60 protein-coding genes (2 of these 60 cut by a window edge) are annotated in these 54,577 nt (G+C 67.9%); 38 read left to right on the top strand and 22 right to left on the bottom strand.

Going from position 1 to position 54,577, the window contains the following annotated elements; genetic code table 11:
* Positions 1–432, bottom strand: the 5' portion of a protein-coding gene (map, locus tag AC1M14_RS14815) for a type I methionyl aminopeptidase (protein WP_102770945.1). The gene continues 390 nt to the left of window position 1, outside the view; 432 of the gene's 822 nt are visible here — the first part of the coding sequence; it begins with the start codon at positions 430–432; its stop codon lies off the left edge, out of view.
* Between the two features lie 908 nt (positions 433–1,340).
* Here map and rpsB point away from each other — a divergent pair.
* From rpsB to AC1M14_RS14735, 16 genes are all read left to right on the top strand, one after another.
* Entirely contained in the window at positions 1,341–2,090 is a 750-nt protein-coding gene (rpsB, locus tag AC1M14_RS14810; RefSeq protein ID WP_043542854.1) for a 30S ribosomal protein S2, read from the top strand.
* Between the two features lie 183 nt (positions 2,091–2,273).
* Positions 2,274–3,152, top strand: a complete 879-nt coding sequence (gene tsf / locus AC1M14_RS14805) for a translation elongation factor Ts (protein ID WP_102770946.1) — start codon at positions 2,274–2,276, stop codon at positions 3,150–3,152.
* A gap of 94 nt (positions 3,153–3,246) precedes the next feature.
* Positions 3,247–3,963 (top strand): UMP kinase, encoded by a 717-nt coding sequence (gene pyrH / locus AC1M14_RS14800; protein ID WP_102770947.1) that lies wholly within the window; start codon positions 3,247–3,249, stop codon positions 3,961–3,963.
* Positions 3,964–3,978: 15 nt separating this feature from the next.
* The gene (gene frr, locus AC1M14_RS14795; RefSeq protein WP_102770948.1) at positions 3,979–4,539 is read left to right on the top strand and encodes a ribosome recycling factor; all 561 of its coding nucleotides are present in this window, start codon (positions 3,979–3,981) and stop codon (positions 4,537–4,539) included.
* 154 nt (positions 4,540–4,693) lie between these two features.
* Positions 4,694–5,458, top strand: a complete 765-nt coding sequence (uppS, locus tag AC1M14_RS14790; RefSeq protein WP_102770949.1) for a polyprenyl diphosphate synthase — start codon at positions 4,694–4,696, stop codon at positions 5,456–5,458.
* Positions 5,459–5,515: 57 nt separating this feature from the next.
* Positions 5,516–6,373 (top strand): phosphatidate cytidylyltransferase, encoded by an 858-nt coding sequence (locus AC1M14_RS14785; protein ID WP_102770950.1) that lies wholly within the window; start codon positions 5,516–5,518, stop codon positions 6,371–6,373.
* Positions 6,370–7,569, top strand: coding sequence for a 1-deoxy-D-xylulose-5-phosphate reductoisomerase (locus tag AC1M14_RS14780; RefSeq protein ID WP_479729896.1), 1,200 nt, complete (start codon positions 6,370–6,372; stop codon positions 7,567–7,569). Before AC1M14_RS14785 ends, AC1M14_RS14780 begins: the two co-directional genes overlap by 4 nt.
* Before the next feature lie 68 nt (positions 7,570–7,637).
* Complete coding sequence (gene rseP, locus AC1M14_RS14775; RefSeq protein WP_479729895.1) at positions 7,638–8,969, top strand: RIP metalloprotease RseP; 1,332 nt, start codon at positions 7,638–7,640, stop codon at positions 8,967–8,969.
* A gap of 53 nt (positions 8,970–9,022) precedes the next feature.
* Entirely contained in the window at positions 9,023–11,356 is a 2,334-nt protein-coding gene (gene bamA / locus AC1M14_RS14770; RefSeq protein ID WP_102770953.1) for an outer membrane protein assembly factor BamA, read from the top strand.
* A 107-nt stretch (positions 11,357–11,463) separates the two neighbouring features.
* Positions 11,464–12,024 (top strand): OmpH/Skp family outer membrane protein, encoded by a 561-nt coding sequence (locus tag AC1M14_RS14765; protein WP_102770954.1) that lies wholly within the window; start codon positions 11,464–11,466, stop codon positions 12,022–12,024.
* An 18-nt stretch (positions 12,025–12,042) separates the two neighbouring features.
* Complete coding sequence (gene lpxD, locus AC1M14_RS14760) at positions 12,043–13,140, top strand: UDP-3-O-(3-hydroxymyristoyl)glucosamine N-acyltransferase (RefSeq protein ID WP_479729894.1); 1,098 nt, start codon at positions 12,043–12,045, stop codon at positions 13,138–13,140.
* Positions 13,141–13,206: 66 nt separating this feature from the next.
* Entirely contained in the window at positions 13,207–13,662 is a 456-nt protein-coding gene (gene fabZ / locus AC1M14_RS14755) for a 3-hydroxyacyl-ACP dehydratase FabZ (RefSeq protein ID WP_102770956.1), read from the top strand.
* Complete coding sequence (gene lpxA / locus AC1M14_RS14750) at positions 13,663–14,457, top strand: acyl-ACP--UDP-N-acetylglucosamine O-acyltransferase (RefSeq protein WP_111825267.1); 795 nt, start codon at positions 13,663–13,665, stop codon at positions 14,455–14,457. It begins immediately after the preceding gene.
* On the top strand, positions 14,454–15,650 hold the full coding sequence (gene lpxB, locus AC1M14_RS14745) for a lipid-A-disaccharide synthase (protein WP_102770958.1): 1,197 nt from the start codon (positions 14,454–14,456) through the stop codon (positions 15,648–15,650). Before lpxA ends, lpxB begins: the two co-directional genes overlap by 4 nt.
* Positions 15,637–16,245: a ribonuclease HII gene (gene rnhB, locus AC1M14_RS14740; RefSeq protein WP_102770959.1), complete on the top strand. Its 609-nt coding sequence runs from the start codon at positions 15,637–15,639 to the stop codon at positions 16,243–16,245. Before lpxB ends, rnhB begins: the two co-directional genes overlap by 14 nt.
* Positions 16,242–17,030, top strand: a complete 789-nt coding sequence (locus AC1M14_RS14735; protein WP_479729893.1) for a TrmH family RNA methyltransferase — start codon at positions 16,242–16,244, stop codon at positions 17,028–17,030. Before rnhB ends, AC1M14_RS14735 begins: the two co-directional genes overlap by 4 nt.
* Positions 17,031–17,050: 20 nt before the next feature.
* Here the strand turns inward: AC1M14_RS14735 and ppsR are convergent, their stop codons facing one another.
* A complete protein-coding gene (gene ppsR / locus AC1M14_RS14730) occupies positions 17,051–17,878 on the bottom strand; it encodes a posphoenolpyruvate synthetase regulatory kinase/phosphorylase PpsR (RefSeq protein ID WP_102770961.1) in 828 nt (275 codons plus the stop codon).
* Positions 17,879–18,070: 192 nt separating this feature from the next.
* On the opposite strand from ppsR, the gene ppsA reads away from it, so the two are divergent.
* Positions 18,071–20,437 (top strand): phosphoenolpyruvate synthase, encoded by a 2,367-nt coding sequence (gene ppsA / locus AC1M14_RS14725; RefSeq protein WP_102770962.1) that lies wholly within the window; start codon positions 18,071–18,073, stop codon positions 20,435–20,437.
* Between the two features lie 124 nt (positions 20,438–20,561).
* Here ppsA and AC1M14_RS14720 read toward each other — a convergent pair whose 3' ends face one another.
* The 4 genes from AC1M14_RS14720 to AC1M14_RS14705 form a co-directional block, all read right to left on the bottom strand.
* Positions 20,562–20,888 carry a type II toxin-antitoxin system PemK/MazF family toxin gene (locus AC1M14_RS14720; RefSeq protein ID WP_102770963.1) on the bottom strand — a complete coding sequence of 109 codons (327 nt, stop codon included), beginning with the start codon at positions 20,886–20,888 and terminating at the stop codon, positions 20,562–20,564.
* Positions 20,888–21,112, bottom strand: coding sequence for an antitoxin MazE family protein (locus tag AC1M14_RS14715; protein ID WP_111825562.1), 225 nt, complete (start codon positions 21,110–21,112; stop codon positions 20,888–20,890). The genes AC1M14_RS14720 and AC1M14_RS14715 overlap by 1 nt, the downstream gene beginning before the upstream one ends.
* Positions 21,113–21,210: 98 nt before the next feature.
* Positions 21,211–22,065, bottom strand: coding sequence for a bifunctional transcriptional activator/DNA repair enzyme AdaA (locus tag AC1M14_RS14710; protein WP_102770964.1), 855 nt, complete (start codon positions 22,063–22,065; stop codon positions 21,211–21,213).
* Positions 22,066–22,159: 94 nt separating this feature from the next.
* Positions 22,160–22,891 (bottom strand): glutamine amidotransferase, encoded by a 732-nt coding sequence (locus tag AC1M14_RS14705; protein WP_479729892.1) that lies wholly within the window; start codon positions 22,889–22,891, stop codon positions 22,160–22,162.
* 179 nt (positions 22,892–23,070) lie between these two features.
* Between AC1M14_RS14705 and AC1M14_RS14700 the strand changes: the two genes are divergently transcribed.
* From AC1M14_RS14700 to AC1M14_RS14690, 3 genes are read left to right on the top strand one after another with little or no spacing between them, the layout of a single operon-like run.
* Entirely contained in the window at positions 23,071–23,505 is a 435-nt protein-coding gene (locus AC1M14_RS14700) for an NfeD family protein (RefSeq protein ID WP_111825264.1), read from the top strand.
* 43 nt (positions 23,506–23,548) lie between these two features.
* On the top strand, positions 23,549–24,478 hold the full coding sequence (locus tag AC1M14_RS14695) for an SPFH domain-containing protein (RefSeq protein ID WP_111825263.1): 930 nt from the start codon (positions 23,549–23,551) through the stop codon (positions 24,476–24,478).
* A 26-nt stretch (positions 24,479–24,504) separates the two neighbouring features.
* On the top strand, positions 24,505–25,692 hold the full coding sequence (locus AC1M14_RS14690; RefSeq protein WP_479729891.1) for a GGDEF domain-containing protein: 1,188 nt from the start codon (positions 24,505–24,507) through the stop codon (positions 25,690–25,692).
* A gap of 1 nt (position 25,693) precedes the next feature.
* Here the strand turns inward: AC1M14_RS14690 and smpB are convergent, their stop codons facing one another.
* Positions 25,694–26,167 carry an SsrA-binding protein SmpB gene (smpB, locus tag AC1M14_RS14685; RefSeq protein WP_102770969.1) on the bottom strand — a complete coding sequence of 158 codons (474 nt, stop codon included), beginning with the start codon at positions 26,165–26,167 and terminating at the stop codon, positions 25,694–25,696.
* Positions 26,168–26,281: 114 nt separating this feature from the next.
* On the opposite strand from smpB, the gene AC1M14_RS14680 reads away from it, so the two are divergent.
* The 7 genes from AC1M14_RS14680 to AC1M14_RS14650 all read left to right on the top strand — a co-directional run bounded on the left by AC1M14_RS14680 (position 26,282) and on the right by AC1M14_RS14650 (position 31,685).
* Positions 26,282–26,716, top strand: a complete 435-nt coding sequence (locus tag AC1M14_RS14680; protein WP_102770970.1) for a type II toxin-antitoxin system RatA family toxin — start codon at positions 26,282–26,284, stop codon at positions 26,714–26,716.
* A complete protein-coding gene (locus AC1M14_RS14675; protein WP_111825262.1) occupies positions 26,706–27,050 on the top strand; it encodes an RnfH family protein in 345 nt (114 codons plus the stop codon). The genes AC1M14_RS14680 and AC1M14_RS14675 overlap by 11 nt, the downstream gene beginning before the upstream one ends.
* A gap of 140 nt (positions 27,051–27,190) precedes the next feature.
* Entirely contained in the window at positions 27,191–28,345 is a 1,155-nt protein-coding gene (locus AC1M14_RS14670; RefSeq protein ID WP_102770972.1) for an acyl-CoA dehydrogenase family protein, read from the top strand.
* Positions 28,342–29,505, top strand: coding sequence for an enoyl-CoA hydratase/isomerase family protein (locus tag AC1M14_RS14665; protein WP_479729890.1), 1,164 nt, complete (start codon positions 28,342–28,344; stop codon positions 29,503–29,505). The genes AC1M14_RS14670 and AC1M14_RS14665 overlap by 4 nt, the downstream gene beginning before the upstream one ends.
* A gap of 87 nt (positions 29,506–29,592) precedes the next feature.
* Entirely contained in the window at positions 29,593–30,483 is an 891-nt protein-coding gene (gene mmsB / locus AC1M14_RS14660; protein WP_102770974.1) for a 3-hydroxyisobutyrate dehydrogenase, read from the top strand.
* Position 30,484: 1 nt separating this feature from the next.
* Complete coding sequence (locus AC1M14_RS14655; protein WP_111825260.1) at positions 30,485–30,922, top strand: PaaI family thioesterase; 438 nt, start codon at positions 30,485–30,487, stop codon at positions 30,920–30,922.
* Between the two features lie 73 nt (positions 30,923–30,995).
* Positions 30,996–31,685 carry a VIT1/CCC1 transporter family protein gene (locus tag AC1M14_RS14650; RefSeq protein ID WP_102770976.1) on the top strand — a complete coding sequence of 230 codons (690 nt, stop codon included), beginning with the start codon at positions 30,996–30,998 and terminating at the stop codon, positions 31,683–31,685.
* Here AC1M14_RS14650 and ygfZ read toward each other — a convergent pair.
* Positions 31,682–32,677: a CAF17-like 4Fe-4S cluster assembly/insertion protein YgfZ gene (gene ygfZ, locus AC1M14_RS14645; protein ID WP_102770977.1), complete on the bottom strand. Its 996-nt coding sequence runs from the start codon at positions 32,675–32,677 to the stop codon at positions 31,682–31,684. The two genes, AC1M14_RS14650 and ygfZ, sit on opposite strands and share 4 nt — an antisense overlap.
* A 153-nt stretch (positions 32,678–32,830) precedes the next feature.
* On the opposite strand from ygfZ, the gene mltG reads away from it, so the two are divergent.
* The 8 genes from mltG (at position 32,831) to AC1M14_RS14605 (ending at position 41,329) form a co-directional block, all read left to right on the top strand.
* Positions 32,831–33,925: an endolytic transglycosylase MltG gene (mltG, locus tag AC1M14_RS14640; protein WP_111825258.1), complete on the top strand. Its 1,095-nt coding sequence runs from the start codon at positions 32,831–32,833 to the stop codon at positions 33,923–33,925.
* On the top strand, positions 33,922–34,545 hold the full coding sequence (gene tmk / locus AC1M14_RS14635) for a dTMP kinase (RefSeq protein ID WP_102770979.1): 624 nt from the start codon (positions 33,922–33,924) through the stop codon (positions 34,543–34,545). The genes mltG and tmk overlap by 4 nt, the downstream gene beginning before the upstream one ends.
* Before the next feature lie 83 nt (positions 34,546–34,628).
* Complete coding sequence (gene holB / locus AC1M14_RS14630) at positions 34,629–35,648, top strand: DNA polymerase III subunit delta' (RefSeq protein WP_479731807.1); 1,020 nt, start codon at positions 34,629–34,631, stop codon at positions 35,646–35,648.
* 66 nt (positions 35,649–35,714) lie between these two features.
* Complete coding sequence (locus tag AC1M14_RS14625) at positions 35,715–36,485, top strand: TatD family hydrolase (protein ID WP_479729889.1); 771 nt, start codon at positions 35,715–35,717, stop codon at positions 36,483–36,485.
* A gap of 38 nt (positions 36,486–36,523) precedes the next feature.
* Positions 36,524–37,375 carry an ankyrin repeat domain-containing protein gene (locus tag AC1M14_RS14620; RefSeq protein ID WP_479729888.1) on the top strand — a complete coding sequence of 284 codons (852 nt, stop codon included), beginning with the start codon at positions 36,524–36,526 and terminating at the stop codon, positions 37,373–37,375.
* Positions 37,376–37,400: 25 nt separating this feature from the next.
* The gene (gene hutG / locus AC1M14_RS14615; protein WP_479729887.1) at positions 37,401–38,351 is read left to right on the top strand and encodes a formimidoylglutamase; all 951 of its coding nucleotides are present in this window, start codon (positions 37,401–37,403) and stop codon (positions 38,349–38,351) included.
* Positions 38,352–38,616: 265 nt separating this feature from the next.
* Positions 38,617–39,906, top strand: a complete 1,290-nt coding sequence (locus AC1M14_RS14610) for a Glu/Leu/Phe/Val family dehydrogenase (protein WP_102770983.1) — start codon at positions 38,617–38,619, stop codon at positions 39,904–39,906.
* A gap of 313 nt (positions 39,907–40,219) precedes the next feature.
* Entirely contained in the window at positions 40,220–41,329 is a 1,110-nt protein-coding gene (locus tag AC1M14_RS14605) for a porin (protein WP_111825255.1), read from the top strand.
* Between the two features lie 182 nt (positions 41,330–41,511).
* Here AC1M14_RS14605 and AC1M14_RS14600 read toward each other — a convergent pair whose 3' ends face one another.
* From AC1M14_RS14600 to AC1M14_RS14575, 6 genes are all read right to left on the bottom strand, one after another.
* Positions 41,512–42,330, bottom strand: a complete 819-nt coding sequence (locus tag AC1M14_RS14600; protein WP_479729886.1) for an RsiV family protein — start codon at positions 42,328–42,330, stop codon at positions 41,512–41,514.
* 33 nt (positions 42,331–42,363) lie between these two features.
* Positions 42,364–43,140: a lipoate--protein ligase family protein gene (locus AC1M14_RS14595; protein WP_111825254.1), complete on the bottom strand. Its 777-nt coding sequence runs from the start codon at positions 43,138–43,140 to the stop codon at positions 42,364–42,366.
* Positions 43,137–43,412 carry a lipoate-protein ligase small subunit gene (gene lplB, locus AC1M14_RS14590; protein ID WP_102770987.1) on the bottom strand — a complete coding sequence of 92 codons (276 nt, stop codon included), beginning with the start codon at positions 43,410–43,412 and terminating at the stop codon, positions 43,137–43,139. The genes AC1M14_RS14595 and lplB overlap by 4 nt, the downstream gene beginning before the upstream one ends.
* A 52-nt stretch (positions 43,413–43,464) precedes the next feature.
* Complete coding sequence (locus AC1M14_RS14585) at positions 43,465–43,929, bottom strand: GNAT family N-acetyltransferase (protein ID WP_111825253.1); 465 nt, start codon at positions 43,927–43,929, stop codon at positions 43,465–43,467.
* 11 nt (positions 43,930–43,940) lie between these two features.
* Positions 43,941–44,642 (bottom strand): glutathione binding-like protein, encoded by a 702-nt coding sequence (locus AC1M14_RS14580; RefSeq protein ID WP_102771808.1) that lies wholly within the window; start codon positions 44,640–44,642, stop codon positions 43,941–43,943.
* 128 nt (positions 44,643–44,770) lie between these two features.
* Positions 44,771–45,676 (bottom strand): DMT family transporter, encoded by a 906-nt coding sequence (locus AC1M14_RS14575; RefSeq protein WP_102770989.1) that lies wholly within the window; start codon positions 45,674–45,676, stop codon positions 44,771–44,773.
* 123 nt (positions 45,677–45,799) lie between these two features.
* On the opposite strand from AC1M14_RS14575, the gene AC1M14_RS14570 reads away from it, so the two are divergent.
* On the top strand, positions 45,800–46,279 hold the full coding sequence (locus AC1M14_RS14570) for an Lrp/AsnC family transcriptional regulator (RefSeq protein WP_102770990.1): 480 nt from the start codon (positions 45,800–45,802) through the stop codon (positions 46,277–46,279).
* 14 nt (positions 46,280–46,293) lie between these two features.
* Here the strand turns inward: AC1M14_RS14570 and AC1M14_RS14565 are convergent, their stop codons facing one another.
* Entirely contained in the window at positions 46,294–46,785 is a 492-nt protein-coding gene (locus AC1M14_RS14565) for a glutathione peroxidase (protein WP_209166165.1), read from the bottom strand.
* 32 nt (positions 46,786–46,817) lie between these two features.
* Positions 46,818–48,020 (bottom strand): MFS transporter, encoded by a 1,203-nt coding sequence (locus tag AC1M14_RS14560; RefSeq protein WP_479729885.1) that lies wholly within the window; start codon positions 48,018–48,020, stop codon positions 46,818–46,820.
* Positions 48,021–48,252: 232 nt separating this feature from the next.
* Here AC1M14_RS14560 and AC1M14_RS14555 point away from each other — a divergent pair, with 232 nt between their 5' ends.
* Both AC1M14_RS14555 and AC1M14_RS14550 read left to right on the top strand, forming a co-directional pair.
* Positions 48,253–48,585, top strand: a complete 333-nt coding sequence (locus AC1M14_RS14555; RefSeq protein WP_102770993.1) for a hypothetical protein — start codon at positions 48,253–48,255, stop codon at positions 48,583–48,585.
* Positions 48,586–48,840: 255 nt separating this feature from the next.
* Positions 48,841–50,187 carry a CoA transferase gene (locus AC1M14_RS14550; protein WP_440130617.1) on the top strand — a complete coding sequence of 449 codons (1,347 nt, stop codon included), beginning with the start codon at positions 48,841–48,843 and terminating at the stop codon, positions 50,185–50,187.
* Between the two features lie 6 nt (positions 50,188–50,193).
* Here the strand turns inward: AC1M14_RS14550 and AC1M14_RS14545 are convergent, their stop codons facing one another.
* The 6 genes from AC1M14_RS14545 to AC1M14_RS14520 form a co-directional block, all read right to left on the bottom strand.
* Positions 50,194–50,730, bottom strand: coding sequence for a peroxiredoxin (locus AC1M14_RS14545; protein WP_102770995.1), 537 nt, complete (start codon positions 50,728–50,730; stop codon positions 50,194–50,196).
* Positions 50,731–50,802: 72 nt separating this feature from the next.
* Positions 50,803–52,107, bottom strand: a complete 1,305-nt coding sequence (locus AC1M14_RS14540; protein ID WP_479729884.1) for an adenylate cyclase — start codon at positions 52,105–52,107, stop codon at positions 50,803–50,805.
* Between the two features lie 30 nt (positions 52,108–52,137).
* Positions 52,138–52,302 (bottom strand): hypothetical protein, encoded by a 165-nt coding sequence (locus AC1M14_RS14535; RefSeq protein ID WP_168202122.1) that lies wholly within the window; start codon positions 52,300–52,302, stop codon positions 52,138–52,140.
* A gap of 238 nt (positions 52,303–52,540) precedes the next feature.
* The gene (locus tag AC1M14_RS14530) at positions 52,541–52,948 is read right to left on the bottom strand and encodes a DoxX family protein (protein ID WP_209166162.1); all 408 of its coding nucleotides are present in this window, start codon (positions 52,946–52,948) and stop codon (positions 52,541–52,543) included.
* Between the two features lie 173 nt (positions 52,949–53,121).
* Entirely contained in the window at positions 53,122–54,510 is a 1,389-nt protein-coding gene (gene dbpA, locus AC1M14_RS14525) for an ATP-dependent RNA helicase DbpA (RefSeq protein ID WP_102770998.1), read from the bottom strand.
* A 59-nt stretch (positions 54,511–54,569) separates the two neighbouring features.
* On the bottom strand, positions 54,570–54,577 hold the 3' end of the coding sequence (locus AC1M14_RS14520) for an IclR family transcriptional regulator (RefSeq protein ID WP_479729883.1). Its footprint extends 751 nt past the window's final position; only the last 8 of its 759 coding nucleotides appear in the window; its start codon lies off the right edge, out of view; the stop codon is at positions 54,570–54,572.

Here is a 54,577-nt window from a genome sequence, read left to right as displayed (position 1 = left end):
CTTGACCTGCTGGATTCCCTTCCACATGCACTCGAAGGTGATTTCGCTGAGGCGGCGGGAAAGAATGGACTGTTCGCCCACCGCGTACATGCGGCTGGTGTCGCCGAACCAGCCGTCCTTGATGATGGTGACGTCGATATTCAATGAGTCCCCATTTTTCAGCACCTTGTCGCCCGGGATGCCATGGCAGACCTGGTGGTTGACCGAGGTGCAGATGGCGCCGGGGAAGGGCGGATAGCCGGGCGGCGCGTAGCCCACGGTGGCCGACTTCACGCCCAGCTCGTCGGTCAGATACTCCAGGCACAACCGGTCCAGCTCGCCGGTGGTGACGCCCGGCTTGACGTAGGGGGTGATGAAATCGAGAACTTTGGCGGCGTCCTGGCAGGCCGCGCGCATCTTGGCCAGATCGGCTTGATTGGTAATGGTGCCCATGGAGTAGCTTGGCTATCTGTCGCTTGAATGTCTGCTTGAAAGAATAGTAGAATTATAGGCTTCCCTAAATTTTTGGGGATGCATTAGGGTCTGGTAGGACATACCGGGGCGGAGCAAAAGCGCCTGCGGCATGACTGTCCGATTCTATAACTGGGTAGCGGCAAGAGCCGAACCCGGCGGATGTTGGCAAGGTGGGTTGACGCGGGTTTTGCGCGACCCCGGCCGTATTGGTTGGTGCGGGTCCATACATTGGGATCGTCGGCGCGCCCTGAAGTTTCACCGCAAGCGAAGGTTGTGGAGCGAATTCGGGCAGGCCGCGGGTGCCGGTGGCGGGATGCGGACATGACGGATGCGGGCCGGGCGGGTGCGGACGGCGGCAATTGCGCGGCTGGCGCGGCCGGGACGCGGTGCGCTTGCAGGCCTGGTCAGGTTTTTGAGCGGCGATGCAGGTTCAGGGTCTGTGCTCGGTGTGGATGTCGGATTAAGCTCTTGAAAACATTATTGTTTTCTTAAGAGATGCCCCGATGGTCTGATGCGCGGCTGGATGGAAGTTCAAGTCCGGACGCGAAGAGCAGGATATTCCAGAGCCGGATTTCGCCGCCGACAAAACCGGGTCGGGCGCGTCTCGAAGAAACTTCCAGGAAATTCCTGGCGGGTCGGGAGACGCAATGCAGGAGCGCGGCGCAGGTTTTTCGTCGTGGCGGCCGTCTGGGTTTATCGCGGCAGCGTAGTAAGCGGCATTCGAGGCGCCAGGCGCCGTGGGCGCCGGCATTATTGCGGCAGTGATCGGCCGGCCCGGTTAGAATTTTGTCATCCCGCCGTTGCGGGAAATCGCGCGCAACACCACCCAGGGTGTCAGCCAGAGGCTGATGCAGGTGCGGCGCAAGAAACAACCCTTGGAGAAAGTTATGTCTTTGATGCGCGAAATGCTGGAAGCGGGTGTCCACTTCGGTCACCAGACCCGTTACTGGAACCCCAAGATGGCCCCCTATATCTTCGGCCATCGCAACAAGATTCACATCATCAACCTCGAAAAGACGGTTGACAAGTACCAGGAAGCCACCAAGTTCGTGAAGCAGCTGGCTGCTCGCGGCGGCAACATCCTGTTCGTCGGCACCAAGCGCGCTGCGCGCGAGCTGGTCGCCGCCGAAGCTGCCCGTTGCGGCATGCCCTACGTCGACGCCCGCTGGCTCGGCGGCATGCTGACCAACTTCAAGACGGTCAAGACCTCGGTCAAGCGCCTGAAGGACATGGAAGCCGTGGTCGCCGAAGGCGGCGCCGAGCGCATGATCAAGAAGGAAGGCCTGCTGTTCCAGCGCGAACTGGAAAAGCTGAACAAGTCGATCGGCGGCATCAAGGACATGAACGGCCTGCCCGACGCCATGTTCGTGATCGACGTCGGCTACCACAAGATCGCCATCGCCGAAGCCAAGACGCTGGGCATTCCGGTCGTGGCCGTGGTTGACACCAACCACTCGCCCGACGGCATCGACTACGTCATCCCCGGCAACGACGACTCGGCCAAGGCCATCGCGCTGTACGCCAAGGGCATCGCCGACGCCGTGCTGGAAGGCCGCGAGCAGAACCTGAACGGTCTGGTCGAAGAGCTGGGCGAAGGCCAGGAAGAGTTCGTCGAAGTTCAGGACAACCAGGCCTAAGCCATAGTTGTCATGTCCGGCGCTTAGCGTCCGGGAGCGGCCCGGCATTCCGATCCGCTCCCGCCGTGCCGGCACAGCGAAGGTGGGCTCCCATCTTCCCGATCCGCCTGGCGCGGATGTCCCATCGAATCACACCACTGTCCCGGCCCGCCGGGACAAGTCCCTAGCAAAATTGGAGCAAACATGGCTGAAATTACCGCTGCCCTGGTCAAGGAACTGCGCGAAAAGACCGACGCCCCCATGATGGAGTGCAAGAAGGCCTTGACGGAAGCCGAAGGCGATCTGGCCCGCGCCGAGGAAATCCTGCGCGTCAAGCTGGGCAACAAGGCCAGCAAGGCCGCCGCCCGCGTCACCGCTGAAGGCCTGATCGGTCTGTTCATCTCCGCCGACGCCAAGCAAGGCGCCGTCATCGAAGTCAACTGCGAAACCGACTTCGTCGCCAAGAACGACGACTTCGTCGCCTTCGTGAACAAGCTGGCCGAACTGGTCGCCACGCAGAACCCGGCCGACGTGGCCGCGCTGTCGGCGCTGCCGTACGGCGAAGGCACGGTCGAAACGACCCGCACCGCCCTGATCGGCAAGATCGGCGAAAACATGTCGATCCGCCGCTTCGAGCGCATCGAGACCCCCAACGCGCTGGCCAGCTACGTGCACGGCGGCCGCATCGGCGTGCTGGTCGAGTACACCGGCGCCGAAGAAGTGGGCAAGGACCTGGCGATGCACATCGCCGCCACCAAGCCCAAGGCCCTGAACGCCGAAGGCGTGAACCCGGCCGACATCGCCGCCGAACGCTCGGTCGCCGAGCAGAAGGCCGCCGAATCGGGCAAGCCGGCTGAAATCGTCGCCAAGATGGTCGAAGGCTCGGTCCAGAAGTTCCTGAAGGAAGTCACCCTGCTGTCGCAGCCGTTCGTCAAGGACGACAAGGCCACCGTCGAGCAGATGCTGAAGGCCAAGGGCGCTTCGATCAGCAAGTTCGTGCTGTTCGTCGTCGGCGAAGGTATCGAGAAGAAGACCAGCGATTTCGCCGCTGAGGTTGCCGCTGCCGCCGCCGGCCGCGCCTAAACGGTAGTTTGCTTACAGGCCGGCACTGACTAAAATCAGGCCGGCCTATTTCTTGTCTTACACTTTCGTCGGATTGTTCTTCGGGATATCACCTATGAGCAGCAGATCATACAAACGGGTTCTTCTCAAACTTTCCGGCGAGGCGCTGATGGGCGAGGATGCCTTCGGCATCAATCGTTCCACCATCGTCCGCATGACCGATGAGATCGCCGAAGTCGCCGCCGCAGGCGTCGAGCTGGCCATCGTCATCGGCGGGGGCAACATCTTCCGTGGCGTCGCCCCGGGCGCGCAGGGCATGGACCGCGCGACCGCCGACTACATGGGCATGATGGCCACCATCATGAACGCGCTTGCGCTGCAGGACGCGCTCAAGCACAAGGGTATCGACACCCGCGTACAATCGGCCCTGAACATCGATCAGGTCGTCGAGCCTTACATCCGTCCCAAGGCCCTGCGCTACCTCGAAGAGGGCAAGGTCGTCATTTTCGCGGCCGGCACCGGCAATCCGTTCTTCACCACCGACACCGCCGCCGCCCTGCGTGGCGCCGAGATCGGCGCGGAGATCGTGCTGAAGGCCACCAAGGTGGACGGCATCTATAGCGCGGACCCCAACAAGGATCCCACCGCTACGCGTTACGCGCGCATCAGCTTCGACGAAGCGATCGTGCGCCGTCTGGAAGTGATGGACGCCACCGCCTTCGCGCTGTGCCGCGACCAGAAACTGCCGATCAAAGTGTTTTCGATCAATAAGTCCGGCGCCCTCAAGCGGGTGGTCAGCGGCGAAGACGAAGGCACCTTGGTACACGTTTAAAGAAAAGGAAATTCCATGAGCGTCGCAGAAATCCGTAAATCCGCCGAAGCCAGGATGGCCAAGTCGCTTGACACGCTCAAGACCAACCTGGCCAAGATCCGTACGGGCCGCGCCCATACCGGCATCCTGGACCACGTGCAGGTCGAGTACTACGGCTCGCCCGTGCCGATCAGCCAGGTCGGCAACGTGAACCTGGTCGACGCCCGCACCATCAGCGTGCAGCCTTACGAGAAACAGATGGCCGGCCCGATCGAGAAGGCCATCCGCGAATCGGACCTGGGCCTCAACCCCATCTCCATGGGCGACACCATCCGCGTGCCGATGCCGGCCCTGACCGAAGAGCGCCGCCGCGACCTGACCAAGGTGGTGCGCAGCGAAGGCGAGGACGCCAAGGTGGCCGTGCGCAACCTGCGCCGCGAGGCCAACGAAGCGCTCAAGCGCCTGGTCAAGGACAAGGAAATCTCCGAGGACGACGAACGCCGTTCGCAGGACGAGGTCCAGAAGCTGACCGACCGCAGCGTGGCCGACATCGACAAGATGGTCGCGCAGAAAGAAGCGGAAATCATGACCGTATAATTTCGGCACGTTCCGGACGCGGCCGGCATGGCCGCGTCTGTTCTTCGCGCGCCGTCTTTTCCATTGTTTCGCGGCTTTCCTACGCAACGGTGGAACGACGGCGCAGGCTTTTCCCGTATTCCGTTTGCACCGCTCAACGCGCAGTAATCAACCCATGGCAACCAGTTCGACCCAGGCGGTTCCCGAGACTCGCGACGTTCCCGAGCATGTGGCCATCATCATGGATGGCAATGGCCGGTGGGCCACGCGGCGCCTGCTGCCGCGCACCGCGGGCCATGCCAAGGGCGTGCAGGCGGTGCGGCGCGTGGTCGAGGCCTGCGGGCGCGCCGGCGTGCGCTACCTGACGCTGTTCGCCTTCAGTTCGGAGAACTGGCGCCGTCCCGCCGAAGAAGTGTCGCTGCTGATGCGCCTGTTCGTGCAGGCGCTGGAGCGCGAGGTCGGCAAACTGGAAGAGCAGGGCGTGCGCCTGCACGTCATCGGCGACCTGAGCGCGTTCGAGCCGCGGCTGCAGGAACTCATCTTCGCGGCGCAGGAACGCACCGCGCACAACGACCGCCTGCACCTGACCGTCGCCGCCAATTACGGCGGACGCTGGGACATCCTGCAGGCCACCCGCGCCATGCTGGCCGCCGAGCCGTCGCTGGCGACGCAGCCCCAGCTGGTGGACGAAGCGCGCCTGTCGCGCCATCTGTCCATGGCCTGGGCGCCCGAGCCCGACCTGTTCATCCGCACCGGTGGAGAGCAGCGCATTTCCAATTTCCTGATCTGGCAGATGGCCTACGCGGAGTTCTACTTCACCGACCGCTACTGGCCGGATTTCGGCGCGGCCGAGCTGCAGGCCGCCTTCGACTGGTACCGCACGCGCGAGCGCCGCTTCGGCCGCACCAGTGCGCAACTCCACGAAGACGGCGCGAAGTAATTCAAGCGGACGGCGACTAGCGCGTCTTTCCAGAGCCGTACACGAGGAGACCGTCACATGTTGGGCCAGCGTATCGTTACCGCCGTCATCCTGTTGGCCATTCTGGCCGCCACGATGGTCAGTGCGAATCCTTGGTGGTTCGTCGCCTTGCTGGCCCTGGCGGCCGCCTGCGCCAATTGGGAGTGGCTGCGCCTGACGCTGCCGCAACCGCCTTCCCCCCTGATTTCCGTCGGCGTGGCCGCGCTGCTGCTGGCCGGCATGCTGGCGCTCGCGTCGGCCTGGCTCGCGGGCCAGCGCAGCGGCGTGGCCGATCCGGCCTGGGTGCTGCGCTATGTGGTGCCGGCGGTGTGCGCCGTATGGCTGTTCGGCGGCGTCACGGCAGTGGTGCGCGGGCGCGCCGACGCGCCGCCGGCCAGCGCGGGCTGGTCGCTGTTTTCGGTGCCGGCGGCATTCGCCGCCTGGGCCGTGCTGGCGCAGATGTTCATGGCGCGCGGCGCCGGTTTCGTGGTGTCGCTGCTGGCGCTGGTGTGGGTGGCCGACATCGCCGCCTATTTTGCCGGCCGTGCGTTCGGCAGGCGTAAACTGGCTCCGCGGGTCAGTCCCGGCAAGACCATCGAGGGCGCCATCGCCGGCGTGCTCGGCGCGGTCGTCTGGATCGGCCTGTCCAGCCTGTGGGCCGGCACCTTCGGCCACGCCCTGGTCGAGCGCTGGACGCTGTGGCTGGCGCTGCCGATCGCCGCGCTGCTGGGCGTGCTGTCCATCGTCGGCGACCTGTTCGAATCGTTGCTCAAGCGCCGCGCCGGCCGCAAGGATTCCAGCTCGCTGCTGCCCGGCCATGGCGGCGTCTACGACCGCATCGACGCGATCCTGCCGGTCGCGCCGTTCGCGCTACTTTTGTCTGGAGTGTTGTTTTGACGGCTTTTCAACGCGTCGTGGTGCTGGGATCGACCGGTTCGATCGGTGAAAGCACGCTGGATGTGATCGCCCGCCACCCCGAGCGGCTGGCGGTGTATGCCTTGTCCGCCTACAGCCGGATGCAGCGCCTGGCGGAACAGGCCGAAGCCAGCGGCGCGGCGGTGGTGGTGGTGCCCGACGAGGCCGCCCGCCGCCAGTTCGCCGCCGCCTGGAGCGGCGCGCGGCCCATGCCCGAGATCCGGGTCGGCGCGCAGGCGCTGGCCGATACCGCGGGCGACCCGCAGTGCGATTCGGTCATGGCGGCCATCGTCGGCGCCGCGGGCCTGCCCGCCGCGCTGGCGGCCGCGCGCAGCGGCAAGCGCGTGCTGCTGGCCAACAAAGAGGCGCTGGTGGCCGCCGGCTCGCTGTTCATGCAGGCCATACGCGACAACGGCGCCGAACTCCTGCCTATCGACAGCGAACACAACGCGATCTTTCAATGCATGCCCACCGGCGGGCGCGCCCTGGCGCCGGATGCGCCGGCGCCCGGCGTGCGGCGCCTGCTGCTGACGGCCTCGGGCGGGCCGTTTCGCGGCCGCGACCTGGAAGACCTGCACGACGTCACGCCGGCCCAGGCCTGCGCCCATCCCAACTGGAGCATGGGCCGCAAGATCTCGGTGGATTCCGCCACCATGCTCAACAAGGGCCTGGAGGTGATCGAGGCGCACTGGCTGTTCGCCATGCCGGCCGAACGCATCGAGGTCGTGGTGCATCCGCAGAGCGTGGTGCATTCCATGGTCGAGTACAACGACGGTTCGGTGCTGGCGCAGCTGGGCCAGCCCGACATGCGCACGCCGATCGCCTACGGCCTGGGCTTTCCCGAGCGGCTGGAAAGCGGCGTGGGGCCGCTGGACCTGACGCGCCTGGGGCGGCTGGACTTCGAAAAACCCGATCTGGCCCGGTTCCCGTGCCTGGCGCTGTCGTTCGCGGCGCTGCGCGCCGGGCAGGGCGCCTGCGTGGCCCTGAACGCCGCCAACGAAGTGGCCGTCGAGGCCTTCCTGGCGGGCCGGCTTCCCTATACCTGGATCGCGCGGGTGATCGAGGCTTCCCTGGAGTGGCAGGCGCGACAGGGTTCTGTTACGCTCGGTAGTCTTGACGACGTGCTTGCCCTGGACGCCGCCACGCGCGCGTACGCGGGCAACCTGGGGCTGGCCTGAAAGGCAGGGCAAGGTCCGGTTGAATTCAGACCCGCCCGCCACCGACTCCCCGGATTTTTAAGAATTTCATGCTTTTTACGCTGCTGGCCTTCGCGGTTGCGCTTGGCACCCTGATCGTCTTTCATGAGCTGGGGCACTATTGGGTGGCCCGGCTGTGCGGCGTCAAGATCCTGCGGTTCTCGGTAGGCTTCGGCAAGGTCGTCGCCAGCCGCTACGACAGCCACGGCACCGAGTGGGCGCTGTCGGCCTGGCCGCTGGGCGGCTACGTCAAGATGCAGGACGATCCCCCTCCCGGCGCCAGCGCCGAGGAAGCGGCGGCCGCCTTCAGCCGCAAGCCGGTCGGCCAGCGCATCGCCATCGTCGCGGCCGGCCCCATCTTCAACCTGATCCTCGCGGTATTCCTTTATGCCGGCCTGAACATGGCCGGCACCGAGGAGCCCGTGGCCGTCATCGCCCAGCCCGCGGCCGAGACCCCCGCCGCCCGGGCCGGCCTGCTGCCGGGCGACCGCATCCTGGCCATCGACGGCGAGCAGATCGCCTCCTGGTCGGACGCGCGCTGGCGCCTGATGGACGTGATGGCCACCGGCGGCACCACCCAGATCGAGGTCCGCAACGCCAGCGGCTCCGTGCACCTGCGCGAACTGGCGCTGCCCTCCAATTCCATGGACCCCTCCGGCGGAGACCCGCTGGCGGCCGCCGGCATCCGGCTGGCCCAGCCCCGGCCCGCGGTGCGCGCCGTGATCGACGGCGGGGAAGGGCAGGCCGCCGGCCTGCGGCCGGGCGACCTGGTGGTGGCGGTCGATGGCGCGCCCACGCCCGACACCGGCGCCCTGGTCCGGCAGATCCAGGAAAGCGCCGGCAAGACCCTGGCGCTGACGCTGGTGCGCGACGGCGCCGAGATCTCCCTGAACGTCACCCCGCGCGTCGAAACGGTGGACGGCCGCGAGATCGGCCGGCTGGGCGTGCAGCTGGGCGGCGACGTCCCGATGGTGACGGTCCGCTACGGTGTGTTCGAAAGTCTGTGGCGCGGCGCGGTCCGCACCTGGGACACAGCGTGGTTCTCGCTGCGCATGATGGGCCGCATGGTGACCGGCGACGTGTCCTGGCGCAACGTCAGCGGCCCCGTGACCATCGCCGACTACGCCGGCCAGACCGCGAGAATCGGAATTGTTGCTTATATCGCGTATATCGCCTTGATCAGCATCAGCCTGGGCGTTCTAAATTTGCTACCCATTCCTATGCTGGACGGCGGCCATCTGCTGTACTATCTCGTCGAAATTGTGCGGGGCAGCCCGCCGCCCGCGAGGTGGATCGATATCGGACAGCGCGCCGGCATAGGTTTGTTGGCAGGCCTGATGGGGCTGGCGCTGTTCAACGATTTCACGCGTTTGTTCACCTGAGCGCGATTTAGCATAAAATCCCCCGCCATTTGCACGACCGAGGATACTCAAGGATGTCTTTTCGCCGGATGTTTCATCACAAAAAGGGTGTACTGCCGGGTCTGATCGCCGCACTGCTAGTACCGGCCATGGCCCACGCCTTCGACCCTTTTGTCGTGCGGGATATCCGCGTAGAAGGGATCCAACGCACCGACGCCGGCACCGTCTTCGGCTATCTGCCCGTCAAGGTTGGCGAACAGTTCACCGAGCAAGAGGCCACCGAGGCCATCCGGCGCCTGTACGGCACGGGCTTTTTCTCCGACGTGCAGATCCAGACCGACAATAACGTCGTCGTGGTGGTGGTGCAGGAGCGCCCCACCATCGCCTCGGTCAACTTCAACGGCATGCGCGAGTTCGACTCCAAGGCCATCACCACGTCGCTGGCGCAGGTGGGCTTTGCCGAGGGCCGCATCTTCGACCGCTCCATGCTCGAACGCGCCGAATACGAACTCAAGCAGCAGTACCTGTCCAAGGGCAAGTACGGCGTCGAGGTCACCGCCACCGTCACGCCGCTGCCGCGCAACCGCGTGGGCGTGAGCTTCGACGTGTTCGAAGGCTCGGTCGCGCGCATCCAGGAAATCCGCTTCGTCGGCAACAAGGCGTTCTCCGAAGGCGACCTGCTGGACGTGTTCCAGCTGACCACGCCCGGCTGGCTGACCTGGTACACCGACACCGACAAATACTCGCGCGAGAAGCTCGAAGGCGACCTGGAACGCCTGCGCTCGTTCTACCTGGACCAGGGTTACCTGGAATTCTCGGTCGAGCCGCCGCAGGTCACGATTTCGCCGGACCGCAAGGACATCCGCATCACCATCACCGTGCACGAGGGCGAGCCCTACAAGGTGCGCAGCGTGAAGCTGGCGGGCAACCTGCTGGGCCTGGACAAGGAAATCAACGCGCTGCTGCAGGTCAAGCCTGACGAGACGTTCTCGGCGGCCAAGGCCAACGACTCGGCCAAGGCCATCACCGACTACCTGGGCGAACTGGGCTACGCCTTCGCCAACGTCAACCCCAACCCGCAGCTGGATCGCGCCAAGCACGAGGCCGACCTGACGTTCTACGTCGACCCGAGCCGCCGCGTGTACGTGCGCCGCATCCAGATCGGCGGCAACACCCGCACCCGCGACGAGGTGGTGCGCCGCGAGATGCGCCAGCAGGAAGCGGCCTGGTACGACGCCAAAGACATCAAGACCTCGCGCGACCGTATCGACCGCCTGGGCTATTTCAGCGACGTCAACGTCAAGACTGACCCGGTGCCGGGCTCGCCCGACCAGGTCGACGTCAACGTCGACGTCAAGGAAAAGCCCACCGGCATGATCAACCTGGGCGTGGGCTACGGTTCGTCGGAAAAGGCGATCCTGTCGGCCGGCATCAGCGAAGACAACGTGTTCGGCAGCGGCACCAACCTGACCCTGCAGCTGAACACCAGCAAGACCAACCGCGCGATCGTGCTCTCGCACACCGATCCGTACTGGACCAAGGACGGCATCAGCCGCACGTCGTCGGCCTACTACCGCGTGACCGAGCCCTGGAACAACAACGACGGCGACTATCGCGTCAAGGCCATGGGCCTGGGCATGAACTTCGGCGTGCCGATCTCGGAATACGACCGCATCTTCCTGGGCGCCAACTTCGAACGCAACCAGATCGAGCTGTACAACAACTCGCCGGCCGCCTACGAGAAGTTCGTCGACGACTACGGCGATTCGACCAACTCGGTGATCCTGAGCGCGGGCTGGTCCAAGGACACGCGCGACAGCGCGCTGGCGCCGACCAAGGGTTCGTACACCCGCCTGAAGGCCGACGTTTCCACCATCGACCTGCAGTACACGATGCTGACGGCCCAGCAGCAGTACTACGTGCCGCTGGGCGGTTCGTACACCCTGGCCCTGAACGGTCTGGTGGACTGGGGCCAGAGCTACGGCAGCAAGGACTACCCGGTCATCAAGAACGTCTACGCCGGCGGCATCGGCACCGTGCGCGGCTACGAAGGCTCCTCGCTGGGCCCGCGCGACACCAAGACGGGCGACTACCTGGGCGGCACGCGCCGCATCGTGGCCAACGCCCAGCTGTACCTGCCGTTCCCGGGGGCCTCGAAAGACCGCACCCTGCGCTGGTTCATCTTCTCGGACGCGGGCCAGGTTTCGGCCGGCAGCGGCCTGTCTTGCACCAACGGCAAGCCGGGCAGCGAGGTGGAAGATCCTTGCGGCTGGCGGTTCTCGGCCGGTATCGGCCTGTCGTGGCAGTCGCCGATGGGGCCGTTGCAGTTGTCGTACGCGCGTCCGCTCAACGCCAAGCAGGGCGACGACAAGCAGAGCTTCCAGTTCCAGATCGGGACCGGGTTCTGAGCGCCGTTACGCTTGAAAACAAGGCAGGAGGCCGGCTGGCCGGCTCCCTTGCCGTTTAGTGGCACAATACACACTTTGGCTTTGCCTTACTGGAAGGTGAGATTTTCATGATGTCTGATTCCGCACTTAAAACATCGAATTCGCTGCGCGCCAAGCGCCGCGGCAAGCTGGGGGGTTCCATCGCCCTGGTGGGTGCGCTCATTCTCGGTTCGGCCGCAGCGATTCCCGCGCAGGCGCAAGGCACCAAGATCGGTTTCGTCAACACCGAGCGGATCCTGCGCGAGTCGGGTCCGGCCAAGGCCGCCCAAAGCAAGATCGAAGCCGAATTCAAGAAGCGCGACGATGAACTCCAGCGCTTGAACAACAACCTGCGTTCGCAGGCCGAGAAGTTCGACAAGGACGCGCCCGTCCTGTCGGAATCCGACCGCGTCAAGCGCCAGCGTGAACTGTCCAACCTGGATACCGACCTGCAGCGCAAGCGCCGCGAGTTCCAGGAAGACTTCAACCGCCGCCGCAACGAGGAATTCTCGGGCATCGTGACCAAGGCCAACGAGGCCATCAAGCGCATCGCCGAGCAGGAAAGCTACGACCTGATCATTCAGGACGCCGTGACGGTCAACCCGCGCATCGACATCACCGACAAGGTGATCCAGAGCCTGGGCAAGTAAAACAGCAGCTGTCGCACCATGCCGGTTTTACTGGATCTTGTCCGCGCGCCGACGCTTGAAGCACTGTTGAGCGCCGCCAATACCCAGGGTCTGGACTGGCGTATCAGCGCGCAGCCTGGCGCAGACCCGTTGCGGGTCTGCGGCATCGGCACCCTGTCATCGGCGGGCCCCCAGGAAATCGCATTCCTGGCCAATCCCCGCTACCAGGGCCAGCTCGGCGCCACGCGCGCCGCCGCGGTCATCGTCTCCCCCGACGTGGCCGAGGCCCTGGAGGCCGAGGGCAGCGCCCGGCCGCCGTTCGCGCTGGTCGTCTGCAAGCATCCCTATCTGCTTTACGCCCGCGTGGCGCAGTGGTTCGACGCCGCCCGCCGGCCCGAGCTGCCCGGCAGCACGCATCCGTCCGCGGTGGTGGCCGAAGACGCCGTCATCGAAGAGGGCGCGCGCATCGGCCCGCATTGCGTGGTCGAGGCCGGCGCCCGGATCGGCCGGGGCGCGGTGCTGGGCCCGGGTTGCGTCATCGGCGCCGGCTCGTCCGTGGGCCCGGGCAGCCTGCTGCATGCCCACGTCACCCTGTACGAAGGCGTCAAGGTGGGCGCGCGCGCCATCATCCACAGCGGCGCCGTGCTGGGCGCGGACGGCTTCGGCTTCGCGCCGGACCCGACGCTGGGCCAGGGCGCCTGGGGCAAGATTCCGCAGCTGGGCGGCGTGACCATCGGCGATGACGTCGAGATCGGCGCCAACACCACGGTCGACCGTGGCGCGCTGGAAGACACCATCGTGGCCGACGGCGTGAAGCTGGACAACCAGATCATGATCGGGCACAACTGCCGCATCGGCGCGCATACCGCGATGGCGGCCTGCGTCGGCGTGGCCGGCTCGACCACGATAGGCGAGCGCTGCACCATCGGCGGAGCCGCCATGCTGTCGGGCCACCTGACGCTGGGCGACGACGTCCACATCTCGGGCGGCACCGCGGTCACCTCCAGCATTTCGAAGCCCGGCCGCTATACCGGCGTGTTCCCGTATGCGGAGCACGGCGACTGGCAGCGCAACGCCGCCGTGATACAGCAGTTGGCGCAATTGCGCCGCCGCGTGCGGACGCTGGAAAAAGAGTAGGGCGCATCGCCGCCCCGGCGCGTCCGCGCCGCGAAATTATTTCACTTTGCAGGAAAGCACAGAAAAATGGAACTCGACATCAAGGGGATCATGGAGAGGTTGCCGCATCGTTACCCGATGCTGCTGATTGATCGCGTCGTCGAAATGGTGCCTGGCAAGTCCATCGTGGCCATCAAGAATGTCTCGATCAATGAACCGTTTTTCAACGGCCACTTTCCGCATCATCCGGTGATGCCCGGCGTGCTCATCGTCGAAGCCATGGCGCAGGCCGCGGCGCTGTTCTCGTTCACCGACGAGGACGGCGGGCTCAAGTGCGAAGGCGCCAAGACGGCGTACTACCTGGTCGGCATCGACGGCGCGCGTTTCCGCCGCCCCGTGGTGCCGGGCGACCAGCTGCGCATCGAGGCGCAGGCCGAGCGTTTGAGCCGCAGCATCTGTAAATACAATGCGCGCGCCACGGTGGACGGCCAGGAAGTCGCCTCGGCCAAGCTGATGTGCGCGATCCGCAGCCTGGAAGACTAAATGGCAGGAAACATTCACCCCACCGCCGTCGTCGATCCGGCGGCCAAGCTCGATCCTAGCGTGGTGGTCGGCGCCTATGCCACGATCGGTCCCGACGTGACCATCGGCGCGGGCACCGAAATCGGCCCGTACTGCATGGTGGACGGGGTGACGACCATCGGGCGCGACAACCGCTTCTACCGCTATTGTTCCATCGGCGGCATGCCGCAGGACAAGAAGTACAAGGGCGAGCCCACCCGCCTCGAGATCGGCGACCGCAACACGGTACGCGAATTCGTCACGCTCAACACGGGCACCGTGCAGGACGGCGGCGTCACCACGCTGGGCGACGACAACTGGATCATGGCCTACGTGCACGTGGCGCACGACTGCCACATCGGCAGCAACACCATCCTGGCCAATTCGGTGCAGCTGGGCGGCCACGTCCATGTCGGCGACTGGGCCATCGTGGGCGGCCTGACCGGCGTGCACCAGTTCGCCCGCATCGGCGCGCACAGCATGACCGGCGGCAACAGCTCGCTGATGCAGGACACGCCGCCTTTCGTGCTGGCCGCCGGCAATCCGTGCCGGCCGGTAGGCGTGAATGTCGAAGGCCTGAAGCGCCGCGGTTTCACCGCCGCCCAGATCTCGGCGCTGCGCGACGCCTACAAGATCATCTACCGCCGCGGGCTGTCCCTGGACGCGGCGCGCGCCGAGCTGCGCGCCCGCCAGCAGGCCGAACCGGAAGTCGCCGAGCACCTGCAGACGATGCTCGACTTCCTGGACGTCGCCAGCCGCGGCATCATCCGGCCATGAGCTACCGGATCGGCATGGTGGCCGGCGAGCCTTCGGGCGACCTGCTGGCCGGCCGCATCATTGCCGGTCTGCAGGCCCGCGATGCCGGCGTGCGCTGCGAGGGCATAGGGGGGCCGCAGATGCAGGCCCGCGAATTCGACGCCTGGCATCCCATGCACGCGCTGACCGTGTTCGGCTACGTCGACGCGCTCAAGCGCCTGCCCAGCCTCCTGGGCACCTACCGCGACGTCAAGCGCCGCTGGCTGGCCGAGCCGCCCGCGGTCTTCGTCGGCATCGACGCGCCGGACTTCAACCTGCGCCTGGAGCACCAGCTGCGCCAGGCCGGCACGCCCACCGTGCATTTCGTCGGCCCGTCGATCTGGGCCTGGCGCTACGAACGCATCCACAAGATCCGCGAATCGGTGTCGCACATGCTGGTGCTGTTCCCGTTCGAGGAAGAGATCTACCGCAAGGAAGGCATTCCGGTCACTTACGTGGGCCATCCGCTGGCCGGCGCGGTGCCGATGAAACCCGACCGCGCCGCCGCGCGCGAGCGCCTGGGCATAGACCAGAACGCGCGCGTGCTGGCCATCCTGCCGGGCAGCCGCTCGTCCGAAATCCGCCTGTTGGCGCCGCGCTTCCTGCAGGCCGCGCAACTGCTGCAGAAGAAGGACCCGGCCCTGCAATGCGTGGTGCCCATGGTCAACGACCAGCGGCGCGCCGAATTCCAGGCCATCCTGGCCCAGTATCCGGTGCCCGGGCTGCGCTGCGTGACCGCGCAGGACCTGCACGGCGAGGGCGGCGAACGCCAGGCGCCGGTGGCCTGGTCGGTTATGGAGGCCGCCACCGCGGTGCTGGTGGCCAGCGGCACGGCCACGCTGGAGACGGCGCTGTACAAGCGTCCCATGGTGATCTCCTACGTGCTGTCGCCCTGGATGCGGCGCATCATGGCCTGGAAATCCGGCCAGCAGCGGCCTTATCTGCCGTGGGTGGGCCTGCCCAACGTGCTGCTGCGCGATTTCGCCGTGCCCGAACTGCTGCAGGACGACGCCACGCCCGAAAAGCTGGCCGAGGCCACCTGGACGGCGCTCAGCGACGAGGCGCTGGCGGCCCGCATCGAGGCCCGCTTCACGGCCTTGCATCAGGATTTGTTGCGCGATACGCCGGCGCTGGCCGCTCAGGCGATCCTGGAGGTGGCCGGTGGAGCAGCCTGATCTGTTCGCCGCGCCCGAGCAGCCGCCGCTGGTGACGGCCGGCGTCGACGAGGCCGGCCGCGGCCCGCTGGCTGGCGCCGTCTACGCCGCCGCCGTGATACTCGATCCCGCCCGCCCCATCGCCGGGCTGGCGGACTCCAAGGTGCTCAAGCCCGAGACGCGCGAGGCGCTGGCGCTGGAGATCCGCGAATGCGCGCTGGCCTGGTTCGTGGCCAGCGCCAGCGTCGCCGAAATCGACAGCCTGAACATCCTGCGCGCCACCATGCTGGCCATGCAGCGCGCGGTCCAGGGCCTGTCGGTGCTGCCGCAGCTGGCGCTGGTCGACGGCAACCAGGCGCCCAAGCTGGGCTGCACGGTGCAGACCGTCATCAAGGGCGACGCGCTGGTGCCGGCGATTTCGGCCGCTTCCATCCTGGCCAAGACCGCGCGCGACGCGGACCTGCTGCGGCTGCACGCGCTGTATCCCCAGTATGCGTTCGACCAGCACAAGGGCTACGGCACGCCGCTGCACCTGCAGATGTTGCGCGAACACGGCCCCTGCGCCGAGCACCGCCGCAGCTTCGCGCCTATCAAGGCCTTCGGCCTGACGCCATGAAGCACATCAGTTCCCGCGACAACCCCGCGGTCAAGGCGCTGGCCAGGCTGGCCGGCACCGCCGGCAAGCGCGGCGCGCCCGTGCTGCTGGACGGCGTGCACCTGTGCCAGGCCTGGCTGCAGCACTACGGCGCGCCGGACCGGGCGGTGTTCGACGTCGAGCGCCTGTCGCAGCCCGACATCGCCGCGCTGGCCGCGGCCGTGCCCGAGGCCCGCTCGCTGGCCCTGGACGCGCGGCTGATGCAGTCGCTGGCCAGCGTCGAAAGCGGGCAGGGCGTGGCTTTCCTGGTCACGCCGCCGGCCGTCGAGCCGCCCGACGCCATCGCCGAGAATTGCGTGCTGTTCGACCGTATCCAGGACCCGGGCAACGTAGGCACCTTGCTGCGCACCTGCGCGGCGGCCGGCGTGAAGCGGGTGTTCCTGGCGACCGGCACGGCCGCGGCCTGGTCTCCCAAGGTGCTGCGCAGCGGCCAGGGCGCGCATTTCGCCCTGGCGATCCATGAACACGTCGATCTGGCCGCGCTGCTGCCGCGGCTGCGGGTGCCGCTGGTGGCCACCGCGCTGGAAGGCGCCCGGGACCTGTACGCCGGGCAACTGCCGGCGCGCTGCGCCTGGGTCTTCGGCCACGAGGGCCAGGGCGTGGCGCCGGCCCTGCTGGCCGCGGCCCGCGTCAAGCTGCGTATCCCGCACGACGAGGCCGCCGTGGAATCGCTCAACGTGGGCGCGGCGGCCGCCATCTGCCTGTTCGAGCAGCGCCGCCAGGCGCTGGCCGGCGGCGCGGGCTGAGCCGCGCCTGGGGTCCGGTCTCAGCCGCGGTCCAGCCCCACTTCCTGCAGCACCGTGGTCGCGATCTCCTCGATCGACTTGGTGGTGCTGGACAGCCACGAAATCCCCTCGCGGCGCATCATGCGCTCGGCCTCGGCCACTTCGTAGCGGCATTGCTCCAGCTGGGCGTAGCGGCTGTTGGGACGGCGTTCGTTGCGCACCTCGGCCAGCCGCTCGGGCTGGATCGACAGGCCGAACAGCTTGGCGCGGTGCGGCGTGATGGTCGAGGGCAGGGTGCCGCGCTCGAAATCGTCGGGCGTGAGCGGGAAATTGGCCGCCTTGATGGCGTATTGCATGGCCAGGTACAGGCTGGTAGGCGTCTTGCCGCAGCGCGATACGCCCACCAGGATCACGTCGGCCTGGTCCAGCTGGTTGACGAACTGGCCGTCGTCGTGCGCCAGGCTGAAGTTGATTGCATCGATCCGGTTGCGGTATTTTTCCGAATTGGCCAGCATGTGCGAGCGGCCGATGGAATGGCTGGATTTCAGGCCGAGGGCCTGCTCGATATGGCTGACGAAGGTGCCGAACAAGTCCAGGAACACGCCGTTCGCCTGGCGAACACGGGCCAGCATGTCCGGGTTGACCAGGGTGCTGAACACGATGGGCGGGACGCCCGCTTCCTGGGCGCTGCGGTCGATCCGCATGGCGACTTCTGCGGCTTTTTCCAGCGTGTCGACGAAGGGCAGCCGCACCGGCTTGAATTCGACGCCCTCGAATTGCGAAAGCACCGACTGGCTGAAGGTTTCTGCGGTGATGCCGGTGCTGTCGGAAACGATGTAAACCGTGCGTACGATCGAGGTAGATGTCATGTGTAAAAAATTCCAACCAGGCCGATGGCCGGATGTACTCGACCGAGTACAATCAGGCCCCTATAAGTCACCCCAAGGGCGGTCCAAGGCCAGTTTGGTCAGCGCGTAAAAACACGGCAGGGCAGGGTTGTCGCGTTCGCTTTCTACGCATTGACCAAACTCGCTTTCATTCCATTGTAAAAGGTGACTTCAATGTCGTATGTTGTTTTGTTCGAGCAGCTCCGCATGACGGACGTGGACTCGGTAGGAGGCAAGAACGCATCACTAGGCGAAATGATCAGTCAGCTGTCCGGCGCGGGCGTGCGCGTGCCGGGCGGCTTCGCCACGACCGCGGACGCCTTCCGCGACTTCCTCAAGGCTTCGGGCCTGGACAAGCGCATCGCTGAGCGCCTGAGCACGCTGAACCCCGAAGACGTTCGCGAGCTGGCCAACGCCGGCGCGCAGATCCGCCAATGGATCGTCGAAGCGCCGTTCTCGGCCGAATTCGAAAAGCAGATCCGCGACGCCTTCGCCAAGCTCGACGCCGACGGCAAGGGCTCGTTCGCCGTGCGTTCGTCCGCCACCGCCGAAGACCTGCCCGATGCGTCCTTCGCCGGCCAGCAGGAAACCTTCCTCAACGTGGTCGGCATCGATGACGTGCTGGACAAGATCCGCCACGTGTTCGCCTCGCTGTACAACGACCGCGCCATTTCCTATCGCGTGCACAAGGGCTACGCCCACGCCGACGTCGCGCTGTCGGCCGGCATCCAGCGCATGGTGCGCTCCGACAAGGGCAGCGCCGGCGTGATGTTCACCATCGACACCGAATCGGGCTTCCAGGACGTGGTGTTCATCACCTCGTCGTACGGCCTGGGCGAGACCGTGGTGCAGGGCGCCGTCAACCCCGACGAGTTCTACGTCTTCAAGCCCACGCTGGCCCAGGGCCATTTCCCCATCGTCGGCCGCCGCATCGGCTCCAAGCTCATCAAGATGGAGTTCGACCCCGAGCGTCCCGAAGGCCGCGCCGTGCGCACCGTCGACGTGCCGGTGTCCGAGCGCAACCGCTACTCGCTGACCGACGACGAGGTCAATGAACTGGCCCGCTACGCCGTCATCATCGAGAAGCACTACGGCCGCCCCATGGACATCGAATGGGGCCGCGACGGCGTCGACGGCAAGATCTACATCCTGCAGGCGCGTCCGGAAACCGTGAAGTCGCAACAGGGCGCCGCCGACGTGCAGCAGCGCTACCGCCTGAAGGCCACCGGCCAGGTCCTGATCACCGGCCGCGCGATCGGCCAGAAGATCGGTTCGGGTCCGGTGCGCGTGGTCGGCGACATCTCCGACATGGACAAGGTCCAGCCGGGCGACGTGCTGGTCACCGACATGACGGACCCCAACTGGGAGCCCGTGATGAAGCGCGCCTCCGCGATCGTGACCAACCGCGGCGGCCGCACCTGCCACGCGGCCATCATCGCGCGCGAGCTCGGCATTCCGGCCGTGGTCGGCTGCGGCAACGCGACCGACGTGCTGAAGGAAGGCCAGGCCGTGACCGTCTCCTGCGCCGAAGGCGACGAAGGCCGGATCTACGACGGCCTGATCGAGACCGAGGTCGAGGAAGTGCGCCGCGGCGAAATGCCCGCCATCGACCTGAAGATCATGATGAACGTGGGCAACCCGCAGCTGGCCTTCGACTTCGCCCAGATCCCCAACGGCGGCGTCGGCCTGGCGCGCCTGGAATTCATCATCAACAACAACATCGGCATCCACCCGAAGGCGGTGCTGGACTACCCGAACGTCGACGGCGAACTGAAGAAGGCCGTGGAATCGGCGGCCCGCGGGCACGCCAGCCCGCGCGCGTTCTTCGTCGAGAAGATGGCCGAAGGCGTGGCCACCATCGCCGCGGCCTTCTATCCGAAGCCCGTCATCGTGCGCATGTCGGACTTCAAGTCCAACGAGTACCGCAAGCTGGTCGGCGGTTCGCGCTACGAGCCCGAGGAAGAGAACCCCATGCTGGGCTTCCGCGGCGCGTCGCGCTACATCGCCGACGACTTCGCCGAGTGCTTCCGCATGGAATGCGAGGCGCTCAAGAAGGTGCGCGACGAAATGGGCCTGACCAACGTCGAGATCATGGTGCCCTTCGTGCGCACGCTGGGACAGGCCGAGCGCGTGGTCAACCTGCTGGCCAAGCATGGCCTGGCCCGCGGCGAGAACGGCCTGAAGCTCATCATGATGTGCGAAGTCCCGTCCAACGCGATCCTGGCCGACGAGTTCCTGCAGTACTTCGACGGCTTTTCGATCGGCTCGAACGACATGACCCAGCTGACCCTGGGCCTGGACCGCGATTCCGGCATGGAACTGCTGGCCGCTGATTTCGACGAGCGCGACGACGCCGTGAAGTTCATGCTGCGCCGCGCGATCAAGGCCTGCCTGGCCGCCAACAAGTACGTGGGTATCTGCGGCCAGGGCCCCAGCGACCACCCCGACTTCGCGCAGTGGCTGAAGGACGAAGGCATCCTGTCGATGTCGCTCAACCCGGACACGGTTGTGGACACCTGGCAGCGCCTGGCCAAGAACTGATCGGATCGCCGGTTTGAGAAACCCCGCGTCCCCCTTTGGGGGGCGCGGGTTTTTTTTTGGATGCCGCCGGCTGAGGCTGAGCATGGATTTGCCCGCCGCGTGATCCCGGAACGGGTGTGGTTTTTTATTTGGCGATGCCTAGGAACACCGCCATGCAACGCTCGACTTCCAGCAGTGTGTCGGCCTCAATATGGCCAAAGACCCGTCCGAGCTTGTCGCGGCGCACCGTCACGGCCTTGTCCACCATGATTTGAGAAGCTTGTCGAAGGCCGTTCTGCGGGCTCGGCGTGACCGTGACGCGAAGCAGCGGGGCGTCGACCGTGCTGCTGGTTACGGGTAGCACGGTTACGCTTTCATGGGCGTTGAAGAGGTCGGACTGAACGATCAAAGCCGGACGGGGCTTGCCGAAGTCCCCCTGGATGGCGACCGGCACAAGATCTCCCCGGTGCATCAAGCCTTCCAGCCATCCAGATCGGATACGGCTTCGTCCAGAAAGCGCTGCGTGTCTGCGTCCTTGGCGTCGGCCGCGGCAGCCGCGATGGACTGACGCCGACATTCTTGCGCGAAATCGGGCCGCCGCGTGTCGGGCACCCAGATCTGGACGGGCCGCAGCCCGGCGGCGCGCAGCGCCGCGCGGCGCTTGTTGACGCGGGCGCTTGCATCGGTCGTCGGCATGATGATCTCCCTGTTGCCTGAAAGCATAGGGCCGGATCTGCGCGGCATGCAACACCGGGCTTCAGGGCAGGGCAAATATAGGTCGATTGGCTGCCCGCCTACGCCGCCTGCGCTTCGCGCGCGATCAGTTCGCGCTTGCGGTCTATGCCCCAGCGGTAGCCGGCCAGGGAGCCGTCGGTGCGCACCACGCGATGGCAGGGGATGGCCAGGGCGATGTTGTTGGTCGCGCAGGCGCGGGCCACGGCGCGCACGGCTTGCGGCGAGCCGATGCGCCGGGCGATGTCGGTGTAGGTGGCGGTTTCGCCCACGGGGATCTCGCGCAGCGCCTCCCACACGCGGCGCTGGAAGGCGGTGCCGCGCACGTCCAGCGGCAGGTCCAGCCCGCGCGAGGGGTCTTCGACGAAGCCCACGACGGCCGCCACCCAGCGTTCGAATTCGGCGTCGGCGCCGATCAGGCGCGCGGCCTTGAAGCGGTCCTGCAGGTTGCGCACCAGTTGTTCGGGATCGTCGTGCAGGGCGATTTCGCAGATGCCGGTATCGCTGGCGGCCACCAGCAGGGCGCCGAGCGCGCACTGCGCGACCGCGAAGCGGATGTCCACGCCCGCACCGTTATTGCGAAAGGCGGTGGGCGTCATGCCGAGGATGGCGGGCGCGGCTTCGTAGAAGCGGCCGCTGGAATTGAAGCCGGCCTCGTACATGGCGTCGGTGACGCTGGCGCTTTGCTCCAGCTGCCGGCGGGCGCGGCTGGCGCGCAGCGCCGTGGCGTAGGCCTTGGGGGTGACGCCGGTGGCCGCCTTGAATACGCGGTGGAAGTGAAAGCGGCTCATGCCGGCCTGTTCGGCCAGCGTGGCCAGGTCCGGCGGCTGCTCCGATTCGAGCGCGCGGCAGGCGCGCTCGATGGCGGCGGCGTGCTGGGTGCCCAGGGAGGCGGCTTGGTTCGCGGCTTGGTTCATCTGGAAGTCCTGACGGATGCGCGGATCGCGCGCTTGAACGTATGGTCCCAAGACCCGCGCCGCGCCGCACTCCGGTTGTTGCGCGGACCGGCGCCTAGGCGTAGACCTCCAGGAAGCGGCGCAGCAGCCCGCCGGCCACGGGCGTGGCGCGCACGTTGGCCGACAGGCCGGGCACGTCCAGGTTTTCGGCCGCATAGCGGCGGCCGAAACGCTCGAGGTGGGCGCGCACGAACTCCGGGCCGAATTCCGGGTGGAACTGGGTGGAGAACACGTTGCGGCCGATCCGGATCATCTGGTGGTCGTCCAGGTCCGAGCGCGCCAGCACGGCGGTGCCGGGCGGCGGTTGCAGCACGGTCTGCGCGTGCAGCATCTGGGCCGGGAAGGTGGAGGGCAGGCCGGCCAGCAGGCGGTCGCCGGCGGCCGGCGGCAGCAGTTCGACGGTCTGCGTGCCGACCTCGCGGCCGGCCGGGTTGTAGCCCACCTTGCCGCCCAGCGCATGGGCCAGCAGCTGGTGGCCGTAGCACACGCCGAACATGGGCAGTCCGGCCGCGGCGGCCGCGCGCAGCCAGGCGGCGGTGTCTTCGCTCCAGGGTTCCAGGTCGGTCACCATCGCGGGCGAGCCGGTGATGAGGGCGGCGCGGTAGCTGGCCGGCGCGCGCGGCTGCCGGCCTTCATGCACGGCCACGATTTCCATCGTGTCGGGGGTCAGGCCGGCGGCCTGCGCGAGCTGATCGGCATAGCCGCCGAACTGGCTTTTGAGCGTGTCGTCCGGATCGCCGGTGTGCAGGATCAGGACGGGAAGAGAGGAAGGCATTGCGGCGGTCATTGGGCTTTGCGTAAGTGGTGCGGATCACGGGCCCCGCTGGGTCCGCGCCGCCAGTACACATCATAATCCAGCGCAATTGTTCCCGATGCCCGACGCCTCTGCCGTTACGTCTCGGAAATACGTACAATCCCGCGCAGGGACTCCTCCTTGGGGGCTCGTTCTTTTGGGCGTACGAAACTATGTGGATATGGCTGGGACTGGCCGCGCTGGCCCTGATCGGAGAATTGGCGACCGGAACGTTCTACTTGCTCCTGGTGGCCCTGGGGCTGGCGGCGGGCGGGGTGGCCGCATGGTTCGGCGCCGCCCTGCAATGGCAGCTGGTGGCCTGCGGCGTGGTGCTGCTGGCGGGCCTGCTGGTGCTGCGCAAGACCCGGGTGCTGAAGCAGCGCGGGCTGGACGCGGCGCGCAACGCCGACGTCAATCTGGATATCGGCCAGACGGTGGTGGTTGAGAGCTGGTCCGATAACGGCACGGCGCGCGTCTGGTACCGCGGCGCGCACTGGCAGGCCGAACTGGCCCGCGGCCAGGCGCCCCGGGCCGGCGAACAGATCATCACCGAAATGCGCGGCTCCATCCTGGTGCTGACCCCCAAGCACACCGGCGGGCCGGCCTGAGGCCGGCGCGGCATACGTACTTACAGAGAGAGGCTTTCGAATCATGATCGACACGTCCACCATCGTCCTCGTCGTCATCGTCGCGCTGGCGATACTGATCGTCATCAAGGCGATCGCCATCGTGCCCCAGCAGCACGCCTGGGTGGTCGAGCGCCTGGGCAAGTTCGACCGGGTCCTGTCGCCGGGCGCGGGCTTCGTGATCCCGTTCATCGAGCGCGTGTCGTACAAGCACTCGCTCAAGGAAATCCCGCTGGACGTGCCCAGCCAGATCTGCATCACGCGCGACAATACCCAGCTGCAGGTGGACGGCGTGCTGTACTTCCAGGTGACCGACCCGATGCGGGCGTCCTATGGTTCGTCGAACTATATTTCGGCCATCACGCAGCTGGCGCAGACCACGCTGCGTTCGGTCATCGGCAAGATGGAGCTGGACCGCACGTTCGAGGAGCGCGACGCGATCAACAGCAATATCGTGTCCTCGCTGGACGAGGCCGCGCTGAACTGGGGCGTGAAGGTGCTGCGCTACGAGATCAAGGACCTGACCCCGCCCAACGAGATCCTGCGCGCCATGCAGGCGCAGATCACCGCCGAGCGCGAAAAACGCGCGCTGATCGCGGCATCCGAGGGCCGCCGCCAGGAACAGATCAACATCGCCACCGGCGAGCGCGAGGCCGCGATCGCCCGCTCCGAGGGCGAGAAGCAGGCGCAGATCAACCAGGCGCAGGGCGAGGCCGCGGCGGTGCTGGCGATCGCCGAGGCCACCGCCAAGGCCATTACCCAGGTGGCCGGGGCGGTGCAGCAGCCCGGCGGCATGGAGGCCGTGAACCTCAAGGTGGCCGAGCGCTACGTGGAGGCGTTCGGCAACGTGGCCAAGGAAGGCAATACGCTGATCCTGCCGTCCAACCTGTCGGACGTGGGCGGCATGATCGCCTCGGCCATGACCATCGTGAAGTCCGCCAACCGCAACGGCTGAGAACCGCGCCTGCCGGCGCCCGGACGATGATCGCTCCCGTCAACCTGCTATTGGTGGCGGCGCTGGCGGGACTGCTGGCGCTGTGCGTGCTCGGCTCGCTGGCGCGCAGCGGCATGGCCGGCATCAAGCAAACCATAGGCAGCAGCCTGCTGACGCTGCTGGCGTTCGGCGCGTTCTCGCTGCAGGCCGTCGGCGGCCCCCTGTTCATCTCGGTGATCCTGGCCAACGCGGCCGTGGCCCTGGCGCTTTGCGCCTATTACGCGGGCCTGTGCCGGCTGGTCGGGCAACCGGTGCCCAGGCGCCGCATGGCGCTGGGCGCCGGCGCCACGCTGCTGGTGCTGGCCGCCTACACGTATATCGAGCCGCAGACCGGGGCCCGCATGGTGGCGATGTCGATCCTGATGGCGGGCTTCATGCTGGCCATCGCCGTGACGGTCGGACGCGGCATGCCGTCGAACCGGTCGCGCTACAGCTACCACTTCGTGCGCGTGGTGGCGCTGGCGTCCGCCCTGGTGTGCGCCGCGCGCGCCGTGGTGTACCTGCTGGACATCGCCGAGCCGCAGGCGCTGCTGGTGCCCACCGCCTGGAACATCGTGTTCATGACGCTGGGCGTGCTGACCATGCCTTGCCTGACGCTGGGCACCATCATGATCATCCACGACCGCATGCTGGCCGAGCGCGAGCAGGAGGCCAACACCGATTTCCTGACCGGGCTGATGTCGCGCAAGGCGTGGTGGCTGCAGGCCGAGCGCTATTGCGCGCAGGCGCTGCGCACGCGCCGTCCGCTGTCGCTGCTGTTGCTGGACATCGATCATTTCAAGCGCATCAACGACACGCGCGGCCATGCGGCCGGCGACGCCGTGCTGCGCCACTTCGGCCTGCTGGCCACGGCCACGCTGCGCACCGGCGATCACGTGGGCCGGGTCGGCGGAGAGGAGTTCGCGGTGCTGTTTCCCGACCTGCGCAGCGAGGCGGTGATGGAGGTGGCGGCGCGCCTGCTGGAATCGGTGCGGCGCACGCCGTGCGCGCACGGCGGCAGTTCGATTTCGTATACGTTCAGCGCCGGCGTGGCGGAATGGATGCCGGGCGAAGGCCTGCAGGCGTTCTTCGAGCGCGCCGACGGCAAGCTCTATGCCGCGAAGGCGGCGGGGCGCAACCGCATCGTGGGGCCGGCGGGCGAGGGCGAGCCGGCGCCGCTGCCCGCGGCCGCCTGAATCAGTCGTCCTTGCCGCGGCGCGGGGCGCGGGTGTCGTGCTTCATCATGCGCTCTTTCTCGCGCTGCCAGTCTTTTTCGCGCGCGGTGTCGCGCTTGTCGTAGAGTTTCTTGCCGCGGCCCAGCGCGAAATCGAGCTTGATGCGCCCGTTCTTGTAATGCAGGTTGAGCGGCACCAGCGTGTAGCCGCGCTGCTCGACCTTGCCGATCAGCTTGCTGATTTCCTCGGCCTTGAGCAGCAGCTTGCGCGTGCGCATGGCGTCGGGGTGGATGTGCGTGGAGGCCGTGGGCAGCGGACTGACGTGCATGCCCAAGAGGTAGAGCTCGCCGTCGCGCACGATGACATAGCTTTCCTTGAGCTGCACGCGGCCATCGCGGATCGCCTTGACTTCCCAGCCTTGCAGCACCAGGCCGGCCTCGTAGCGGTCTTCGATGAAATAGTCGTGCGTGGCCTTGCGATTGTCGATAATGCTCATAATGCCTTGGGGGCGCGTTTGGCCGACCGGTTGGCCGACCGGGGTAGCCCTCGATTAGCCGGGGTGCCGGCGGTGCCGGTAAAATCCCGCCATTCTAGCCATTTGCGATAGCCGATGCACAAAGTACAACGATCCGTCCTGGTACCTTACAGCGCCGCCCAGATGTTCGACCTGGTCGCCGACGTGGAGAAGTACCCCGAGTTCATGCCCTGGTGCGGCGGCGCCGAGGTGCAGACGCGGGACGAGCATGGCATGCAGGCTTCCATCCTGATCAGCTTCGCGGGCATGAAGCAGCGCTTCACCACGCGCAATACCCATGCCTATCCCGACCGCATCGACCTGGAGCTGGTGGACGGTCCGTTCTCCAGCCTGGTGGGGCACTGGGTGTTCCAGCCGCTGGCCGACGACGCCTGCAAGGTGCTGTTCACGTTGGAATACGCGTTCTCGAACCGGGCGCTGGAGATGGTGGTGGGGCCGGTGTTCAACCGCATCGCCACCAGCTTCATCGATTCCTTCACCAAGCGCGCGCAGGCCAAGTATGGCGAATGAGCCGGCCGCCGCCTGTCTGAGCGTCAGCGTCTGCTACGCCTTGCCGGGCCACGTCTGGATGCGGGAGCTGCGCCTGCCGGCCGGCGCCACCGTGGCCGACGCGCTGGCGGCCAGCGGCTTCGCCGCGGCCTTTCCGGTGGTCCAGCCCTGGGAACGCGGCGTGGGCATCTTCGGCCGCGCCACCGAGCCCCAGGCCCGGCTGGCCGACGGCGACCGCGTCGAGATCTACCGCGGCCTGAGCTTCGATCCCAAGGAATCGCGCCGCCGCCGCGCCGAGCACCGGCGCGCCAAGACCGCCAGGAACGGACGCATCCGCCCGGCCGGCCTGCTGTAGGGAACGGCGGCCGGCGCCCTGAAGCGCAAGTTAGCGTTGCTACGGACTTACGTTTACGTTAACGTCATGTCAAAATCGACATACCGGGGCCGGCGCCGCCAGCAATGCCGGCAGACAATACCGACTACAGGAGACAGGCTGTGGATTTGGAACTGAGCGACGAACAGCGGGCCTTCGCGCAGGCCGCGCGCGATTACGCGGAGGGCGAACTCGCCCCCAACGCGGCGCGCTGGGACGCCGAGGGCATCTTCCCGCGCGAGGCCTTCGCCCGGGCCGGCGAAATGGGCTTTTGCGCGATCTACGCCAGCGAGGACATCGGCGGCCTGGGGCTGCCGCGCCTGGACGCCACGCTCGTGTTCGAGGAAATGGCGGCGGTCGACCCGTCCACCACGGCCTTCCTGACCATACACAACATGGCCACCTGGATGGTGGGCAACTGGGGCCAGCCGGCCCTGCGCGAGGCCTGGGGGCCGCTGCTGGCCAGCGGCCAGAAGCTCGCCTCGTACTGCCTGACCGAACCCGGCGCGGGCTCGGACGCCGCGTCGCTGTCGACCCGCGCCCAGCGCCAGGGGGATGACTACATCGTCAACGGCGCCAAGGCCTTCATTTCCGGCGGCGGCGACACCGACCTGCTGGTGGTGATGGCGCGCACCGGCGGCGAGGGCGCCGGCGGCATCAGCGCCTTCGCCATCCCCGCCGACAGCGAGGGCATCAGCTACGGGCGCAAGGAAGAAAAAATGGGCTGGAACAGCCAGTCCACGCGTCCCATCACGTTCGAGAACGTGCGCGTGCCGGCCGCCAACATGCTGGGCCAGGAGGGCGACGGCTTCAAGATCGCCATGAAGGGCCTGGACGGCGGGCGCATCAACATCGGCACCTGCTCGGTGGGCGCAGCCCAGGGCGCGCTGGACGCCGCCCGCCGCTACATGGACGAGCGCCGCCAGTTCAACCGCCGCCTGGCCGAATTCCAGGCGCTGCAGTTCAAACTGGCCGACATGGCCACGCACCTGGTGGCGGCCCGCCAGATGGTGCGCCTGGCCGCATGCAAGCTGGACGCGGGCGCGCCCGATGCGGCCACCTACTGCGCCATGGCCAAGCGGTTCGCCACCGACATGGGCTTCCAGATCTGCCTGGACGCGCAGCAGATCCATGGCGGCTACGGATACCTGCGGGACTATCCCTTGGAGCGTCTGGTGCGCGATACTCGCGTTCATCAGATTCTGGAAGGGACCAACGAGATCATGCGCGTGATCGTCGCCCGCCAATTGTTGGAAAAAGGAGCCGACATAAGATGAACGCACCGGTGCTGTTCGAAGAAAAAACCGCTGCCAATGGAACGCGTTTCGGGATCGCGACGCTGAATTCGCCGCAGACCCTCAACGGCCTGTCGCTGGAGATGGTGGATGCGCTGGCCGCGCAGCTCGATGCCTGGGCCAATGATCCGGGCGTGGTCCTGGTGGTGCTGCAGGGCGCCGGCGAAAAGGCCTTCTGCGCCGGCGGCGACCTGCACGGGCTGTACCGCAGCATGCGCGAGAACGCGGGCCGGCCCGGTTCCGACAACGCCTACGCGCGGCGCTTCTTCGAGCACGAGTACCGGCTTGACTACCGCATCCACACGTACCCCAAGCCGGTGCTGTGCTGGGGCCACGGCATCGTCATGGGCGGCGGCATCGGCCTGATGATGGGCGCCAGCCACCGCGTGGTCAGCGAGACCTCGCGGCTGGCGATGCCGGAAGTCACCATCGGCCTGTTCCCGGACGTGGGCGGCAGCTGGCTGCTGAACCGCATGCCGGGGCGCACCGGCCTGTTCCTGGCGCTGACCGGCGCCAACATGAACACGTCCGACGCCTTTTTCGCGGGGCTGGCGGACTTCCGCCTGAACCACGCCGACTGGCCCAGGCTGCTGGAATCGCTGCAGGAACAGCCCTGGGCCGGCGCGGCCGACGACGGCATGGCGCCGCGCTCCATCAACGACGGCCTGCTGCGCCGCGCGCTGGCCGCGCTGGAGCCGCAGACCCCGCTCGAACCGGGCCCGCTGCGCCAGCATTCGTTCCTGATCAACAGCCTGTGCAGCGGCAACCGGCTCGACGACATCCACGAGGAGCTGGCCGCGCTGAAAGACCACGAGGACCCGTGGCTGGCGCGCGCCGCGGCGACGATGCTGGCGGGCTCGCCGGGCTCGGTGCGCCTGTCGTTCGCGCTGCAGCAGCGCATGCGGGCGCGTTCGCTGGAAGACGTGCTGCGCGCCGAATACATCGCGGCGCTGGCCTGCACCGCGCACGGCGATTTCGCCGAAGGCATACGCGCGCTGCTGATCGACAAGGACAAGAAGCCGCGCTGGAATCCGGCCACGTTGCAGGAGGCCAGCGAGGCCTGGGTCGAGAAGTTCTTCGAAGACCCCTGGCCCGAAGGCGAGCCGCATCCGCTGGCGGACCTGGGACAGCAAGGGCGCTAGTCGCGTCCCGTCCCGGCGCCGGTCGGCCCGCCACGCAGCACACGATGATTTCACACCTATAGCAGCAGCAACAGGAGACAAGACATCATGAGCAGTATCGCGTTTATCGGATTGGGCAATATGGGCGCGCCCATGGCATTGAACCTGGTCAAGGCCGGCCACAGCCTGACGGTCTTCGACCTGGTGCCGGCGGCCGTCAAGGCGCTGACCGACGCCGGCGCCAAGGCCGCCGCTTCCGCCGCCGAGGCGGTGCAGGGCGCCGAGGTGGTGATCTCGATGCTGCCGGCCAGCAAGCACGTCGAAGGGCTGTACCTGGACGGCGACCTGCTGGGCAAGATTTCCTCCAGCGCGCTGGTCATCGAATGCAGCACCATCGCGCCGGACTCGGCGCGCAAGGTGGCCCAGGCCGCCGAGGCGCGCGGCGTGGCGATGATCGACGCGCCGGTGTCCGGCGGCACCGGCGGGGCGGCCGCGGGCACGCTGACCTTCATCGTCGGCGGCCAGGCCGCGGCGCTGGAGCGCGCCCGGCCGATCCTGGAGAAGATGGGCAAGAACATCTTTCACGCGGGTCCGGCGGGCGCCGGCCAGGTGGCCAAGATCTGCAACAACATGCTGTTGGGCATCCTGATGGCCGGCACGTCCGAAGCGCTGGCGCTGGGCGTGGCCAACGGGCTGGACCCGAAGGTGCTGTCGGACATCATCGCCAAGAGCTCGGGCCGCAACTGGGCCACCGAACTCTACAACCCCTGGCCCGGCGTGATGGATCACGCCCCGGCCTCCAAGGGTTATGCCGGCGGCTTCGGCGTGGACCTGATGCTCAAGGACCTGGGCCTGGCGGCCGAGGCGGCGCTGTCGGCGCGCGCCTCGATCCCGCTGGGCGAACTGGCGCGCAACCTGTATTCGCTGCACAGCGCCGGCGGCTCGGGCCGGCTGGACTTCTCCAGCATCGTCAACCTGCTCAAGCGCGAGCCGGACTGACATGGCGCAGCCCCAGGCATCGGACTGCCCGGCCTCGCGGGTCCAGGCCAGCTTCGCCCGGCAGAGCATCATGGCGCTGCTGGGCGCGGACCTGGACGTGGTGGAGCCGGGGCGGGTCGACATCGTCCTGCCGTACCGGGCCGATCTGTGCCAGCAGAACGGCTTCCTGCACGCGGGCATTTCCACCACCATCGCCGACAGCGCCGGCGGCTACGCCGCCTACACGCTGTTCGAACCCGGCGAGGACGTGCTGACCTCGGAGTTCAAGATGAACTTCCTGGCGCCCGCGAAGGGCGATCGCTACGTGGCCAGCGGCCGCGTGGTCAAGCCCGGCAAGCGCCTGTCGATCTGCCAGGTCGAAGTGCATGCCTACGAAGGCGAGCAGGCCACGCTTTGCGTGATAGGCTTGCTTACCGCGGTGCGCGTGACGCCGCGCTGAATCCTGCTTGCGGCGGACCCGTCCACACGAGGGCCGCCGCAAGGTTTGTCGCGCGTAGCATGGGTATCTGGCAATGCCTCCTAGAGAACATCATCGGATTTTCCGCGCCAACTGGCTGCGCGCCGCGGTGCTGGGCGCCAACGACGGCATCGTTTCCACGGCCAGCCTGATCTCCGGCGTCGCGGCCGCGCAGGCCTCGCACGGCGCCATCCTGACTTCCGGGCTGGCCGGCCTGGTGGCCGGGGCGCTGTCCATGGCCGCCGGCGAATACGTGTCGGTGCGGTCCCAGGCCGACACCGAGGCCGCCGACCTGCGGCTGGAGCAGCGCTCGCTCAAGCGCAATTCCAGCGAGGAACTGGCCGAACTGATCGATATCTATGTCTCGCGCGGCCTGACCCGCGACCTGGCGGCGCAGGTGGCCGGCCAGCTGACCAGCCACGACGCGCTCGACGCGCATGCGCGCGACGAACTGGGCATCTCCGTGCACAACCGCGCGCGGCCGGTGCAGGCCGCGGTGGCTTCGGCCGTGTCGTTCGCCGGCGGCGCGGCGCTGCCGCTGGTGGTGGCGGCGGTGGCGCCCCTGCCGCAGCTGGTGGGCTGGGTCATAGGCGCGTCGGTGGCCTGTCTGGCCGGATTGGGGGCGCTGGCCGCCGGCGCCGGGGGCGCGCCCAAGGGACCGGCCGCGCTGCGGGTGACGATCCTGGGCGCCCTGGCGATGGCGGCGACCGCGGGGGTCGGCGCGCTGTTCGGGGTGGCGGTCTAGGGCGTGATGGAATAAGGCAGGTCGGCGGGCGCGATGCGCGGGCCGTCGGCCGCGCCCAGGCGCAGGTCGCCTTGCGGCAGCGCCGCCAGCGTGGTTTCGAACAGCACCGAGACCACGCCCTGCGCGCTGGCGGCATCGACGATGCGGCCGGTGGGCTCGCCGGGCTGGCTGGCGTCGTAGACGTCCTGACCGGCCAGCGACGCGCCCTCGGCGCCGGCGACGGTGCCGTACGCCATGCGCCGCTTGACCGTGCCGCGGTAATGGCTGCGCGCCACCACTTCCTGGCCGGGATAACAGCCCTTGGTGAAGCTGACGCCTTCGATCAGGTCCAGGTTGACCGTCTGCGGAATGAAAACGTCCTGCGTGGCGGCGGTGATCCACGGGATGCCCGCGGCCAGGTCGGCGGCATGCCATTGCGCGGCCGGCGCCAGTCCGAGGACCTCGGCCAGCGCGCCCGACTGCTGCAGCTGCTCGTCAGAGGCGATCCACCACCAGCGCAGCCGCGCGTCGGCCGAGGGCGCGGCGATCCAGGTGCCGGAGGGGAGTTCCGCGCGCTGCCACGGCGTGCGCGGCAGCGCGCCGGCGGCGGCTTCCAGCGCGGCGGCCTGTTCGGCCGTGGCCAGCACGCCGGCCACGGACAGCGGCGCGGGCGCCAGCTTGACCTTGGCGCGCAGCACGAACATCGACAGGCGCTTGAGGAGGGCCTGGGCCAGGTCCTGGCGCACCAGGCCGTAGAGCCGGGGGGCGTCGTCGGTTTGCGCGGCGGGCGCCAGCCACATCACCAGCGTGGCCAGCAACCGGCCCTTGGCCGTGCAGTAGCCGGCCAGGCGGGCGGCGTCGGCGGGCAGGCCGGTGACGTCCTGGGTCAGCTGGCCGTGCAGGAAGGTGAGGGCGTCGGCGCCGGAGGCGGCGAAGACCTGGAAATCATCGAGCGGCGCGCATTGCGCGCAACCTTCGGCGCGCGCGGGAATCGAAGAATAGAAAGCATGCATGGCGGCGGCGTTATCGCATCATCAAAGTGCAGATGATAGCCGCCTTCCCCTCGGGGCAGGGCCATGCCCGCGCCGCGCGCAGGGACGGACGGCGCGCTCCGGCCCCGCTTTTGGCGCGACAGGGCCGCGCGATCAATTAAACTTCCGGGACTTATGAAGAAGCGACTCTTTTTTTACGTCTTGTGGTTCTTCCTGCTGGTCGTGCTGGCCGCCGCGGGCGCGGTCGGCTCGGCCTGGTACTGGATGCACCGCCCCATCCCGCTGGCGGCCGACAAGATCGATTTCGTGGTGGACCCGGGCAGCAGCCCGCGCACCGTCGCGCGCACGCTGAACCAGGCCGGCGTGCCGGTGTGGGAGCCGGGTTTCGTCTGGATGGCGCGGCTGTCCGAACTGGACAAGCAGATGAAGGCCGGCGGCTACCAGGCCCATAATGGCGACTCGCCGTGGCGCCTGCTGCAGCGCCTGGCCCGCGGCGACATGACGCAGCGCCAGATCACTTTCGTGGAAGGCTGGACCTATCGCCAGATCCGCCAGGCGCTGCGCGCCAATCCCGACGTCAAACAGACGCTGGACGGCGTCTCCGACGAGGCGCTGATGGAGCGCCTGGGCTCTTCCATCAAGCATCCGGAAGGGCTGTTCTTCCCCGACACCTACATCTTCACGCCGGGCAGCACCGACTTCGACCTGCTGCGCCGCGCGTACGAGGAAGGCCAGCGCATCCTGCAGGACACCTGGGCCCAGCGCCAGCCCGACCTGCCGGTCAAGACCGCCTACGAGGCGCTGGTGCTGGCCTCCATCGTCGAAAAGGAAACCGGCCACGGTCCGGACCGCCGCCGCGTGGCCGGCGTGTTCACCAACCGCCTGAAGGTCGGAATGCTGCTGCAGACCGATCCCACCGTGATCTACGGCATGGGCGAGGCCTACCAGGGCCGCATCCGCAAGCGCGACCTGCAGACCGACACGCCGTGGAACACCTATACGCGCCCGGGCCTGCCGCCCACGCCCATCGCGGCGGCCGGCCGGGCGGCGCTGCTGGCCGCGGTGCAGCCCGAGCAGCACAAATTCCTGTACTTCGTGTCGCGCGGCAACGGGACCAGCGAATTCTCGGCCAGCCTGTCCGAGCACAACCGCAATGTCTCGCGCTACGTCCTGGGCCAGGGCCGCAATGCCGCGCCCGGCCCCGAACCGGCCGCGCAGCAAGCCGCACAACCCCCCGCACCAGAACCCGAACAAGGACCAGACCAATGACCTCGCGTGGACGCTTCATTACGCTGGAGGGCGTCGACGGCGCGGGCAAGAGCACGCATACCGTCTGGATCGCCGACTTCCTGCGCGCGCAGGGCCTGGAGGTGGTGTCCACGCGCGAACCGGGCGGCACGCCGCTGGGCGAGAAGCTGCGCGCCTTGCTGCTGGCCGATCCCATGGGGCTGGACACCGAGACCCTGCTGATGTTCGCGGCCCGCTGCGAGCACCTGCGCCAGGTGATCGAGCCGGCGCTGGCGCGCGGGGCCTGGGTCGTGTGCGACCGCTACACCGACGCCAGCTACGCCTACCAGGGCGGCGGGCGCGGCCTGGGCGCCGGGCGCGTGGCCGCGCTGGAAGACTGGATGCAGGCGGGCCGGCCCGACCGCACCTGGCTGTTCGACGTGCCGCTGGAAGTGGCGCGGGCGCGGCTGGCCGACTCGCGCGAGCCGGACCGTTTCGAGCGCGAGGGCGCGGCCTTTTTCGAACGCACCCGCGCGGCCTACCATGCGCGCGCGGCCGCCGAACCGGACCGCATCCGCATCGTCGATTCGACGCGCCCGATCGCCGAGGTACGCGCCCGGCTCGAGGCCGGGCTGCGCGAACTGCTGGAGCAGGCGGCATGAACGCCGCCCGCAACGCTCAGGACGCGGCCGCGCAGGGCGGCGACGGCGCGGTCTCCAACGCGCCGCAGTTCCTGCCGTGGCAGATGGACACGGCGCGCGCCTGGCTGGGCGACCGCGACCGTTTCGCCCATGCCTGGCTGGTGCATGGCCTGGCCGGCATCGGCAAGCTGGACTTCGCGGTGGCCGCGGCCGCCAGCCTGCTGTGCGAGGCGCCCGAGCACGGCCTGGCCTGCGGACGCTGCGCCGCGTGCGCCTGGTTCGCCAGCGGCAACCATCCCGACCTGCGCCGCATCCGGCCCGAGGCCATCGCGCTGGAGGAGGGTGCCGACGCCGCCGAGCCCGCCGAAGACGCGGAGCCGGCCGCCGGCGCCAGCAAGCGCGCGCCGTCCAAGGAAATCCGCATCGACCAGATCCGCTCGCTGGAGTCCTGGTTCAACACCGCCACGCACCGCGGCGGCTGGCGCGTGGCGCTGCTGTATCCGGCCCACGCGCTCAACGTGGTGTCGTCCAACGCCTTGCTCAAGGTGCTGGAAGAGCCGCCGCCGCACACGGTTTTCCTGCTCGTGGCCGACGCGCCGGACCGCCTGCTGCCCACGCTGGTGTCGCGCTGCCGGCGCCTGCCGCTGCCGGCGCCCGATCCGGATACGGCCCTGCAATGGCTGCGCGGGCAGAACGTCGAGCCGGCGCGCGAATGGCTGGCGGCCGCCGGCGGCGCCCCGCTGGCCGCGCTGCGCCTGGCGCAGTCGGGCGCCACCGCCTGCCCGGCCTGGCTGGGGCAGCTGATCGCGCCGCTGGCCAGCGGCCAGGCGCCCGACGTGGGCACCCTGGCCGAGTCCCTGGAGAAGGTGGCGGCCAGCGAATGGATCGACGCCTTGCAGCGCCTGTACACCGACCTGATGCTGGCCGGCGCGGGCGCGCCCGCCCGGTATTTCCCGTCGCTGGCCGAGGGCGTCGCGCAGGTCGCAAAACGCATGAACCCGGTCAAGGTGGCCGAGGGCGCGCGCTGGCTCACGCGTCAGCGCGCCCTGGCCACCCATCCCTTGAACGCCAAGCTGTTCGCCCACGCCGCCCTGCAGCGCGTGGTGCTATCCTGCCAGGCGTAAGCCCTTGATCCGGTGGCGCTTTGCCCGGCTGCGGGCGGGGCGCCGCGGTCCTTTATCCGATTCACCATGTACGTCGATTCTCACTGCCATCTGAACTTTCCGGAGCTCGCCGCCGATCTGCCCGCCATCCTCGAGCGCATGGCCGCCAACCAGGTGACCCATGCGCTGGTCGTCAGCGTCAACATGTCCGAATGGCCCTCGCTGATGTCGCTGGTCGAACCGCAGCCCAATCTGTGGGCCTCGGTGGGCGTGCATCCCGATTACGAAGACACGCCGGACCCGTCCGTGGACGAACTGGTGCGCCTGTCGGCGAATCCCAAGGTCGTGGCCATCGGCGAGACCGGACTCGACTACTACCGCCTGTCGGAGCCGCTGGACTGGCAGCGCGAGCGTTTCCGCTGCCATATCCGGGCCGCGCGCGAGACCGGCCTGCCGCTCATCGTGCATACCCGGGCCTCGGCCGAGGACACGGTGCGCGTGCTGCGCGAAGAGCAGGCGGCCGAGGTGGGCGGGGTGATGCACTGCTTCACCGAGAACTGGGAAGTGGCCCAGGCCGCGCTGGACCAGAACTTCTATATTTCGCTGTCGGGCATCGTCACGTTCAAGAACGCCCAGGTGGTGCATGAAGTCGCCGCCAAGGTGCCGCTGGACCGCCTGCTGATCGAAACCGATTCGCCGTACCTGGCGCCGGTGCCGTACCGCGGCAAGCTCAACGATCCGTCCAAGGTCATTCACGTGGCCGAGAAGATCGCGGACCTGCGAGGCATACCGGTGGCCGAGGTGGCGCGTGCATCGACCGATAATTTCTTCCGTCTTTTCAATAAGATAAAGAAATAATTGAATCTATTTTATTTAAAGTAAATTCTAGGATATCCATGGCTATCAGTGTCGCTTCCGCTCATCGGACCGTGTTGACGTGCAGCCGCGCCGCGCTGCTGGCGCTGGCGCTCGGGCTGGCCGCGCCGGGCGCGCAGGCGGCCAATCCCGGCGACTGGTGGGTCTATGTCGCCAACGACTATCCCGACGATATCCGCGACCTGCTCAAGCAGGGCGCCGATCCCAACGTGCGCTACAAGAACGGCCAGCCGGCGCTGATGCGCGCGGTGGTCGACGGCGCCTGGAAGGTGTTCGACGTGCTGGCGGCCGACAAGCGCACCGACGTGAATGCGGAGAACCCCGCGGGCGAGACGCCGCTGATGTACCTGGCCATCGTCGGGCAGACCGACCGGGCCAAAAAGCTCATCGCGCGCGGCGCCAAGGTCAACCGCCTGGGCTGGACGCCGCTGCATTACGCGGCCTCCAAGGGGCAGATGGAGATGGCGCGCCTGCTGCTGGCGCAGCACGCCATGCCCAACGCGCCCGCGCCCAACGGCGAGACGCCGCTGATGATGGCCGCGCTGTCGGGCCGCAGGCCCATGGTCGAGCTGCTGCTGAAATCCGGCGCCGACGTGGGCACCCGCGACACCAAGGGCCAGACCGCGGCCGACTGGGCCCGTACCGGCAAATCCACCGCGCTGGCCGCGCAGCTGGACAAGCTGATCGCGCAGCAGGACGAAGCCCGCAGCAAGCGCCGCGCGGGGGTGGAGGCCGCGCCTGCCGCCGAGGCACCAGCCGCGACCGCGCCCGCGCCGGCGGCCGAAGCGCAGGCTCCGGCGGCATCGCCGGGCGCCGTCCAAGGCGTCTCGGGCCTGAAGCTGAACAATTACGACGAGCCCGCAGCGCCTTGACGCCGCGTCGCCGGGAGCGCGAGACATGACGACCGGAGAATTCGACAAAAGCCTGTGGAAGGCGCGCGACGACAGCGCCGAACAGGGCGATACGCGGCGCCTGGCGCACATCGTGGCGCCGGCCGCCGGGCAGGAAGTGCGCGACGGCGAAGCGGTGCTGCTGGGCTTTGCCTGCGACGCCGGCGTGGCGCGCAACCAGGGCCGCGTCGGCGCCGCCGGCGGGCCGGCCGGCATCCGCAAATTCCTGGCCGGGCTGCCCGCGCACGGGCTGGCGCGCCTGCTGGACGCCGGCGACGTGGTGTGCAAGGGCGACCGCCTGGAAGAGGCCCAGGAGCGTCTGGGTCTGCGCGTGGCGGAGCTGCTGGGGCAGGGGGCGCGTCCGGTGGTGCTGGGCGGCGGCCACGAGATCGCCTGGGGCAGCTTCCAGGGCCTGGCCCGCTGGCTGCAGGCGCGCGCCGATGCCGGCCCGGTGCTGGTGCTGAACCTGGACGCGCATTTCGACCTGCGCACCGGACGGCCGGGCAGTTCGGGCACGCCTTTCGACCAGATCCTGCGCGACTGCGAGGCGCGCGGCCAGTCGCTGCAATACGCCTGCCTCGGCGTTTCGCGGCTGGCCAACACGCCGGCGCTGTATGCCCGGGCCGCCGAGACCGGGGCCTTCTGGGTCGAGGACCGCGAGATGCAGGAGCGGCACCTGGAGGCCAGGCTGGCCGACGTGGACGGCCAGCTGCGCGGGGCTGCCCACGTCTACCTGACCATAGACCTGGACGTGCTGCCGGCCGCCGTCATGCCGGGCGTCTCTGCGCCCGCGCCCTATGGCGTGCCGCTGCCGGTGGTCGAGGAAATCGCGCTGCGGGTCAAGGCCAGCGGCAAGCTGCGCCTGGCCGACATGGCCGAATACAACCCGGCCTTCGACATCGACGGCCACGGCGCGCGCGCGGCCGCGCGGCTGGCCTGGCAGCTGCTTGCGGACTGACGGCCGGGCGGGCTCGCTTCGGGAGGCGGCTTTCTTTCGGGAAAGCCGCCTTTTTGCATTGGCGCCCCGGGGTCGCGGCGGGCAGGGCATCGGGCTGGACGGGCGCAGTGTGGCGGCTTAGGATAGGACCAGATCAGGTCCGGGCTTGCGACCCGTTCGACATCCGCAACACAAATATGTCCCCATTAAATATTTTTCATATTAAATTGGGGACGCTATATTTTTCGTGGATAAAATGGCGCAACTCAGTCAGGAGAGCATGCTCATGTCTCAAACTCCCACCCACGCCTTGCCGTCGTACCTGAATGCCGATGACCTCGGCCCCTGGGGTAATTACCTGCAACAAGTCGATCGGGTCACCCCGTATCTCGGTTCTCTGGCGCGGTGGGTCGAAACCCTGAAGCGCCCGAAGCGTTCGCTGATCGTCGACGTGCCGATCGAGCTCGACAACGGCAGCGTCGCCCACTTCGAGGGCTACCGCGTCCAGCACAACACCTCGCGCGGCCCGGGCAAGGGCGGCGTGCGTTTCCACCAGGACGTGACGCTGTCCGAGGTGATGGCGCTGGCGGCCTGGATGTCGATCAAGAACGCCGCGGTCAACCTGCCGTACGGCGGCGCCAAGGGCGGCGTGCGCGTCGACCCGCGCAAACTGTCGCAATCCGAGCTCGAGCGCATCACGCGCCGCTACACCTCCGAGATCGGCGTCATCATCGGGCCGTCCAAGGACATTCCCGCGCCCGACGTGAACACCAACGCCCAGACCATGGCCTGGATGATGGACACGTACTCCATGAACGAAGGCGCCACCGCCACCGGCGTGGTCACCGGCAAGCCGATCGCGCTGGGCGGCAGCCTGGGCCGGGTCGAAGCCACGGGCCGCGGCGTGTTCGTGGTGGGCTGCGAAGCCGCCCGCGACCTGAACATCGACGTCTCCAAGGCGCGCGTGGTGGTGCAGGGCTTCGGCAACGTGGGCGGCACCGCCGCCCGCCTGTTCCATGAAGCCGGCGCCAAGGTCATCGCCGCGCAGGACCACACCGGCACGGTGCACAACGCCGAAGGCCTGGACGTGCACAAGCTGCTCTCGCACGTGTCGCAGCACGGCGGCGTGGGCGGCTTCTCCGGCGGGCAGGCCATGGACAAGGACGAATTCTGGACGCTGGAAACCGAATTCCTGATCCCGGCCGCCCTGGAAAGCCAGATCACCGCCGAAAACGCGCCCAAGGTGCGCGCCAAGATCGTGGTCGAAGGCGCCAACGGCCCGACCACGCCGGAGGCCGACGACATCCTGGCCGAACATGGCGTGTACGTGGTGCCGGACGTGCTGGCCAACGCCGGCGGCGTGACCGTCAGCTACTTCGAATGGGTGCAGGACTTCTCCAGCTTCTTCTGGAGCGAGGACGAGATCAACCTGCGTCTCGAACGCATCATGCGCGAGGCCTACGCGGCCGTGTCGCAGGTGGCGCGCGAGCACAAGGTCACGCTGCGCACGGCGGCGTTCATCGTCGCCTGCACGCGCATTCTGCAGGCGCGCCAGGTGCGCGGCCTCTATCCCTGATACCGGCTTCGGCGGCGCGTCCCCGGACGCGCCCCGAGGAGGCAAGGAGACAAACCCGATCGCCCCGCAAGGGGCGATTTTCATTGCGGCATGCACGTCCGCGTTGCAGCCATGTGTACGGGCCCCATTTTTTGGGCGGTGTGGGCTGCCGGCCACAATATGTCCCGATTTGTGTCGCTCAGGGCAAATCCGGGCTTGCGCATAACGAATTGACACATTGCGTCCCTAGAATTCGCTGCAACCATGTGCCGGGGACGTCGCCCGCGATGCGAAGCAACCTGCTCATGGTCTGTTCAATCAACGGGAATTTGCAATGAAAAAGACTTTGTTCGCCGCCGCCATCCTGGGCGCGTTCGGCGCAACGGCACAGGCGGAAACCTCGGTGACGTTGTACGGCCTGATCGACACGGGCCTGGGCTACCAGCGCATCAAGGGCGACAACTACCACGAATCCAAGGTCGGCATGGTCAACGGCGTGTCCAGCGGCTCGCGCTGGGGCCTGCGCGGCAGCGAAGACCTGGGCGACGGCCTGCGCGCCGTGTTCACGCTGGAAAGCGGCTTCAACTCGGGCAACGGCCTGTCGGGCCAGAGCGGCCGCCTGTTCGGCCGCCAGGCCACCATCGGCCTGCAAAGCGATTCGTGGGGCAAGCTGGAACTGGGCCGCCAGACCAACATCGCTTCGAAGTACTTCGGCGCGATCGATCCGTTCGGCGCCAGCTACGGCCAGGCCAACGTGGGCGTGGCCTTCAGCGCCGCCAACACGGTCCGCTACGACAACATGGTGCAGTACTCGACCCCGTCGTTCAGCGGCCTGCAGTTCGGCGTCGGCTACTCGTTCAACGCCTCGGACACGACCAGCGCCCAGACCGGTTTCAAGACCGCCGACAACACGCGCGCCATCACCACCGGCCTGCGCTACGTCAGCGGCCCGCTGAACCTGGCCGTGACCTACGACCAGCTCAATCCGGCCAACCAGCTGAACACCGACGCCACGCCGAAGTCGTGGATCGTGGGCGGCTCGTATGACTTCGAAGTGCTGAAGCTGGCGCTGGCCTACGGCCAGACGCGCGACGGCTGGTTCACCGGCCAGGGCATCAACGCCTTCGGCAGCGGCAGCCCCGAAGCCAAGGGCTTCAGCAGCAACGTGGCCGCGTCCGGCTTCAAGGCCAATTCCTACCTGGTCGGCCTGAGCGTGCCGCTGGGCGGCGCCAGCAACCTGTTGGCCTCGTGGCAGCGCGCCGATCCGGACAGCGATGCGCTGACCGGCGACGACGCGACCATGAACGTCTACAGCCTGGGCTATACCTACAACCTGTCCAAGCGCACCAATCTGTACGCCTTGGCCTCGTACGCCACCGACTACGCCTTCATCGACGGCGTCAAGAGCACCGTGGGTATCGTGGGTATCCGCCACCGCTTCTAAGGCGCGGCCATGAGCGGGCGGCGCGCACGCGCCGCCCCTTGCGCCGAGCCGCGGTTGCACTGAGCGGACTGGGCGTCTTACCCGGCCACAGACGCGAAAAAAGCGGCCACCTCCCTAGCTCCACTCTCAGTCCGCTCACCCGAACCCCGGCCACGCCGCAGCCTGGCGCCTGCCACAGGCGTTCAGGACTGCGGCAGCAGTTCGGGCTTGAGTATCCCGCGCAGATCGGGATAGGCGATGCTCAGTTCGGGCTCGCCATGCGAATACGGCGCGATCGAATACGCGTCGTACTTGACCACGATGCCGTCGCGCGTGAGCGCGAAATTGTCGCTTTCCTGGAACGGCCACATGCGGTTGTACGTCGCCGGATCGCGGCGCGCGTCGGGATTCTGTTCCAGCCACTTGGTGTGCGCGCGCTGCAGCGCGGCGACGTATTGCGCGCGCCGGCCCGGTATCAGGGCTTCGTCCAGGCTCATCACGCGGCCGCGGCTGCGTTCCCAGTTCAGGTACTGCGTGGCGGGAATGCCGTGCGCGGCCCCGGTCAGGTACTGCTCGGTGTGCAGCTCGATGGCGATCACGTCGCCGACGGTGTCCTTGACGCTGGCCTTGAAATAGGTGGCGTCGCGCGGGCGCGCGGTGGACCAGAAGTACTGCGTGTATTCGGACAGCGTGTCGTAGGGGCCGCGGCGGTTGGCGTCGGTGCCGGTCATGTAGGCCAGCACGTGATCGACCAGCGCCGTCAGCTTGGGGATGCCGGGAAAGGCCACGCTGTCGATTTCGATGCGCGGGCAGTCGCCTTCGCAGCCGGGCTTGTTCGAGGCCCACTGGATGCGTTCGGTGGCCAGGTCGCCCAGCTGCTGCGGCGTGGATTGCGCCGACGGCGCCGGCGAGGCCAGGGTGATGTCGGCCGGCGGCGCGCTGCTGCAGCCGGCCAGCGCCAGGATGGCGGCGCCCAGGATGAGACCGCTGGTCGCGCCTCGCGGCGTGTACATGCGACGCATTGAATTACCTCCAGAGAATCAGGACACGGCAGCTCAGGGGACGACGCCCGTCCACTGCGGCGTGGAGAACTTTTCCAGGGCCTGCGCCTGCGCCTGCGCCAGGGTGGCCTCGCCGACCTGCCCAGGGCTCAGACGATGGCGCGCGGCAAAAGTTTCCACCATGCGGTCGATGATGGCTTCGCGCGCCAGCCCGGTCTGGGTGCGCAGCGGATCGACGCGCTTTTTCGCGCTGGTGGTGCCTTTGTCCGACAGTTTTTCGCGGCCGATGCGCAGCACCTCCACCATTTTATCGGCGTCGATGTCGTAGGACATGGTCACGTGGTGCAGCACCGCGCCGGAACGGCGCGCCTGCGCGGCGCCGCCGATCTTGCCGATCTCCGAGGCGATGTCGTTGAGCGGCTGGTACCAGGCCTTGATGCCCAGCCCCTGCAGCGCGTCCAGTACCCAGGCGTCGAGGAAGGCATAGGATTCCTGGAAGCTCATGCCGTGCACCAGCGCCTGCGGCACGCTGAGCGAATAGGTGATGGAGTTGCCCGGCTCGATGAACATGGCGCCGCCGCCGCTGACGCGGCGCACGACTTCGATGCCGTGGCGGCGCGCGCCTTCGGGATCGACCTCGTTCTTGAGCGATTGGAAGCGGCCGATCACCACGGCCGGCGCGGACCATTCCCAGATGCGCAGCGTCGGCGGGCGGCGGCCGGCGCCGACCTCGTCGGTGATGATGGCGTCCAGCGCCATGTGCAGCGCGGGCGGCTGCGGGCCTTCGTGGACCAGCTCCCAGTCGTAATCGTTCCAGTCGGTGCGCGTCATGCCAGCGCCCTCCGCAGCACCACGGCGACGGCCTCGGCCGAAAAGCCGAACATCTCCGCGCCGGGCGGCAGCGCCGACTGCACGGCCAGCGCCAGTTCGAGTTCGCCGGCGTCGGCCGGCAGGCCGTTCAGGCCGCGGTTGATGGCTTCGAGCGCTTCGGGGGGCTCGAGAAAAAAGTCGCCGCTGATGCGCACGTCGGCCAGGCGGCCGTCGCGCACTTCCAGGTCAGCGACCACCAGTTTGCCGCCGGGGACTTTGTATTCGCCATGCATGGGCGCTCCTTGCTGATTCCAGATCGGTAATGAACAAACAGAAAAACAGTGGCTACAGGCTGAGCTTCATGCCGTCGTGGCTGGCCTTGAAGCCCAGGCTTTCGTAGAACCGGCGCGCGTCGGGACGCGCGCGGTCGGTGGTGAGCTGCACCAGGCTGCAACCCTGCACCCGGCACTGCTCGATCGCCCACTCGAACATGGCGCGGCCCAGGCCGGCGCCGCGCGCCGAGGAGGCGATGCGCACGCTCTCGATCTGGCCGCGCCACTGGCCCAGCCGCGACAGGCCGGGGATGAACGATAACTGCAAACAGCCGACCACGCTTCCATCGCGCTCCAGCACCGCCAGGAACTGGTTGCAGTCCTGCGCGATGGCGCCGAAGGCGGCGGTGTAGCGCGGGTCCAGGGGCAGCGAGGGATTTTCGCGGGCCGCGCCGAGTTCGTCGTCGGCCAGCATCGCGACGATGGCGGGAAGATCGGCCAGGCGCGCGCGGCGGAACACCAGTTGCGGATCGGGCATGGCGGCTCCTGTCAGCGGGTGACGTTCTGGGCGGTCTGGCCGAACAGGATGCGGCGCGAGGCCTCGTCGCTGACCGACGGCGCGGTGTTGACGGTGTCGGCTAGCGCGTAGGCGCGCACGGTGGCGGGCCTTGCCGCGATGGTTTCGAACCAGCGCTTGAGGTGCGGGAATTCGTTGAGATCCTGGCCCTGCTTGGCGTGCGGCACGATCCAGGGATAGGCGGCCATGTCGGCGATGGAGTAGTCGCCGGCCACGAACTCGCGGTCGGCCAGGCGCTTGTTCAGCACGCCATACAGGCGGTTGGTTTCGCGGACGTAGCGGTCGATGGCGTAGGGGATGCGCTCGGGCGCATAGCCCGAAAAATGGTGGTTCTGGCCGGCCATGGGGCCCAGCCCGCCCATCTGCCAGAACAGCCATTGGGACACTTCGGCGCGGCCGCGCAGGTCGGCGGGCAGGAAGCGGCCGGTCTTTTCGGCCAGGTAGAGCAGGATCGCGCCGGATTCGAACAGCGACAGCGGCGCGCCTCCGTCGGCCGGGGCCTGGTCGACGATGGCGGGGATGCGGTTGTTGGGCGCGATGGCGAGGAACTCGGGCTTGAACTGGTCGCCCCGGCTGATGTTGACCGGGTGGATGTTGTAGGGCAGGCCGGTTTCTTCGAGGAACAGCGTGATCTTGTGGCCGTTGGGCGTGGTCCAGTAATAGAGATCGATCATGGGGGTGTCCTGTTCGTGGCGCCGGCGGCGGCGGCCGGGCGGAACGCCCATGATAGCGGGCCGCCGCCGGCCGCGCCCTGAATAACCGGGGACTGGATACGGGTTTGGCCGGCGGCGCCGCCATCCGCCTAACAGGCCGCGCCCGGCCGCGCCCGGCGCGGCAGGCGCCAGCTCCAGTTCAGGCTGACGCCGGCGGCCGCCATGAAAATCATCGCCACGCCCACGATCTGCGAGCCGTCCATGCGGTGTCCGTAGACCAGGAAATCAAGCATGATGGCAACCGCGGGATAGATGAAGCTGAGCGCGGCGGTCGAGGTCGTGGGCAGCTTCTGGATGGCCGAGTACATCAGGATATACATGAGGCAGGTATGCACCAGTCCCAGGGCCACCAGGCAGCCCCATTGCAGGGGCGCGGCGGGCAGCGCGCCGAAGTCCGCCATCGGCAGCAGCATGAGCGCGCCGAGCGCGACCTGCACCAGCGCCAGCACCTGCGGCGGGATGCCCGTCAGGCGCTTGACGATGAAGGCGGTCACGCCATAGAGCGCGGCCGCGCCCAGGCCCAGCAGCAGTCCCGCCAGATAGCCGTCGCCCGCGCTGCCCGCCTCGGACAATCGCAGCACCAGCATCAGCCCGGCGAACGCGATGACCGACCAGGCCAGCTTGCCGCGCGTGGGCCGTTCGCCCAGGAACAGCACGCCCAGGCCGATCAGAAAGAAGGGCTGCACGTTGTAGACCGCGGTGGCCAGCGAAATGGACGCCAGCCGGTAGGCCGAAAACAGCAGCACCCAATTGAGGACCAGCGCCGCGCCGGCCGCCAGCGCCAGCGCCAGCGTCTTGCGCGTGAACAGCCCGGGCCGCAGCAGTCCGCGCAGCCAGCAGTACAGAAACAGCGACGCCGCGCCGAAGACGCAGCGGAAGAACACCACGTTCCAGGCGCTCTGCCCGGATTCCAGCACGAACACGCCCAGCGTGCCCGACAGCGTCATTGCGGCCGTCATTTGCGCCAGGCCGATGCGTTCCGATGAGGGAGCCATGAGATTTCTCCAGGAGGCGCGCGGCCTCGGTATGCGATGGAAAAATTATCCCAGGCGGATCAAGCTGGTTATATGATGTTGCTGCGGTCAATCGTTCATAGAACCTTTGTTTAGGTGAAATTTATGCGCAACGACCTAAAAAACGAAAATACCAATGAAGGCCCGGTGCTGGACGGTATCGACCGCCGCCTCGTGGAGATGCTGGACGCCAACGCGCGCACCACCACCGCCGACCTCGCGCGCCAGGTCGGCATGTCCGCGCCCAGCGTGGCCGACCGCCTGCGGCGGCTGGAGGAATCCGGCGTGCTGCGCGCCTACACGGTGGACCTCGATCCCGTGGCGCTGGGCTACACGCTGCAGGCCGTCGTGCGCATCCGGCCCTTGCCGGGACAACTGCGCCACGTCGAAGGGCTGATCCAGGAGATCCCGGAGTTCGTGGAATGCGACAAGGTCACGGGCGACGACTGTTTCATCGCCCGGGTGGTGCTGCGCTCGATCTCGCACCTGGACGGCATCCTGGAACGCGTGACCGAATTCGCCGAAACCAATACGGCCATCGTCAAGGCGCACACCGTGCGCCGCCGGCTGCCGCCGCTGCGCTGATCAGTGCCGCGCCTTCAGGCGGACGGGGCCAGCGCTTTCTCGATGGCGCCGGTCAGGCTTGCGGGCGTGTCGGTGGGCGCGTACCGCTTGATCGGGCGGCCGTCGCGTCCGACCAGGAACTTGGTGAAGTTCCATTTGATCCGGCCGGTGCCGAGCAGGCCCGGCTTTTCCTGTTTGAGCCAGCGGTAGAGGGGATGGGCCGCGTCGCCGTTGACCTCGATCTTGGCGTAGAGCGGGAAGCTGACGTCGTACTGCGTGCTGCAGAATTCGCGGATCGCGGCTTCGTCGCCGGGTTCCTGGTGGCCGAACTGGTCGCAGGGAAAGCCCAGCACCGTCAGCCCGGCCTCGCGGTACTTGCGGTACAGCGCCTCCAGGCCCGCGTACTGCGGCGTGAAGCCGCACTTGGAAGCCACGTTCACGACCAGCAGCACGCGGCCGCGATACGCGTCCAGGGGGCGTTCCGCGCCATCGATGCCGCGGGCGGAGAAATCGTAGATCGTGCTCATCGGGCCACCTTTGTGCTGCCGGGGCTGCGCGCTCAGGCGTCGGAACGCGAGGGCGCCAGCACGCCGGCCGGTGCGTCCAGTGTAGCCGCGGCGTGGCGGCCGTAGTAGCGCGTGCCCCACAGCGTCAGCAGCAGCACGGCCAGCGTGATGCCGGCCGAGATCCAGGGCAGGCCGGTCAGCGGCAGGCCGTGGCCCAGCGCCAGGCTGCCGAGCCAGGCGCCGGTGGCGTTGCCCAGGTTGAACGCGCCCTGGTTCAAGGTGGAGGCGAGGTTGGGCGCCTCGGCCGCCTGGTCCACGATCAGCGTCTGCAAGAGCGGCACCACGGCGAAACCCAGCACGCCCCAGACGAACACCGTCAGCAGCATGGGCGCCAGCGCATGCACCGCCTGGCTCAGCGCCAGGAACACCAGCAGCAGGCCCACGAAGATGCGGCGCAGCGAGGCCTCCAGATTGCGGTCCCCGAGCTTGCCGCCCAGCGTGCTGCCCACGGTCAGCGCCACGCCGAACAGCAGCAGTACGCCGGTGACGCCGCGTTCGGACACGCCGGTCGCCTCGCGCAGCAGCGGCGCGATATACGTCAGCACGCAGAACAGCGCGGCCGAGGCCAGCACGCTGGCGGCCAGCGGCCACACCACGCGCACGTCGCGCAGCACCTTGAATTCGCGCAGGATATTGCCGGGCTGCATCGGGATGCGGGCCGGCAGCCATGCCGCCAGCGCGGCCACGGCCGCCAGTCCGATGGCGCTGACCACCCAGAACGTGGAACGCCAGCCCGCCACCTGGCCCAGCGCCGTGCCCAGCGGCACGCCCAGCACGTTGGCCAGCGTCAGTCCGGTGAACATGAGCGCGATGGCGCTGGCGCGCTGGTTGCGCGGCACCAGGTCGGCGGCCACCACCGCGCCCAGGCCGAAGAACGCGCCGTGGCAGAACGCGGTGAACACGCGCGCGGCCATCAGCAGGGCATAGCCGGGCGCCAGCGCACAGAGCAGATTGCCCAGCACGAAGGTGCTGGCCAGGCCGATCAGCGCGGCCTTGCGCGGCAGGCGGGCGGTGACGATGGCCATGATGGGGGCGCCGACCACCACGCCCATGGCGTAGCCGGTGATCAGCAGGCCGGCGATGTCGATGCCGACGTGCAGGTCGTCGGCGACGTTGGGCAGCAGGCCCATGATGACGAACTCGCTGGTGCCGATGCCGAAAGCGGCGGCGGCCAGCGCGATGAGGTGCAGGGGCATGGAGGAAAACAACGGTGGGCCGCGGCGGCGGCATGGAAAGGGCAAGGGCGCGATTCTAGGGCAGGGCGGCCGCGTCGCCCGGACAAAGCCCTGCCGTCGTTAAGGGTATACCCGTAGGTCGGGCGGACCTGCGCCGATTCCTTGCGCGGCGCGGGGCCATTGTGCGGGCCGCGCGGGCGCCGTCCTATCATGTACGGCAACGAAATCGTCAAGCGGCTGAAGGAGAGCGGCTATGGATGGAATGATCGAACGCCTCGAGGCGATGCTGGCCAAGGGCACGGACAACATGCTGCTGCGCTTTTCGCTGGGCAAGGCCTACGCCGAACGCGAACGGTTCGACCAGGCCGAGGAACACCTGCGCGTGGCGCTGGCCTTCGATCCGGCCTATTCCGTGGGCTGGAAGTGGCTGGGCAAGGCCCGCCTGGGACGCGGCGACACGGCCGGCGCGCGCGAGGCCTGGGAGTCGGGCCTGAAGGCGGCGCAGGCGCGCGGCGACCAGCAGGTGGTCAAGGAACTGCAGGTGTTCATCAAGCGCCTGGACAAGCAGGCCGCGGCCGGCGTCTGAGCGCGAGCCGATGTAAAAACTAAGAGTAGATGTGTCCGTCCGGGCGCGGGCGGGCCGCGCGGCGGTCAAACCATGAAACACGCCAGGGACCCACGCATATTGACGCGGATGGGAGCCGCGCCATGTAATCCCAATAAACGACTAGAGAATGCTATGGGAAATCTGATGGACCTACGCCCGTCCTTTTTAAAGGGTCGCCCGCGTGCCGCCAAGGCGCCGCAGGACGTGTTGCAGGAACTCTGGCGCTCGGTCGACATGCCGGCCGAGTCCCTGAGCCACGTCGTGCTGACGGGCGCCGATCCGGTCCTTCCCTCGTCCTTCGCCGTCGGCACGGCGGCGCAGACCAGCATGGCCGCGGCCGCGCTGGCGGCCGCCGAACTCTGGCACCTGCGCGGCGGCGCGCGCCAGCAGGTGGGCGTGGACATGCTGCACGCGGCGCAGGAGTGCCGCAGCTACTTCAAGATCAACGGCGTGGCGCTGGACCCGCGCGACCCGCTCACCGGCATGTATCGTTGCGGCGACGGCGGCTGGGTGCGCATCCACGCCAATTTCGCCCATCACCGCGATGGCGCGCTGGCGCTATTGGGCTGCCCGCAGGGCGACGGCGCCACGCGCGCCGCCGTCGAGAGCGCCCTGAGCCGCTGGAAAGCGCTGGATTTCGAGCAGGTGGCGGCCGACGCCGGCCTGCCCGTGGCGGCCATGCGCAGTTTCGACGAATGGGACCATCATCCCCAGGGCCAGGCGCTGGCCGCGCAGCCGCTCCTGACCATAGAACGCATCGGCGAGGCCGACGCCCGGCCCTTGCCCAAGTACGGCGAAGACGCGCGGCCGCTGAGCGACATCCGCGTGCTCGACCTGACCCGCATCATCGCGGGGCCGGTCTGCGGGCGCGCGCTGGCCGCCTACGGCGCCGACGTGATGCTGGTGAATTCGCCGCAGCTGCCCAACATCGACAACATCATCGAAACCAGCCGCGGCAAGCTGTCGGTGCTGGCCGACCTGGACACGGCCGACGGCCGCATCGCGCTGGGCAATCTGCTGCGCAGCGCGCACGTGTTCGTGCAGGGCTACCGTCCCGGCGGCCTGGCCGCGCTGGGCTTCGGCCCGCAGGACGCGGCGCGCATCCGCCCCGGCATCGTCTATGTGTCGCTGTCGGCCTACGGTCCCAAGGGGCCGTGGGCCGGCCGCCGCGGCTTCGATTCGCTGGTGCAGATGGCCACGGGCTTCAACCACGCCGAGGCCCAGGCGGCCGGCCAGGACGCGCCCAAGCCGTTGCCCATGCAGATCCTGGACCATGCCTCGGGCTATCTGATGGCATTCGGCGCGCAGGCGGCGCTGGCGCGCCAGGCGACCGAAGGCGGCAGCTGGCACGTGCAGGTATCGCTGGCCCAGACCGCGCACTGGCTGCGCAGCCTGGGGCGTGTGGAAGGCGGGCTGGCCTGTCCGATGCCGGGCTTCGAAGGCCTGCTGGAAACCGAGCCCTCCGGCTTCGGCGAACTGGTCAGCCTGCGCCATGCCGCGCATTTCTCGTCCACGCCGGCGCGCTGGACGCGCCCGTCGAGCCCGCCGGGCACGCACCCGCCGGTGTGGCCGTTCAATTAGCGGCGCTTATTGGCGGGTCTTCCACGCCCGCAGTGCGCGCATGGTGTTGGCGACGTGCGATTCAGGACTCATGTCCGTGAATTCATAGAGGATCTTGCCCTGCGGCGAGATCACGTAGGACACGCGCTGCGCGTATTCCGGGCGCTTGTCGTGCACCGCGTCATAGGCCTTCATGATCTTGCCGTCGCTGTCGGCGGCCACCGCGAACTTGCTGCGGCATTCGCTGACCGAGAATTTCTTCAACGTGCCGATGTCGTCGGTCGAGACGCCGATCACCGTGGCGCCCAGCGATTTGTATTCATCGGTGGCTTCGGCGAAATTGCGCGCCTCTATGGTGCAGCCCTGGGTGAAGGCCGCCGGAAAGAAATACAGCACGACCGGACCCTGCTTGAGCGCCTCGGCGAGCTTGAACGTGAACACGTCGCCGCCCAGCGAAGCCTGGGCGTTGAAGTCGGGCGCGGGGGCGCCGACCGTGAGCGCGGCCTGGGCGGACCCGCCGGCCAGCAGGCCGCATAGCAACAGGCAGGTGGCGGTGCGTTTCATCGGAATCTCCTTCGGTCGGGGCGTCGGTGGGTCTACTACTGTAGTCCCGCGCCGGGCCGGGGTCCAGGCCGGCTAGTCGCGCCCCGACTGGCCGCGACCGTTGCCATTGCCATTGCCTTCGCCCCGCGGCTGGTCGCGGCCGCCGCCCTGCGGGCGAGCCTGCTGCTCGCGCTGCTGTTGCTGGCGGGCCTGCTGCTGGGCCTGTTGGTCGCGTTGTTGTTGCTGGCGCATCTGCTGCTCGCGCTGCTGTTGCTGGCGGGCCTGCTGCTGGGCCTGTTGGTCGCGTTGCTGCTGCTGGCGCATCTGCTGTTCGCGCTGCTGTTGCTGGCGGGCCTGCTGCTGGGCCTGTTGGTCGCGTTGCTGTTGCTGGCGCATCTGCTGTTCGCGCTGCTGTTGCTGGCGATCCTGCTGCTGGGCCTGCTGGTCGCGTTGCTGCTGCTGGCGCACCTGCTGTTCGCGCTGCTGTTGCTGGCGATCCTGCTGGCGCGCCTGCTGCTCGCGCTGCTGTTGCGGCGGCGGCGCGTCCCTGCGTCCGTCCTGGCCGCGGTCTGGACCGCCGCGTTGACGGTCCGGCCCGTTGCCGGGCCGCGCGCCATTGTCCGGGCGCCGCGGGTCGGACGCGTGGTTGACGTAGGCCTGGGGCGGGCGGCCGCGGTTGCGTTCGTAGGACTGGTTGCGGTCGCGGCTGGCGTCGCGCACGTAGCCGTGCTGCATCTGGGTGGGAGGCGTGTGGCGTTCCTTGCGCGCGGCCAGTTCGCGGGGATCGGCGCGGCGCTGGATGCCCGACGGTCCGCCGTGGTAGCTGACGCGGCGCTGGTCCACGTTCTTGACCACCACGTTGTGCTGATAGACGTTGGTCACGCGCGTGATGTTGACGTTGGTGACCGAGCGGTTGTAGTAGAAGCGGTCGCGCTTCCAGTAGCCGCCCACATAGCCCATGCCGGTGTAGCCGAAGCCGTAGTTGATGCCGCCATAGAAGCCCACGTGCGGCCCCCAGTAGCCGGCGGTCCAGATGTACACGCCATTGGCGAAGCCCCAGTAGCCCGGCGTCCACAGCGCGCCCACGTAGGGCGCCAGCACCCAGGCGCCCGGCACCCAGAAAAAGCCGTAGTGGTTGCGGCTCCAGTACCCGGGAACCCAGAGATAGCCGTCGGCCGGAGCGGGCGGCTGCGTGTAGACGGGCAGGGGCGGCGGCGGCTCGGGACTGCGGTCCACCAGCGCCAGGTTGGCGTCGGCCGGATCGCCGCCCTCGTACACGGGAGCGGCGGGCGCGGGCGGCGGCGCTTCATAGACTTGCGCGACCGCGCCGGCGCTGGCCGCCAGCAGCACGGCCGCGGCCAGCGGCCGCGCGGTAAGAATCCGGGTAGGGGCGATCATGGTTTTTCCTTTACGCGACGGATGCGCGGATCAGTGGCCACGATAGTAGTAATGCGGCGCAGGGTATGCCGGGTAGTAGTACTGCGGCGTGTAGTAGACCGGGGCCGGGCGGTAATGGGCCGGCCGGGCCGGCACCACCACGCATCCGGTAAGGGCGCTGGACACCGCCAGCATCAGCAACAGACTTTTTTTCATTGTGCGACTCCTGCCAAGCGCCAGGCGCGGCGTGCGCCCCGATTGCGCTTGTAAGGATTAGGCCATAGGCCGGCGCTTGCAGTTCTGGACTGTAATCGTTCCGAAACAGCTTTCAGGTGACGGATGTTTGCGTTTGCGTGACGGTTGATGTCGTTCGTATCAATGATTCCGGAAGCCATGAAAAAGGGCCGCTCTTGCGAGCGGCCCCCATGGCGCGGAACAGCCGGCGGCGCGGCGTTCAGTTCCAGCGTCCGCCGTTGCCGGCGAGGCTGAAGCGGCCGGCGCCCATGAAGGCGATGGCCAGGCCGGCGAAGAGGAACATGCCTTGCAGTTCCAGGGCCCAGCCGCCGTTGCTGGTCAGGCTGCCGATCTGCCCGCTGTGGGCCAGCAGGATGGCGACGAGCATGTTGATCGCGACCAGCAGGCCGCCCAGGCGGGTGTAGATACCGATGATGAGGAGGACAGGGGCGATGATTTCGCCGACGTAGACGCCATAGGCGAGAAAACCGGGCAGGCCGTGCGACGACAGCATGCCGCCGATGCCGCCGACGCCGCCGCCGGTGAGTTTGAACAAGCCGTGCAGGAGTATCAGGATACCGAGGGCTAGACGCAGGATCAGTTTGCCGGTGTCATCGGACTTGATCATGGTGGGTTCTCTTCTAATGGTTGAAAGGGACTGCGGCCGTTGGAGCAGGTTGCGAGCCTTTGGTTCCGCGCCCCGCGAACCGGGGACGGACCGACTCATTATGGCAAGAGCGTAGTGAAACCATCAACCGTTTGTGGCGGCGCCGCGACGTTTTGCAACGAAGGCAGGCCGGTTCAGAACGCTTCCAGGAAGCGCATGCGGAAACGCCGTCCCTTGATATTGCTGTTGGACAGCCGCGAGAACGCCTGCTTGGCGATCTGGCGGTCCAGCGCCACGTAGGAGGCGAATTCGCCGATATTGATCTTGCCGACCTGCTCGAACGCCAGGCCGCCGTCGCCCGTCAGCGCGCCCAGCAGGTCGCCGGGACGCAGCTTGTCTTTCTTGCCGCCCTGGATGCACAGGGTGATCATGGGCGCGCGCAGCGGGCGGTCCGCCTTGGGACGCAGCGACTTGATGTCGGCCCAGACCAGCGGCGCGCCCTGGTATTGCTCGATCAGGTTGGCCCAGCGCATTTCGTCGGGCGAGCACAGACTCAGCGCCAGGCCTTTCTGTTCGCCGCGGCCGCTGCGGCCGATGCGGTGCACGTGCACCTCGGTGTCCTTGGTGACGTCCACGTTGATGACCGCGCCCAGGTTCTGTATGTCCAGGCCGCGCGCGGCCACGTCGGTGGCGACCAGCACGGCGCAGCTCTGGTTGGCGAACTGGATCAGGATCTCGTCGCGCTCGCGCTGTTCCAGGTCGCCATTGAGCGCCTGGGCGCTGATGCCTTCGGCCTGCAGTCGCTCGACCAGGTCGTGGCTGCGAATCTTGGTGTTGCAGAAGGCCAGCGTGGAGGCCGGCCGGAAATGCGCCAGCAGGCGCGCCACGGCGTCCAGCCGGTCGCGCTCGTCGATCTCGTAGAAGATCTGTTCGATGCGGCTGGCGTCATGCTGCGTTTCCACCTTGACCTCGGCGGGATTGCGCAGGAAGCGCGCGGCCAGCTTGCGGATGTTGTCGGGATAGGTGGCGGAGAAAAGAAGAGTCTGCCGGCGCGGCGGGCAATGCGAGGCGATGGCGACGATGTCGTCGTAGAAGCCCATGTCGACCATGCGGTCGGCCTCGTCCAGCACCAGCGTGTTCAGGCCCGAGAGGTCCAGGCTGCCGCGCGCCAGATGGTCCTGGATGCGGCCGGGCGTGCCCACCACGAGGTGCGCGCCGCGCGCCAGCGATTCGGCCTGGGGACGGGCCGCGGCGCCGCCGCACAGGGTCAGCACCTTGACGTTGGCGATCTGCCGGGCCAGGCGGCGCAGTTCCTGCGCGACCTGGTCGGCCAGCTCGCGCGTGGGGCACAGCACCAGCGCCTGCGGCGCCAGGCGGGCCGGGTCCAGCTTCTGCAGCACGCCCAGGCCGAAGGCCGCGGTCTTGCCGCTGCCGGTCTTGGCCTGCGCGATGAGATCGCGGCCCTCCAGGATCAGCGGCAGGCTCTGGGCCTGGATCGGCGTCATCTGCTCGAAGCCCAGGCTTTGCAGGTTGCCGAGCAGGGCGGGCAGAAGAGGCAGGGTGGTAAAGGCGTTGTCGGTCACGGTAACAGGGGAAAAAGCGCGGCGGGGACGGAATGTCCGTTACGTCCGAGAGTGTACCGCTAGGCCC

The sequence above is a fragment of the Achromobacter sp. SX5 genome (assembly GCF_056711425.1).
The sequence above is the reverse complement of the archived record's forward strand: the minus strand, read 5'-3'. Positions and strand labels throughout refer to the sequence as shown.

Coding starts and splice junctions, on each gene's coding strand:
- rpsB (WP_043542854.1), top strand. CDS start 1,341: ATGTCTTTGATGCGCGAAATGCTGGAAGCGGGTGTCCACTTCGGTCAC.
- tsf (WP_102770946.1), top strand. CDS start 2,274: ATGGCTGAAATTACCGCTGCCCTGGTCAAGGAACTGCGCGAAAAGACC.
- pyrH (WP_102770947.1), top strand. CDS start 3,247: ATGAGCAGCAGATCATACAAACGGGTTCTTCTCAAACTTTCCGGCGAG.
- frr (WP_102770948.1), top strand. CDS start 3,979: ATGAGCGTCGCAGAAATCCGTAAATCCGCCGAAGCCAGGATGGCCAAG.
- uppS (WP_102770949.1), top strand. CDS start 4,694: ATGGCAACCAGTTCGACCCAGGCGGTTCCCGAGACTCGCGACGTTCCC.
- AC1M14_RS14785 (WP_102770950.1), top strand. CDS start 5,516: ATGTTGGGCCAGCGTATCGTTACCGCCGTCATCCTGTTGGCCATTCTG.
- rseP (WP_479729895.1), top strand. CDS start 7,638: ATGCTTTTTACGCTGCTGGCCTTCGCGGTTGCGCTTGGCACCCTGATC.
- bamA (WP_102770953.1), top strand. CDS start 9,023: ATGTCTTTTCGCCGGATGTTTCATCACAAAAAGGGTGTACTGCCGGGT.
- AC1M14_RS14765 (WP_102770954.1), top strand. CDS start 11,464: ATGATGTCTGATTCCGCACTTAAAACATCGAATTCGCTGCGCGCCAAG.
- lpxD (WP_479729894.1), top strand. CDS start 12,043: ATGCCGGTTTTACTGGATCTTGTCCGCGCGCCGACGCTTGAAGCACTG.
- fabZ (WP_102770956.1), top strand. CDS start 13,207: ATGGAACTCGACATCAAGGGGATCATGGAGAGGTTGCCGCATCGTTAC.
- lpxA (WP_111825267.1), top strand. CDS start 13,663: ATGGCAGGAAACATTCACCCCACCGCCGTCGTCGATCCGGCGGCCAAG.
- lpxB (WP_102770958.1), top strand. CDS start 14,454: ATGAGCTACCGGATCGGCATGGTGGCCGGCGAGCCTTCGGGCGACCTG.
- AC1M14_RS14735 (WP_479729893.1), top strand. CDS start 16,242: ATGAAGCACATCAGTTCCCGCGACAACCCCGCGGTCAAGGCGCTGGCC.
- ppsR (WP_102770961.1), bottom strand. CDS start 17,878: ATGACATCTACCTCGATCGTACGCACGGTTTACATCGTTTCCGACAGC.
- ppsA (WP_102770962.1), top strand. CDS start 18,071: ATGTCGTATGTTGTTTTGTTCGAGCAGCTCCGCATGACGGACGTGGAC.
- AC1M14_RS14720 (WP_102770963.1), bottom strand. CDS start 20,888: ATGCACCGGGGAGATCTTGTGCCGGTCGCCATCCAGGGGGACTTCGGC.
- AC1M14_RS14715 (WP_111825562.1), bottom strand. CDS start 21,112: ATGCCGACGACCGATGCAAGCGCCCGCGTCAACAAGCGCCGCGCGGCG.
- AC1M14_RS14710 (WP_102770964.1), bottom strand. CDS start 22,065: ATGAACCAAGCCGCGAACCAAGCCGCCTCCCTGGGCACCCAGCACGCC.
- AC1M14_RS14705 (WP_479729892.1), bottom strand. CDS start 22,891: ATGACCGCCGCAATGCCTTCCTCTCTTCCCGTCCTGATCCTGCACACC.
- AC1M14_RS14700 (WP_111825264.1), top strand. CDS start 23,071: ATGTGGATATGGCTGGGACTGGCCGCGCTGGCCCTGATCGGAGAATTG.
- AC1M14_RS14695 (WP_111825263.1), top strand. CDS start 23,549: ATGATCGACACGTCCACCATCGTCCTCGTCGTCATCGTCGCGCTGGCG.
- AC1M14_RS14690 (WP_479729891.1), top strand. CDS start 24,505: ATGATCGCTCCCGTCAACCTGCTATTGGTGGCGGCGCTGGCGGGACTG.
- smpB (WP_102770969.1), bottom strand. CDS start 26,167: ATGAGCATTATCGACAATCGCAAGGCCACGCACGACTATTTCATCGAA.
- AC1M14_RS14680 (WP_102770970.1), top strand. CDS start 26,282: ATGCACAAAGTACAACGATCCGTCCTGGTACCTTACAGCGCCGCCCAG.
- AC1M14_RS14675 (WP_111825262.1), top strand. CDS start 26,706: ATGGCGAATGAGCCGGCCGCCGCCTGTCTGAGCGTCAGCGTCTGCTAC.
- AC1M14_RS14665 (WP_479729890.1), top strand. CDS start 28,342: ATGAACGCACCGGTGCTGTTCGAAGAAAAAACCGCTGCCAATGGAACG.
- mmsB (WP_102770974.1), top strand. CDS start 29,593: ATGAGCAGTATCGCGTTTATCGGATTGGGCAATATGGGCGCGCCCATG.
- AC1M14_RS14655 (WP_111825260.1), top strand. CDS start 30,485: ATGGCGCAGCCCCAGGCATCGGACTGCCCGGCCTCGCGGGTCCAGGCC.
- AC1M14_RS14650 (WP_102770976.1), top strand. CDS start 30,996: ATGCCTCCTAGAGAACATCATCGGATTTTCCGCGCCAACTGGCTGCGC.
- ygfZ (WP_102770977.1), bottom strand. CDS start 32,677: ATGCATGCTTTCTATTCTTCGATTCCCGCGCGCGCCGAAGGTTGCGCG.
- mltG (WP_111825258.1), top strand. CDS start 32,831: ATGAAGAAGCGACTCTTTTTTTACGTCTTGTGGTTCTTCCTGCTGGTC.
- tmk (WP_102770979.1), top strand. CDS start 33,922: ATGACCTCGCGTGGACGCTTCATTACGCTGGAGGGCGTCGACGGCGCG.
- holB (WP_479731807.1), top strand. CDS start 34,629: ATGGACACGGCGCGCGCCTGGCTGGGCGACCGCGACCGTTTCGCCCAT.
- AC1M14_RS14625 (WP_479729889.1), top strand. CDS start 35,715: ATGTACGTCGATTCTCACTGCCATCTGAACTTTCCGGAGCTCGCCGCC.
- AC1M14_RS14620 (WP_479729888.1), top strand. CDS start 36,524: ATGGCTATCAGTGTCGCTTCCGCTCATCGGACCGTGTTGACGTGCAGC.
- hutG (WP_479729887.1), top strand. CDS start 37,401: ATGACGACCGGAGAATTCGACAAAAGCCTGTGGAAGGCGCGCGACGAC.
- AC1M14_RS14610 (WP_102770983.1), top strand. CDS start 38,617: ATGTCTCAAACTCCCACCCACGCCTTGCCGTCGTACCTGAATGCCGAT.
- AC1M14_RS14605 (WP_111825255.1), top strand. CDS start 40,220: ATGAAAAAGACTTTGTTCGCCGCCGCCATCCTGGGCGCGTTCGGCGCA.
- AC1M14_RS14600 (WP_479729886.1), bottom strand. CDS start 42,330: ATGCGTCGCATGTACACGCCGCGAGGCGCGACCAGCGGTCTCATCCTG.
- AC1M14_RS14595 (WP_111825254.1), bottom strand. CDS start 43,140: ATGACGCGCACCGACTGGAACGATTACGACTGGGAGCTGGTCCACGAA.
- lplB (WP_102770987.1), bottom strand. CDS start 43,412: ATGCATGGCGAATACAAAGTCCCCGGCGGCAAACTGGTGGTCGCTGAC.
- AC1M14_RS14585 (WP_111825253.1), bottom strand. CDS start 43,929: ATGCCCGATCCGCAACTGGTGTTCCGCCGCGCGCGCCTGGCCGATCTT.
- AC1M14_RS14580 (WP_102771808.1), bottom strand. CDS start 44,642: ATGATCGATCTCTATTACTGGACCACGCCCAACGGCCACAAGATCACG.
- AC1M14_RS14575 (WP_102770989.1), bottom strand. CDS start 45,676: ATGGCTCCCTCATCGGAACGCATCGGCCTGGCGCAAATGACGGCCGCA.
- AC1M14_RS14570 (WP_102770990.1), top strand. CDS start 45,800: ATGCGCAACGACCTAAAAAACGAAAATACCAATGAAGGCCCGGTGCTG.
- AC1M14_RS14565 (WP_209166165.1), bottom strand. CDS start 46,785: ATGAGCACGATCTACGATTTCTCCGCCCGCGGCATCGATGGCGCGGAA.
- AC1M14_RS14560 (WP_479729885.1), bottom strand. CDS start 48,020: ATGCCCCTGCACCTCATCGCGCTGGCCGCCGCCGCTTTCGGCATCGGC.
- AC1M14_RS14555 (WP_102770993.1), top strand. CDS start 48,253: ATGGATGGAATGATCGAACGCCTCGAGGCGATGCTGGCCAAGGGCACG.
- AC1M14_RS14550 (WP_440130617.1), top strand. CDS start 48,841: ATGCCGGCCGAGTCCCTGAGCCACGTCGTGCTGACGGGCGCCGATCCG.
- AC1M14_RS14545 (WP_102770995.1), bottom strand. CDS start 50,730: ATGAAACGCACCGCCACCTGCCTGTTGCTATGCGGCCTGCTGGCCGGC.
- AC1M14_RS14540 (WP_479729884.1), bottom strand. CDS start 52,107: ATGATCGCCCCTACCCGGATTCTTACCGCGCGGCCGCTGGCCGCGGCC.
- AC1M14_RS14535 (WP_168202122.1), bottom strand. CDS start 52,302: ATGAAAAAAAGTCTGTTGCTGATGCTGGCGGTGTCCAGCGCCCTTACC.
- AC1M14_RS14530 (WP_209166162.1), bottom strand. CDS start 52,948: ATGATCAAGTCCGATGACACCGGCAAACTGATCCTGCGTCTAGCCCTC.